This is a genomic window from Mesorhizobium sp. M0184, from assembly GCF_040322215.1.
GTDB lineage: Bacteria > Pseudomonadota > Alphaproteobacteria > Rhizobiales > Rhizobiaceae > Mesorhizobium.
The window spans coordinates 1-48,324 of sequence record NZ_JAMYSZ010000039.1 but is presented as its reverse complement, the minus strand read 5'-3'; the positions used below and the strand labels follow the sequence as shown (position 1 = coordinate 48,324).

The following is a 48,324-nucleotide window of genomic DNA, read 5'->3' as shown; positions in this document are numbered from 1 at the left end:
CCTGATCAGACCAGATACCGTTCCCGATTCGAAGGCCATCCGTCGAAAGCGCTCGCGTCAACGTGCAGCGAAAATAGCGCTTACCAGTGAACAAAGGGTGCGCGGTCACCCGTGATCTCCTCGACCGTCTTAAGCAGGGTCTGGTTCAGCGCTACGAATGCCCTGTAGTGGTCGCAGCTAGGCGATATCAACGGCCTTGTGAGCGTCCTGTGCAGCCTTGCAGCATCTTCAAGGAAACGTTCGATCTCGGGTTCTGAGAGGCGGGTGGATTTTTTGTGTCTTGTCATGGCGACCTCCATTAACGGGGAATCGCCGCACCGAGGACATTATTCCTAGTCTGCGCTGAGAAGCAAGTTTGTGTGCGCCAGCTACGATTGAGGCAGGCGCTTCTGCTTTGCATGAACTTGGGGAGCCGGCTTCCAAAGAGCCTCGGGCAAGACCAGTCTCTTTGGCGCTGTCACAGGTCCAGAAATTGAGTTGTCCTCAATGATGCAGCAAAGAACCCAAAGATTGGTCTCGACTAGCCCTATCTCATGGGCAACCCGTCTGAGGCTGGCCAAATCACTCTTAAAAGCTGATGGATCGATGGCGTCAATTTTCTTGCTCTTACGCGCTAGTACATATTCTCCGTCGAACTGGCCGGCCGTCCAGGCATGAGCAACGGTGTTTCTGTTTTGCCGGTTAATGTCGTATGCGTCTAACGCGTTGAGGATCAATGCAACACCGTCCGCGTGAAACACACGGTTCGCCAAAAGCGCCTTGATGCGGCTGCAAATAGCGATATCGCCGAGGTCGTAGACGAGTGCCCACGCGTCTTTCTGGTCAATACCGGAGACCTTGCAAAACAGTAGAAAAAGCCAGAACTCACACTGGTTCCATCGAAATGTTATAAGTCCGATGGCGTGTAATCGCTCGGGTGAGAGCGGAGAGTTCTCGGCAATCCAAGGATCTGATTTCATGTCAGCTAGACCGGTGGTGGCTAATTTTACTTGTCGAGGCGGCCTTAACGAGGCGGTGACAACAGACCAGACGTTAGGCACTGTACACCGAAAGGCTTCATCTGCTGCTTGATACTCTCGATTTCAACGGGCGTTGCGTGAGGTGTAATCATAACTTGGTCGATAAACGTGTTTGTCTCGATACTGATATAGACGGCCTCTTCAGAAGCCTGCTTCTCCATCCAAAGGAGTCGCACCTCCTCTTCGAACTTGAAAGCAAGGCGCTTGTGCAACAGCATCGTCGCAGCCATCCGAGTAACTTCTTTCTTTGATCCTTCCGAGACAGATCGCGCCAGATCAACAAGCGTTTGTGCGTCGCGATAGAGCACGCGCCCTAGAAAGGCAGACCCAGCGTTATTCTTGATGAGGCCTTTAGCCGCGTTCACCATCGCGTCCACACGAACGCGGATTCGAACAATCGGCGTTACTTTCTCGGGGCCAAAGCCTGCCATTCGCCAGCGCGGTTCGTCGTGCGCCCCCGTGGTCCAACATGAACCGTACGGTTGAAACTCCGACAAAGGGCCTGGACGATTGAACAGACAATCGCACCACCACTGCTCATAAGGGTCCTGCCACGCTCGGACTGGCGAGAGACGCAGCCTGTTCGTTTCGAAGATCATCCGCGCATAACGCCATTCGAGCATGTGATAAAGGAATGGCTTAGTCAGCGCAGGGTCCCGCATCACTTTGCGGCCGTCTGGCCAGCGTTCGACGCGCGTCCAAGAGATGGGGTGACTCTGGTCGATGATCATAACAGTTCCCCAAGCGCCGGGCGGGCATTCTAGTTAGCTATGGGCCTTCTGTCATTTGGATTGCTCTGCACTCAACAGACTTGGTGATCGGCTACGAGGGTTGGGTTCTGCACTCAACCGGGATTTGGCGCTGCCGGCGTTGGACTGCATTCGCACCGTGTGGTCGGCCGTGCCGTGGCGTGTGCCAATGCACGCGAATGCGCACGGTGGGTCCAGCCTTAGGCTTTCAGGGTTGAGTTCAGATTTCAGATTTAGACAGGGAAGGCGGGAGGTCGGGCGGGAGGTCAGAATCCAGCATTTGTGCGGGTTCGGGAGGTCGGGAGGTCAGTTTCCAGCCTGAGTCCGCCAGTCGGGAAAAATGAGAGGGACGGTTAAACTGCGGGAGTCTATTCTATTTTTTTTTTGGTCAGGGGAATCGGGTTGAAAAGTGACCTCCCGACCTCCCGAACCCTTGGAAATGCTGGATTCTGACCTCCCGCCCGACCTCCCGTTGACCTGACTCAAAAGGATCCCCGATAAGATCACTCGACCGGGATGAATTTCCACCTTGCGCGCTTGGTCGTCGGCTCTGATTTTGCCTTGACGAACCGCATCATCTTTTCTGCCCCTTCCACTTTGAGGCAATACGTCTTCAACGTTGTTCCATTGCTAAGCCATTTTTTGAGCGCCCTTTCCTTATCGGTCGTGAGGGCGGAAATCTTGAAACAGCCAAACTGAGGCTGATCACCTGGACAACCGATGCCGTAGGCGACATCGCCAGTGAAACCGGTTTCCAGAAGCTTTCGCTTCGACGCCTCGTCAAACAACTTCTGCATGAACTCGGGAGCATCATCGGTGCTGTCGCTATCAGTCTGAGAGTCACGGAAGCGTTTCAGATTCGACAGGAACCCCGTACTGCCCGCAGCTTCGAGGATACCGCCCATGACGCGGCAATAGTCTTCAAACGTCGCCATGGAAACGGAACCGGGAGGTTGTCCTTTGGCGAACCAGTTCTGCACGATCGTCAGGCAAGACCATACAAGATCGCCCCGATTTTCGAGCATGTACCTATGAAGCTCGGGCTGCTTGAATTGCTTCGCATCACGGTCTTCGGGATAGGCAACTCCGGCATCCATAAAAATCGGAACGAAACGACGCCGCTCATCCTTGCCGAGTTCCAGCCCGTTGCCGGTGACAATCACCATACATCTAATTTTGAGTTCCAGAATTTCTGATCGACCCAAACGTCTGCCGGAAAAGGCATCACCCGCTGTAATGAACGAAGACAATGATGGCGATGAAATCTTGCCCTTCACATTGTCCAGAAGAAAGATGGGGCGTCCCTCAATCAACACGGAAACGATCCGCTTCTCCATTTCGTCTTCCTGATCTGGAATGACAAAAGGGGACGCACGGCGTCCTGTGCTGATTACGGAAACTGTATCGACAGCATATCCCGACCCTGTACCCTGCGCAGGCTTATCAACCAGATATGCCGGTGTCGCGCCGTTATAGAGACCACGTATGAACGGCTGCAAGATCGCCGCGAGTGCGTTTGCTCGCGAACCTTTGCCGTCATCCTCAATTGGATTTTCCTTGTCATCGACCATCTCTCGACCGAACGCGTCGGAAAACGGAAAATCGTACAACACGTTTCCAAGGAGCAGGTCGAGTGCCTTCGTCATGTCTTCGTCAGTGGGCACATCCCGCACATCCGGCACGACAAGATCGCCTAAATGAATGTAGAGACCTGTTTCATGGTCGTACCCATTTTCCTGCCGAAGGCTTCCGTTTCGAGAGTGCATAGGCGTCCGAACGATCCGGTCCAAAGGAAGCAAGTATGGAAATTCGGCAGCGCCAAAAATGTGACTGCAAACGTCGTCCGGGAGGGATGCTTTTCTAGGCTTTTTCTTATCGTCGTCGCCACCTTCGTCGATGCAGATCGTCGATTCATTCATGGCATTTTTGAATTTTGTGAACGACAGTTCTTCCAGTGTCAGATTTCCGTCCGAACCTTTCTTGAGACGCTTTGGAACACCATCGGTGTCGAAAAGATTTGGTTCCCCTTCGTTGGCGAGCTTCAATCCGGCTTCGACAGCCTGACATTGAACGTCGAAGTCATCGCTCCGGTATATGATCGGCTTTTTTCCGCTTGACTGCTTGCGTTTTTCTTTGGCTTTCTCCCGACGTTTTGTTTTGGCTCCAGCTTCGACCGGCTTCATCACATTATCGAAAGCGGCGGCGGATATCTTGCCAACTCCCTTTTCGGTCAGCTTCCCCCGGACATGCATGGTCAACGAAGCCCTACCGATATCGGCAAGCTCTTCGCAGATCGCTTCGAGCTTCTTCGGCTCTGCCACCTTGCGATAGTCGGCGACAAGAGCATCCATTTGCTCCTTGTCGTCCTTCTCCTCCGCCTCCTTCGCCGCGACCCGATCTCGAATGAACTTGCGGGCGTTCTCAACCTCGGCTGACAGGTACTCGTCGGACACGTAGCGGTCGATTTCCGACTGCGCTCGACCTTGGCCTTTCACCGCCTTCTCAATTGCAGACCGAAGCCATTGCACGATCGGACCAGCTTCCGCGTCCGGTCCCTCGTTCGACGGCGAGAAATAAGAACAGGGGACGCGGTAGATCGGGTCGTGGAATCCAAGCTGGTCCGGACCATCACCGATCAAAGAGAGGAAGAATTCGACGCCGTTACCCTCGGCAACATACGCCTCGCCGTTGCTGTCATAGGCAAGCGTGACGCCTCCCTTCTTGGCGAGCTTGGCAATCGGCCGATCCTCGGGCAGCGCGACTTCAATCTTGTAGAGCGGTCCCAGGTGAAGCCGGGAGAAGTACGTCCCACCTTCCGGGTGCCTTGGGCTGTTCATGAAGCGGGTCACGTCCCGTGCGTTGCGGTCGAGTTCCAAACCGTGCTTTTCGCAGAAAGCGTCCAGAGAGGAGCGCCAGACAGCAGCGGCGCGATTCTCGCGATCTCCGTATTGATCGGGAACGAAAGGCTTCTCGAAAGGCAGTATGACCCGGAGCTTGTGAACTCCCTCGGTCTTCAAATGGTTGTAGGACGAATACGCTCCGAAGGTGGCATTCAATGCCTCAAACCTGCCGAGAATTTCGTCGGTGGTCTGCCCGCCGTCGAAGTCGAACATGAAAGCCCCGTTCTTCTCGACATTGCGCTTCTTGCGACGTGGCTTCCCAGTTTCCTTGTCCTTCGCGAGGTGGCAAGCGGTGATGCCCGGTCCCTTCTTATCGTCACTCACCTTATGTTCGGCGACGTGGCGATAGAGACTGCGAACGTCTGCAAAAACGTTCTCCGCCTTCCAATCCGTCTGACTGTGCAGCTTCGAACCAACAAAGTGGTGTTCCAAAACGCCGGGCACAAACTCGCCCGTGATCTTTGCATCGAAGAACGGCTTCCCGGCAGCAATGGCGTCTTCGATTGAGGTGGTCACTGTGTCGGTATGTGTATCGTCTGCTCTCGACTCAAGCTCATCCTCTCCAGCCGGGAATAGTTTTTCCTCGATTTTATCGACCGTCACAGGCTCGAAGTCCCCACCGGCTACCAGATGCGCGGCATCCTCCTCGTCAAGGCGAAATTCCTCGTCGTCCGGCTCGATCACGTCGAACTCGACAAAGGCGTCGGCCGTTTCGAGCTTCTGCCACTTGCCGACAAGTGTATCCAGCCGAGGGCCCTCCTCACCAGCAACCAGATAGACGAGGTGAAGGTCATCCTTCGGCCCGTGCAGGACATAGGACGGCGACATACGGTCGGCGGCGTCATTGGCGCGCTGCTTGTCGCGAAAGGCCAGCCGGACGCCATAGCGGCCATGGACCGTTTTCTTGAAGAGGGTTTGAAGATCGGTGGCCGAAGCATCGGCCGGGAGGGACTCAGACACAGGACGACTAACTTTCCGAAAGGCGCGCACGGTGGATCACCGCGCTTACGCACGTTGCCAAGGGGTGCCACGTTTTCGGAGAGGTCTTGGAAAGGACTACCGGTTCGAAAACAGGGCGGTTCAAGTCTCGCACGACGCGCTCCGCGTCCGGGAAAAGGTGGCGCGACGGCTCAGGTGGGACCATCCACGTCGCGCCGCTTTCGAAACGGCTTCCTTTTCCGCCCCTCTTCTGCACACAATTCCCGCAAGCCGTCAAGCAAAACGCGGCGGTGGCTCTGTTACAAATATGTAATAATTCTTACTCGCGAAGTATACCTCGCATTCTGCGACGTCGCATGAGATCTAAAACCTTAATCTCAGCCTCACATATACCTTTCACTCTGCCACATGGTACTATGTCGCGCATCGCTGCGATTTATACGACTCGCCAATACGGTTGCCGTCGCGATGCCTATGCCGCCTCTCCCGACCTAAGTATAAAATGACGCGGTCCCCACAATGCACAACCCCCTGTGGGGAATGGGGAATTCCCGTTTGTTTCGTATCTGTTCCGCAGTCCACGATGTAGAATATGCGCAATTGCGATTCGAGGACTTGGCTCCGATGAAGAAACGACATGAAGAGTGGTATAAACTAACCGGCGAAACCAAACCGGTAGCGGCGAACACTTTGGCTCCGCCGATCCGAATGCTGGACCTGCCCGGATTTCAGGAAATGGAAGACAAGCTATGGCTCTACACGCCAACTCGCGGCGTCTTCACACCGGAGTTGGATTCCCGCATCAACGATCTGTCAATGAGAACCTTCGGCATCGTCGAGAACGACACGTTGTTCAATCTGCCGGACGGCTACAGCCAACTTCCTGCGTGGTCGGACGAACGGATTGAAATCGAGGACCTCTTCTACGATCACGAGGACCAGTACGACACGGCCGACGCCACCGACGATGAAGCGGTGGACAGCCTGCTTGTCCTCGGTCTCGACTTCCGAGATGGCAAGGGCCAACCGCTACGATGCACAAAGCTTTTCTGCCGACAGGCGGAAGCGGCTGCTAAGGGTATTTTGGGCAAGATGCCTGACCGCACTGTCGCAGGTTTGGAGTCGTGGACCAAGAAGCTGGAGCGGGAGGCGAGAGAACATATGAACAAGAAGCGGACAGGGTGACGACACGACGCCATGGTTGACGAATCCGAACTGCCCGACTCGGTGATAGAGCGCGTCTCGATGATGGAAAGCATCCTAATCGAGAGCGCCACCGGCGGCTCCAGCCAGACAGATGTCTACGAGCACCTACGTCGGGAGTTGGTTGCCGACGACACGCTAAAGGCCTTATTGCCGACCTTTGTCAGGACGCATCGTAACCTGTCATCGTTCTGGGGCTGGATCAAATACGAGGCTGGTACCTATGCGGAGCGCCGGGTCATCATCGGCGCGGGTTTCACGCCGATCATGGATCATCTGGAAGGCAAGGGGAAAGCACCCGGCGACAAACTGGTCTCGGATGCGCTGGAGACCTTTGATGCCGAGGGTGTCCACGTAGTCTGGAACAAAGCCCTGTCGCGGCGGTCCAGTGACCCGGAAGGTGCTATCACGGTCGCGCGCACGTTGCTGGAGACCGTATGCAAGCGCATCCTCGACGAATGTGCGATCTCGTACACGGACAAGGAAGACTTGCCGAAGCTCTATTCGATGGCAGCGAAGGCGCTAAACCTCGCACCGGACCAGCACACCGAAGAGCCAATCAAGGCGATTCTTGGCGGAGCCATGAACCTCGTCAATGGCATCGGTACGCTCCGCAACCGGCTGTCCGACTCCCATGGTCGCGGCGGGCGTCTACCGGTGAAGCCGTCGCCGCGCCACGCTAGTCTGGCGGTTAACACGGCCGGTGCCGTGGCAACGTTCCTCGTCGAGACCTACGTCGAGAAACATGCAACTCCAAATGCAGCGTGAGACCAATGCCCTTTACGATCTCCAGCAGATTCATCGGCGACTTCAAGCTCGGCGACAACATCGTGTTCAATCTGAAAGTCTTGAAAGCCTTGTATGACTACCGGGCAGTAGGTAATCCACAGCAACGCGTCTACCTTCTTAAGCCGATGATCATCACGAACGTGTCAATCATCGACGCCGTTCTGCATGACTTCTATTTCAGGGTGAGAAACCACACGCGCGAGGGGGTCGCAAATCTGGCCGAGGCCATCATCGCAAAATTGCAGGGGATGGTAAGGATCGACAAGCTCGAACTGTACATCGCGCAGGCGCAAACCAATGATCTCTTCGGAGAGCCCGGCGAATTCTATGAACAGCTTCACGACCTCCGAAAGCTCAGAAATCGGGTCCACATCCAGAACGAAAAGCGGCACTTCGATCCTGACGATCGCCACGCGTTCAGCGAGGCTCGACTACTCCAATCCGAGCAGGCTTTGGAAAAAGTCCTATCGACGATGGCAGCAAAGCACTCTCGGAAACATGACCATGTTGAAGACTTTGAACTGCCGTGGGACAGGCATTTCGCCTGACACCATCTCGTTTACCGTGCGAGGTTATCGGCTCTCAAAATGCGACATCGGCCCTTGCAACCCGGGTACAAGGTCGGGTACAGTTTCCACGAGTTGAGAAGAAATTCTGCAATAGAATCAATGCATGTGGTGCCCAGTACGTCCAGTCCTCTTCTGGGCACCAAATTCCCGTTTCGAGCCGATTGATGCGGTTTCAGAGACCCAAGAAAAAGCCCGGTTTGCCGGGCTTTTTCTTGATCCAATGCTCTAGGCTGCCCTACCGTCAGCCATGGCATCCACAAGATATCTAACAATTATCCGTCGGGGTTAGGCAGCGATCCGTCGTTGCGACAGCGCAGCAGCGGAAGGATTTGGCCCGAGATCACCCTGGTGATCTTCTGTTGCTTGGCGTTGGTTACGACATTCATGCACGCACATCCGTAGCCGTGACCCGAACCAGGCACATTGGTCTCGACGAATTGTCGCTCGTCAAAGGCCGGCACGTTGTCGATGCCTTTGGGATCCGGGCGGCCCTGCATCTGGATCCACCAATCCCCGTCACTGTCGGTCAGGACGAGGTTGCCGGGTGTCGGGCTGGAGTACCAGCCACAACGGCGCTCGGCATAGGCGGCGGCAGACAAGGACATGATGGCCAGGCAGAAACAGATTGCGAACACTGGGCGCATGAGAATCTTCACCTCCCTTGAGCAAAGCAGGTAATGCCGCCGATAATCTGCGTTGACGCCGGTCACGAGGCGGCATGATTTTGTAAGCCTTATGGCCTCAACTTCGTGTCCACATTTTCTTCGATCAATCCGCAATGAAGCGTCACAGGCTTCCTTTGGGCATCGCTTAGTGGACCGTCGATGAAATCGCAGTTGAGCAGATTGTCCGGACTGCTCTTGCGCGCCGACGCAACGTTGACGTTGACCTTGGCCGGCCCGGCAAGCCAGTCGAGACGCTTCGCGTCGACCTTTGCGCCGCTGACGTGGGCGTGGCCCGCTGTACCCGGTATCTCCACCTCTTCGTCCTGCGGCGTGAGATCGATCTGGCCGATTTCGTTTACGCGCTTCGCGGCGCTCCGCTTCGGGTCGCCGTAATAGGAGGCGAAGACAACGATCCCCTCCTTTTCAGCCGCGAGCTTGGCAGCTGCCTTTTTGGAAAGCGTGACGTTGACGTCGAAGCTCATGTCAGCCTGGGCTGTTGCCGGCACGACACATGCCAACAGTACAGATGCCGCAATCGTCATTGCGAGTGACGATTTATAGGGTTTCACGATCCGCCTCCTTCAAGTCTCTCACGCAATGATGATGCCCCTCGCATCCTTTCATGTCTGGCGGCGGCGTCACGCTCGCCGCCGGCTTCATCGTGATCCGATCAGCTGTGGCATGTGTCAGTTCGCGGCCGGAACAGGGCAGCTCATGTCGCCTTCCTGGCATTTCAGATAGCCTTCGAAACCTTTGACACGGGATTGTGTCAGGCCGTCCATGCACTGCGCGATGAGCATTGGCATCATGCTTCCTCCGGCCGCGCCTGCGGTCTGGAAACTGCACTCCGCGTCGCGAAACTTGCCCCAATCCCGCTGTGCCTGAACAAAAAGCTTCTTGGTATCCGTATCGTCCTTCAGGCGGGTTTCGATCTGCTTGTAAAGCTCATTGAGCTTCTTGTCGGATTTCTGGAACTCGGCACCGAAGCACTGGTTCATGGTGGCCTGATCCTTGGCCTCGGCGCACTTGTCCTTGGCAAGGGCGAATGTCGGCGCAGCCAGAACCACGGCAGCAGTCAGTATCGCTATTTTCATCGATTTCCCTTTCCCGTTGCAGTCAAGCTCTTAAGTTGCTCAGCCCCGCCCTATGTTCTCTTCAGCTATCCGTCATTGCCACGGTCGGCCGTGCCCATGGCCTGATTATCTGGTTTTCATTGGATCAGCTTTGCCACCTTCGGCGACCGTGACGCTGCCGACCTTTCCTGAGCCGGTCAGTCTGCCGCCCTCTTTGACCGTGACTTTGCCGGAGACCTCCCCGTCAAGGACAAGCAGTCCCGAGACGGAAACGTCACCGGTCAAAGAGCCGGTCACGTGCAACTCCGCTCCCGCCGCCACTTCGGTCATGCCCGAATATTTGTTCTTTCCGCTCAGCGTCAGCTTGCCACCGGCGACAACGAGGCCGCCGCTGTCGCCGGCGTCATCATAGTTCGCGATGGTTCCATCAAATTGCCCGTCGGCTTCTGTCAGGATCAGTCTGCCCGCACCCAGATAGACCTCGCCTTTACCGGTAAGGGTGCGAATGGCCGTATCGTTCATGGAGTGCGCCACTCCCCAGGGCTTCAGGTGGTTTCCTTTCTGGTCGAGGTTGAGCACACCGTCGACCATGACGCGCGATGAATGCTCGATGCTGGCCGGACCGGCCAGGGTAAGATACCCATCGGCCGCGATATGGGTTGTGCCGGTATAAGTATTGGCCCCGGTCATGCGCACGTCCGCGTCCTTCTCGATCGTGAAGTCGCCGGCGCCGGAGACGATGCCGGCCAGTCCGAGCCATCCGTTGCTTCCAGCATCGCTGGTCGCGCGACTCAACTGCACTTGATCCTTGGCAGCCGCGTCTGTCGTAAAGTTAGCAGCGCTGACAAAATAGGGTGAATATGCGGTCGTCCTGTTTTCCAGATCATTCATTATGGAATTGGACTCGAAGAATGGCAGACCGAGAATGAGACCGCCGACTTTCATCTCATCGCTTTGGCGGAGAATGTCGACATCATCATATTCGCGGTTATTTATACCATCATCGAATCCAAAAAACTTGAAGTCGACTATCTCATCACCGAATTCAGCAATATTAAATCCTCTCAACTGAAGCTTACTCAAACTAGATTCTGTTGTAATATAAATAAAGCTTGTCGTTCCTGTATCCAATAAAACAGGTCCACTGAAATCAACCGATTGCTTCTTTCCCTTATGATCAAAGGAAATTTTATAACGGTAAGACCCTTCGTACTGACTGGATGCATTCGCGCCTGATCGCGGGAATCGTCTCTGGAGGAATTCGTAATCCAGTTCGCCCCACGGTATCAGGGCCGTAAACTGGGATCTCAGACTGGGGGACAAATTCAGCGTCAGGCAGGGAGCGCAGCCCGGTGTCGTCCTCTTTCCAAGATTTGCATTGGCGGAGACCACATAGCCGCTTTGCGTCTGACTGCCAGGAGCGGCGGTCTGGTCCCCCTTATCGATAAAATCGCCGGCTCCAAAGACGCCGTAAAACGGCGCCTCGTTACCGGGTTCGCCATTCTTCATGCTCTTGCGCGCATCAAGATCCGCATAAACCGGCGTATCGCCATGGTGGCCCACGGGCTTTTGCGTCACATTCGCATCCTCGAAGTCGCCGAAATCCTTGGTGAAGACGTAATCCACCACCCGACCTACGCTAAAGCCGCCGTCAAAGGTTGCGGCAGGCTCCGAGGGATCATCTGGATCGTAATAGGACAGGCTGTCGACCCGGGCCTGTTGTACCCAACCTCCATAGGTGCCGTTTCCATAGGGGTACATTTCGGGCTTGCTGCCGCGCACCGGCTCTACGCCAGGGACACTCGAATCGATCTCAGCGTTGAACTCATCCGACCCGGTGTCGAATTCGAACAGACGAGGCTTGGCACCATTGATGCCCAACGCAATCCCGAGTTTGTGGTAGATGACTTCATCGCTGCCGGTTCCGAGGTGCCCAACAACATGTTGCAATGGAATGGGTATCGGGTCGGCAGCCTGGGCAAGGCCGGTCTGGCCGTTCTCCTCGGCCACGGCAGATACGGCATGTGATGTGTTCGCTGCCGGAACGGGGCAGCTCGCATCGCCTTCCCTGCATTCCAGGTAACCCTCGAAATCTTTGACACGGGATTGCGTCAGGCCGTCCATGCACTCCGCGATGAGCGTTGGAATTGCGCTTTCTCCGGCCGCTCCTGCGGTCTGGAAACTGCACTCTGCGTCGCGAAATTTAACCCAATCCCGCTGTGCTTGAACGAGAAGCGTCCTGATATCCGCGTCGTCGTTCAGGCGGGCTTCGATCTGCTTGTAAAGCTCGTTGAGCTTCTTGTCGGATTTCCTGGACGCGGCATCGGCGCACTCGTTCGGGGCGGACTGATCCTTGGCGGCGTCGTTGCACTTGTCCTGGGCAAATGCGAAAGCCGGCATGGCCAGAACGATGGCAGCGGTCAGCATCGCGGTTTTCATCGATGTCCTCGGTCTAGAACTGCCGGCACGGTCGCCGCTAGTTGGCATCGTCATCGTCCGATCCGTCAGCGTCGTTACTGTCATCCGACGCATCGTCATTACTGTCGGTGCTGTTTTCGTCTTCACCATCTGTCGACAGGTCGTCATCGTCATTCTGATCGCTGGAATCGTCCAGATCATCGGAATCATTGTTGTCAGTGCTGTCATCCGACGCATCGTCATCCGTGCTATCGTCGTCGGTGTCGGTGCTGTTCTTGTCATCATCACCGTCTGTTGAGTTTTCATCGTCGTTCTGATCGCTCGAATCGTCCTGATCGGAACTGTTGTCGTCGGTACCGTCGGCCGGGTTATTGTCGTCAGTGTCGGTGCTGGTATCGTCGTCGTCAGCATCGGGAGAAGACACATTTGCGTCCGGATTGGCGTCGCCAGGCTGCGAGTCGTCCTCGCGATAGCTCGTGTCATTGAGGCCCGTCTCCATCTCGTCGTCATACTCATCGACGATCTGCGTCCACTCCTCTCGATTGTCGACGCTCGTCCATTGCGAGATATTGTTGACCGAGATGTTGGTGTTGAAGTTGTTGACGGTGATGTTGGTGTTGACCTCGACGACATCTGCGACTTCTGTCCCGCGATTCACGCCAAACAGGAAACTGGTGGCACTCGCGGCAAGGGCGGCCCAAACGAGTCTGTCGACATCAAGCGGCGTCGAAATCGGTTGATGCCGCACTGTGGCAAGCACGTCACCCGGTCGGATGCCTTGCCGCGCGGCAACGCCATGGGGTGCAACAGCCAGGACATATACCCCGCGAAGCTTGGGCGGGATCTGGTAGCGGTGCCGAGAGGCGTGGTTGATGGGTATCAAAACCGCGTTAAGAGCCCGGGAGACGTAGGGTTTCGGCAGATCATATTTGCTGGCATGCGCAATATTGATCGTTTGCGGGACGGTTACGCTTACGACGGCCGTCATTTTCACTGACGTTGCCAATGCACGGGCGAACTGCACGATCAGTCTGGATTTTCGAAGACTTTGCATTTTGCACATCCTGCAGCTGATGATTGGAGTCGATCTCAGAGCCCCGGCGCCCCGGAGCGCTCACCAATCATTCTCCCCCTGCACCAACGGTCAGCGGCAATTTCCAGCGATCATCACCGTCGTTCCGTAACTTCCTCGGCAAAACACTTTGCCAGGTCTTGCGGCGCTCCGAGCTTCTTCGCCCAGGATACCAGTTCAGGTTTTTCCGACGGCTCGGCATAGCCGCCCCACACGTCGCGAAACTGCTTCTTTCCGTCGACTGTCTGGAAGAACATCACGCCGTCGTCGCTCACCGGCGTGGAGACGTAGGCGGCGCTCCAGCTGCCGCTCTCCATGATCGAGAAGAACTTTGCCTGAGCGGGCTTGAACTTATTGGTCATCGCCGAGACGACGAGAGGGGCATATTCCTGCTTGCGCGCCTTCGTCACTTCGACCTTTATACCGTCACAGGCGTTATTCGCAGCGAAAGCGGACGTCAGCGCCATTCCCAACCCCGCAAGGCCGACCATGACGATTTTGACACGTCGACGGATGAGACCGTTCAATTCAGACATGAGTGGCTATCCTCTTCGTTGTTCGCTGCAGGGGCCATTAATCGGAATCGTCGTCGTCTGATGAACTGTCATCGTCCGGTGTATCGACCTCGCAGCCGATGCCGCGGCAGCCTTGGTAGTCGCCTTGCGTGTCGAAGTTCGGATTGCCTTCTCTGTCGTACTGCGGCCTGTCGTCGATGCTTTGATCCCTGTCATCAGGATCGTCGACTTTACATCCGAGCCCATGGCAGCCGATGTAACGGCCCCTGGTATCGAAATTGGGATTGCCGTTCCTGTCGAACTGCGGCCGGTCGTCTATCTTCCGGCTCCCGTTATAGGACCGATCAACCAGGCAGCCCTTTCCGCGACAACCATCGTAGTCGTCGGTGGTACAACCGACGATCGCCATCAAAGCAGTGGCCAACGCCGCACAGATTACGAGTTTCATGATTCATTCCTCCGACTGGCTGGCGGCGGACATCGTCCATATCGGAAGGCCATTGCAGGCGGCGATCCCCGCTTTTGCCGCGAAGGCTGGCGCCAATCGGAGGAGGGCAAAGCTTCGCCGGCCATCAAACGAGAGCCAGGCTGTGGGCGATGCATTCGACGACTTAGCCGACGGTTGCCGCAATCTCTTACGTGGGAGGGAACGCTCCCAGCGGGGGCCGCCGCATTAGCGAGTGTCAATATTCCTCTCCATGCTTAGTGCCCCGTCCGCCCAAGCATGTTTCAACGATCCGCTGACGCGGCTGTGCTTCCAAGAAATGCATCCGAGTCAGCCTATGACAAGGACAAATCCCAATATCGCAGGATTGAATTTTGCAAATGCTTAATAATTCGGAATCAGCACGGGCTATCTTAGCAGATACTGAAATGTGATCAGCAGCAATATTCTGGAATGCTTCCTTAGTTTTGGTCTCATTAAGCCGAGTTAGTACAAGTAATATTCTATGTTGTTGTGAATTTTGCGCCAGCTCTACAAAAAAGGTGCGACGATACCACATCTTATACGATCGCCCTAATTGCGATCTATTGTGGTATTTTTTCGAACCCAGCCAACCGTCGCGAGGGCAGAAAGAAACGCGCCCCTTTGCCCGACTTTTCAACGCTGCGGCGTGCCAAATAGGGGCACAGTGGGGCGCCGCGGCCGCGTTGTGAGCATCTTCCCAGTCGGATTGTCATCGGGTAGCGTGCAGGGGCGGCACGTGAAGGCGCTCTCTTTGGCGAACGCACTGCCGCAGCTTCAGCAGTTGCCCGTCAGAAGATGGGTCCGGTGCTTGCCGCGACAGATTGTTCCCGTCCCGGTTCATTTCAGCACCGAAGCGAGGGGGAAGAGATGCACAACCGATTTCGGCAGTGCCTGCGGAAAGTGTCGCTGGCGGCATTGACGATGCTGGCGCTAAACATCCCGGTCCACGCGGCTGATCTCGTCATTGCAATGCCGAACTGGCCGTCGGGCCAGGCGACGGCAAATATCCTCAAGGTCAGCCTGAAGGAAAATTTCGGGCTCGATGCCGACGTGCGCGAGATTGGGACGCTTATTGCCTTTGCCGGTCTCAATTCTGGTGAGGTGGATATTCATCCCGAAATCTGGCTGCCCAATCTGGACAATCTGGTGAAGAAGTATGTGGACGGGGCCGGCACGGTGGCCATCAGCCCCATTGGAGTGCCGGCCTGGCAAGGCATTTGCGCGACGCGTGAAGCAGCCGACAAATTTGGAATTCACGATGTTTCGGATCTCAGCGATACGAAGAAAACGGCCGCGTTGGATACCGATGGCGACGGACGCGGCGAACTGTGGATCGGCGCTGAGGGTTGGTCCTCGACCGCTATCGAGCGCGTCCGCGCCAACAGCTATGGCTATGCCAAGACAATGACCTTGCTGGAGACGCCGGAGGATGCCGGAATGGCGGCTGTCGATGCCGCCGTCGCCACGGATCATCCGATGGTGTTTGCCTGCTACGCGCCGCACTACGTCTTTGAGCTGCACGACATTGTCCGCCTTACCGAGCCGCCCTTCGACCCGGCAAAGTGGAAGATCGTGCTGCCGTCAGAAGATCCGCTCTGGGTCTCGAAGTCCAGCGCGCCGGTATCATGGGATACCGCACATTTCCATATCGCCTACGCCACCTCGCTGCGCAATAAATATCCGAAGGTGGTGGCGTTCCTGGAACGGGTCGACCTGAGGCCCGAGGAAATCACCAAGATGAGTTATGCGCTCCAGGTAGAGCGTCAGGATCCTTACGAATACGCCAAACAATGGGTTGCCGCACAAGGCGCACGGGTGCACGGGTGGGCAAATCCATGAGCGGAAATCCTATGTTCGCGGAACGCGGCACCGTCCGGCGGCGCTCCCTCACGGCAGTCGTCGCCGCGGCGTTCGGTCTTGTCGCGGTGGCGGCGCTGGCTGCGGGAACACAGGTTTTCGACCCGAAAAGCCACAAATGGGTGGACTACGATCGCACCAAGGCGCGCAAATACCTATGCCGCGCATAATGAGGTGCCCGAGGCATTTCGTCCGCAGATGGTCAAATTCCGCACCGCGGAAGTGCCAGGCACGATCATCATCGATGGCAACCAGCACTTCCTCTATCTTGTGCAGCCGGATCAGCGGGCCATGCGCTACGGCATCGGCGTGGGCCGGGAAGGGTTTGGATGGGCCGGCATCGTGCGCGTCGGCCGCATGGCGGAGTGGCCGACCTGGACACCTCCGGCCGAAATGGTCGCTCGCGATCCGAAGGCGGTGAAATACGCCGGAGGCATGGAGGGAGGGCCCGACAACCCGCTCGGCGCAAGGGCGCTCTATCTCTATGAGCGCGACCAGGACACGATTTACCGGATACACGGCACCCCGGAGCCTTGGACTATCGGGCTCGACGTGTCATCGGGGTGCATCCGTATGAGGAACGACGACATCGTCGATCTCGCGTCCCGCGTCAAGGTTGGAGCCAAGGTTATCGTTCTCATGCAGGGGGCGGCACTTTACAAGGGTGTGTGAAGCGGCATTCGGAGAGGGACAAGCAATGTCGGCAAAAGATGCAGTGAGAACTTCGATCCTGGTGACGGCAATCGGATTCCTGGCTGGAGCCGTTAGCGCTTGCGTCAGCGCGCCGCCGCCGCCTCCTCAGGACCAGATGTCCAGGACCAAGGTCGAGACTGCCCCGGCGGACCTTCAACTGCTTTGCGCCAATGCGGTCGCCAAGGCAAGCGATGTCGACAGCACGAAGATACTTCCGGTTTCATCGAGCAAGCTCGATTCCAAGACCTATCAGGTCGAACTCGATGCCAGTGGCAAGAAGACAAGCTGCCTCGTGGATACCGACGGCAACGTCAAATCGGTTGAGCCCGTCTGATCCGCTCTGGTCGACGAATTCGCAACCAACCTGACGATGCGCCCTGGCTGCAGACATGACGATGTTTGGGGCGGCCAGCCGCGATGAGCGGTTTGGAGAGCCTGGCAAACCGCGCGCCTGCCTCACCGCAGCCCGATCCGCTTAGCGCCTTGCCGGAACAGGGCCTCGGCGGCCGGCTCGAAGCGGAAGGTGCCGATGAAATCATCGGCGCAGTAATTCGGCAGCGTCTTGCGCAGCGCGGCGGCGAAACTTCGTGCCTCGTCCAGCCGCCCCGCCAGAGCAAGGCAATGCGCAGCAATCGCCAGGATGATGGCGTGGGCGTTGGGACGCGCGGCTGCCTTCAGCGCCCATTCGGCGGCTTCGTCGAACTGGCCGAGCCGGACATGCGACATCGCCCTGGCGCCCAACATACCGAACAGCAGCGGATCGAAGGGGCTCAGATGCCTGGAATGGTCGGATGAGCCGATCGCAGCCTGCGGGTCGCCGGACTGCGAATGGACGAAAGATAACGCATAGTGGCCGAGCGCGAAATTCGGGCTGAGGTCTACGGCGCGTTCCAGCTCGATGAGGGAGCCGTCCTGCTCGCCGCGCAGCCACAGCGCCCGCCCCATGGCCCAGTGAGCGGCCGGATTGTGATCGTCGACGAGCAGGCTCTGGCCGGCTGCCTCGAAGGCCAGGGCGCTTTCGTGATCGCGGTCGCCCCAGCGCTGGAAGGCATTTTGCCAATGGGTGAAGGAGAGGCCGGCATAGGCGCGGGCGAACGTCGGATCGAGCTTCAAGGCTATGTCGAAGAAATGCCGGGCCTGCTCGTTTTCCGCGCGGGTGAAGCGATACATGTGCCAGAGACCGCGGTGGTAGGCTTCCCAGGCGTTGAGCGAATTGGGCGCCTTCAACATGGCGCGGTTGCGCTCGACCGTCTCGATCTCGGCCGAGATCGACGAGACGATGCTGTTGCCGATGTCGTCGAGCACGGCAAAGATGTCGTTCGGCTTGCGCTCGAACGTCTCGGCCCAGACGATCCTGGCCGTGCGCACTTCGACCAGCTCGACCGCGACGGTGACGCGGCCGGCCTGGCTGCGTACCGTGCCGGTGGCGACATAATCGACATTGAGCCGACGGCCGGCATCCTCCGGCCCAATGTTTTTTTCGGCGAGCGCAAACACCGAACCGCGCGCGATGACGAAGAAATCCCTGAGCTTGGCCAGGCGGGTGATGATATCGTGGGTCAGGCCATCGGCGATGCCTCCGCGTGGGCCGCCGTCAGCCGTCTCTTCGGCAAACGGCATCACCGCAAGCGAAGCCTTCTGCGATGCAGCAGTGTCGGAATTGGGAAGCACAATTGACGCGTGAGGGGCCGCGGGTACGAGTGACGGTCGCGCCCAGAGCGTAGCGGCAGGTCGTTCGTTGCGGATCGTGCGCCATGCCTCACGAACGGGTCCGAAATCCAGATCCTCCGAAGCAAACAGCTGCGCTGCGGAAGCGAGATGTTCCTCGCAGGCGTCAAACTGGCCGCGCTGCGCCAGCCCTTTCAGAAGAGCCACATGCGCGCGCCCGTCGAACGGAGCGAGTTCCAGCCATTTGTCCAGATGCGAAGACAATCTGTCGGCATCCACCGGAAGCTTGTTGACGAGATGTTCCAGGATTGCGGCGTGCCAAGAGCCGAAGCGGCGGCGCTGGGCGATCAGCCAGCTGTTGAAATGCGGGCTGCGGTCGATCTCCAGCCCATCGAGAAAGTCGCCGGCGAACATTCCGGAAAGAGCCTGCAGCCGCTCTAGACCGAGCGTCTCAACGCCCTTGGCGGCGGCCGAGGCTATGTCGACAGCGTCGACGGAAGCACCTCTCAGATCAAGCGCGATCGTGTCGCCTGGTGTCTCGACCCTGCGATGATGCGGTTCATCGAGGATGCCTCTAAGCTTGCTCAGGCACCAGCGAAGCTCGCCGCGCGGGTCGTTCGGCACATCCCACAAAAGCTCGCAGAGGCGGCTGCGGCCGACCGGATGCGGCGCCAGCGCCAGATAGGCGAGCAGCGCACACAGCTTGCGCGATTTTGGGAGCTGGATGATGATGCCGTTGCGTGCGATCGTCAGCGGTCCGAGCAGACGCACGGAAAAGCCGGCCACCTCGCCGTGGAGGCTCGATCGGGCGGATTCCACGAGCGTTTCCACGCCTGCTCCCACGCTGGCCAGTCGGCCTTTGTTTTATCACCAAACGCGACACGGTGCATCCGGCAACGAATTCCCGCTCCGGATGCTGGCATTGCCGGAGGCAAATGTAGCGCGGCAAGGTCTCGAAACCTCGCCGCCCAAGCCACCGGTCTGTAACCGGCCCGTGACGACAAGAGACAACGACAAGGCGAGGAGATCGACATGTTGCATCAACAGAAAATCAGAACCACCGCCGGGCGCGGCCGTCTGTTCGACAGCATTCTCGACACGGTCGGCGATACGCCGGTGATCCGCATCAATAATCTCGGACCGGACCATGCCACGATCTATGTGAAGGCCGAGTTCTTCAATCCCGCCGCCTCGGTGAAGGACCGGCTGGCGCTCAACATCATCGAGGAAGGCGAGCTCAGCGGCGCTCTAAAGCCTGGCCAGACCGTGGTCGAGGCGACCAGCGGCAACACCGGCATCGGCCTTGCCATGGTCTGCGCCCAGAAGGGCTATCCGCTGGTGGTGACGATGGCCGACAGTTTTTCCATCGAACGCCGCAAGCTGATGCGCATGCTGGGCGCCAAGGTGGTGCTGACGCCGCGCGCCCAGAAGGGTTTCGGCATGTACAAGAAGGCGGTGGAGCTCGCCGAAGCCAATGGCTGGTTCCTGGCCCGCCAGTTCGAAACCAAGGCCAACGCCGCCATTCACGAAGCGACGACGGCGCGCGAGATCATCAACGATTTCGCCGGCTCGCGGCTCGACTGCTTCGTCACCGGCTACGGCACGGGCGGCACCGTCGCCGGCGTCGGACGCGTGCTGCGCCGCGAGCGGCCGGAGACCCGGATCGTGCTCGCCGAACCGGCCAATGCGCAGCTTATCGGCAGCGGCAAGCCGCAGCAGCGCGGCACCGGCGGCGCGCCTGCCGCCAGCCATCCGGCGTTCGAGCCGCATCCGATCCAGGGCTGGACGCCCGACTTCATTCCGGACGTGCTGCAGGAGGCGATAGACGCAAGCCTCTATGACGAGGTGGTGCCGATTGCCGGGCCCGAGGGCATGAAATGGGCCAAGGCGCTGGCGCAGAAGGAAGGGATTTTCACCGGCATCTCCGGCGGAGCGACCTTCGCGGTGGCGCGGCAGATCGCGGAAAAGGCGGCGCCCGGCTCGGTGATCCTGTGCATGCTGCCCGATACTGGCGAACGCTACATGACGACACCGCTGTTCGACGGCATCGAGGCGGAGATGGACGCCGAGGAGACTGCGCTTTCGCAGTCGACGCCCGGCTGCCAGTTTCCGGCGTGACGGCGGCATATCGGGAGCGACCTGCATGGACACGCCGTCTGGATTGCCCGCCACGACCGCCGAGGAAACGCTTGACCCCTCGGACTGGGGAGATGTGCAGGTCCTGTCGCATCGGGTCGTCGACGATGCCGTCGCCTACCTGCGCGATGTCAGAGAGCGGCCGGTGTGGCAGGAGATGCCTGGAGATGTGAGGGAGTTCTTCACCGCGTCCCTGCCGCAATCGCCAACGCCGCTGGCCGATGTCTATGGCGACGTTGTCAAGAAGCTGATGGCCTATCCAATGGGCAATATCCATCCGCGCTTCTGGGCCTGGTACATGGGGTCGAGCAATTTCACCGGGGCGCTCGGTGATTTCCTGGCGGCGATCCAGGGCTCCAACCTCGGCGGCGGCAACCACGCCGCCGCCTTGATGGACGGCCAGGTCGTCGATTGGCTGAAGCAGATGCTGGGCTTTCCGCAATCGGCCAGCGGCACGCTGGTCAGCGGCGGCTCGATGGCCAACATCATCGGGCTGACCGTGGCGCGCAACGCCAAGGCCGGCATCGACATACGCGAGCACGGCGTTGCCGGCATCGACAAGCCGCTGCGTTTCTACGGCTCCGACCAGCTTCACTCCTGTCACCGCAAGGCGATGGAAGTGCTCGGCCTCGGCAACCGGGCGCTGCGTCGCATCCCGAGCGATGCCGGGCTGCGGATCGACATCGTTGCGTTGCGGGCGGCGATCGCCGAGGACCGCAACGCCGGCTTCAAGCCGGCCTGCGTAATCGGTACGGCCGGCACGGTGAACACCGGCGCAATCGACGATCTGCAAGCGCTGGCTGACCTGGCGGCAAAAGAGGATCTGTGGTTTCACGTCGATGGCTGCATCGGTGCCTTGCTTGCGATTGCGCCGGACAATTCGCATCGCGTTGCCGGCATCGAGCACGCCCACTCGATCGCGCTCGATCCGCATAAATGGCTGCACGCGCCATTCGAGGTCGGCTGCGCGCTGATCCGGGATGCCTCCGTGCATCGCGGCACGTTCGCGGTGACGCCGGAATATCTGGAATCGACGCCGCGCGGCCTGGCCTCCGGCCAATGGCTGCACGATTACGGCCTGCAGACGACGCGCGGCTTTCGCGCTCTGAAGGTGTGGATGGCGTTGCGAGAGCACGGCATCGAAAAGTTCGGCCGGCTGATCGACCAGAACATCGCGCAAGGGCATTATCTCGGCGCGCTGATCGCGGCCGAACCGGCACTCGAACTGGTAGCGCCGGTGAGCATCAACATCGTCTGCTTTCGCTACCGCGCGGACGGACTGGGCGGGGAGCGCCTGAAAGCGCTCAATACCGAGATCATGCTGAGGCTGCAGGAAGAAGGCATCGCCGCCATTTCCGACACGACGGTGCATGGCCAGCATTGCCTCAGGGTGGCGATCAACAACCACCGCACCCGGCGCGACGATCTGGACCTGCTGGTGCGGGAGACGGTGCGGCTTGGACTGGAGATTTCAAGGCCTGGCGTGGCTCTTCCTTCTCCCCTTGTGGGAGAAGGTGGACGCGAAGCGGCCGGATGAGGGGTGTTCCAGCTTGATACTGACGGCACTCCGTCCGCACCCCTCAACCGTCTTGGCGCTGCGCGCCAATCCACCTTCTCCCACAAGGGGCTAGCGTGCGCACACATCTGCTTCGGAGAGGTGTCAAGGGAGTTTTGGTCGGGTAGCAGGTTTGGCTTGCGGGATTGGAATCATGTGTGATTCTGTAGCTGCCATTGTTGATTCGGGAGGTTTCGACGGTGGCACCGCTACTTGGATACTTCGGCGACCTGCGCCTGCAAAAAAGGGGAGCATGGTGCTGGATCGCATGTGCACGCGCGTCAGCGTGGGCCTGCGCAGGCTGGCCGATACGCGCGCGGAACAAGTTGCGTTCACGCGGCTGTTTCGCAATCCCCAGGTGACGGTGCAGGAGATCGTGCGCACGGCAGCGGCGCGAACGGGCGAGGCGGCGGCCGGCCGCCATGTGCTGATCATCGAGGACAGCAGCGAGATCAACTATGAGGCCAAGGCCTCGCGCAAGCGCGGCCTCGGGCGTGTCGGCAACGGCAAGGATGTCGGGCTGTTCGTCCACCCGGCGCTGGCCGTGGATGCCGCCGACGGTTCCGTGCTGGGGCTTGCGGCTGCCACGATCTGGCGGCGCCGGGGGCAGAAGGCGCACGACTACCAAGCCCTGCCGATCGAAGCCAAGGAAAGCTACAAATGGATCGCCACCGCCAAGGCGGCCCGCCAGGCGCTGACCGACACGCCGCTGGCTACCGTGATCGGCGACCGCGAGGCCGACATCTACGAAGTACTGGCAAGGCTGCCTGACGAGCGCACGCATGTGCTCATCCGCGCCGTGCGCGACCGGGCTCTGGGTGAGCAGGGCGGCCGTCTGTTCGGCGAGATCGCCAAAACGCCGGAAGCCGGCCGGATCGCCTTCGAGCTGCAGGCGCGTCCCGGCCGACTGACGCGCAAGGTGCAACTGGCCGTCCGCTTCGCCGAGGTCGCCTTGCGCCAGCCGCACCTTGGTGCCGACCGCCGCGATCCGCGCGAGATCACGCTCAACATCGTCGAAGTGCGCGAGATCGATCCGCCTTCGCCCAAGGAGGCGGTGATCTGGCGACTGTTGACCACTCACACGGTCAAAACGCTCGCCGACGCTTGCCGCATGGTCGATCTCTACCGGTTGCGCTGGACCGTCGAACAGCTGTTCCGAACCGTGAAGTCGCAGGCCATCGATCTGGAGGAAAGCCTGCTTGCCGATGGTGAGGCACTCGAACGGCTGGCCGCGACCGCGCTGATCGTCGCCGTCAGGGTCATGCAACTCGTGCACGGGCGCGATGCCGCCGGCCGCACCTTCAAGGCCGCTCGCCTCTTCAGCCCCGCCGAGATCACCGTGCTGGAGGCGCTGATTGCCAGACTCGAAGGCAAAACCCAAAAGCAGAACAACCCGCATCCGCAACACACGCTCGCCTGGACCGCCTGGTGCATCGCCCGGCTCGGCGGATGGAACGGCTACGCAAAGGAGCGGCCGCCAGGCCCCGTCACCTTCTCCAATGGGCTAAAACGCTTCCACGCCATCGCCGAGGGCTTCGCTCTTGCAAATCCAAACTAATCCCCGCCAAATCAGATGTGTGCGCACGCTAGCCCACAAGGGGAGAAGGAAGAAGGAGCGGCGCTGGCCCCGACAATTGGTCCTCTGCAAGGCTACGCCTCGAGCCAAACCTTCTCGAAATGCTGCTCGAGCGACTGGTGCTGCTCGCAGCCATGCACGCCCTTGCGGTAGGTGCGGTAGACCGAGCGCCAGTAGGGCTGGATGATGATGCCGGAATCGCGGAGATTCTGTTCGATCTTGGCCATGAGCTCCTTGCGGGCGCCGGGATCGGGCATCGCCAGCGCCTTGTCGAGCAGACTGTCGAATTCCGGATCGGCGTAGGCGCTCTCGTTCCATGCGGCGCCAGACTTATAAGCGAGCGCCAGCACCTGGACGCCGAGCGGCCGGCCGAGCCACTCCGTGCAGGAGAAAGGATATTTGCTCCAGTCGTTCCAGAAGGTCGCGGCCGGCAGCACGGTGCGCTTGATCTTCAGCCCGGCCTCGCGCATCTGCGCGGCGATGGCGTCGCCGGTGCTCTTCTGCCAGTCGACGTCGACCGAGATGAGTTCGTATTCGTGGTCGGCCTTGCCGGCCTCGGCGAGCAGGGCCTTGGCTTGATCAATGTTGCGGACGGCCGGGCCGATATCGGCATATTCGGGATGCATCGGCCCGACATGATGGTTCTCGGCAGGCTTGCCGCGGTTGTCCATGCCGATCTTCAGCACGGCGGCGTTGTCGACGGCGAGCTGGGCGGCGCGGCGCACCTTGATGTCGTCATAGGGCGGATTGCCGATATTGAACCGCGCGACGATGGTCGAGCCGGTGGCGATTTCCGAATTGCTCAGGCCCATGGAGTCGGTCTGCGCAACCGTGTCGGAGGCGGTTTCGTGGTCGGTGTCGATCTCGCCCGATTCGAAGGCCGACAGCATCGCATTGGGGTCGGAGCCGTAGTCCACCCATTTGATGCCGTCGAGGTAGAACTCGCCCTTCCACCATGGCTTGTCTTTGCGGCGGACTTCGGCGCCGACCTCGGCGTCCCATGCCACGAGTTCGCAAGGCCCGGTGGTGATCGCCAATGCCTTCAGCGGATCGCCGTCGCCTTCATAGCTGCGGTGCATGATCAGCGCCGGGTAGTCGGCCATGCCGGCGATCAGCGAAATGTCGGGCTTTGGCAAATTGAGCCGCACGGTGACGTCGTCGACGCGCTCGATGCCGCCGTCGACGGGCTTCTTGGTATCGGCGTTGACCAGTGCGCCCATGCGCGCGGCGACCGAATTGCCGGCGACGGACGCATCGCACCAGCGCGTCAGATTGTGGATCACGTCGTCGGCGTTGAAGGTGTCGCCGTTCGACCAGGTGATGCCCTTGCGGACATGCAGCGTCAGCACGCGGGCGTCGTCGCTGGTTTCCCAGCTCTCGAGCAGCCATGGCTCGAAGGTGAAGTCGCGCTTCCAGCGCACCAAATATTCGTTGCACTGGCGGGCGACGTTGGACATCTCGACGCCGTCGAAGGTGCGCGGATCCTTCCAGCCCTTGACGTTCATGGCAACGCGCAAGACGCCGCCGCGCTTCGCCTCCTCGGCCCTGGCCGGTGACGGCGCAAGCCCGCCAAGCGCCAGCGCGCCGGCAGCGCTGACGCCGAGCGCAGCCATGGTAGCGAGATATTCGCGCCGGTTCATCTGGCCGTTCTTGAAGCCATCGGCGACGGGCCCGGCCTGCGGATGCAGTTTTCGATCGGTCAGCATGAACTTCATTGTCGTCATTCCCCTGTTGTTGGGCACCTCTGCCGATCGCCAAACGCGGGGGACGGATGCGATCGCCGGAGCGCCATTGCCTCGGGGATGATAGGGCGAGCTCCCGTGGGGGAGTGTTCGGACTTCCGCAGTTCTTGTGCGCTGTTCCGCAAGCGGAAGGTCCCCTCACCCGGATTGCCAACCGAATTGCGAAGGGCAATTCGGGCAATCCGACCTCTCCCCCGGGGGAGAGGAGGTCGCCTGCGTTGATGCCAGGCTCTTCTCCCCAGCGGGGAGAAGGTGGACGCGAAGCGGCCGGATGAGGGGGCCTTCGCAACCTCAGTAAGGCCAGTCGCCTTTGCCGAGCGCGGCGATGGCCGCAATGATGCGCCCGAAGGCTTCGCCGGCTCGCGGCACGGTCTTGCGGGCGCGTAGAAAGCTATGCACGAGGCGCGGCTCCTCATGCCACCAGGCGCGACCGCCGGCGGCCAGGATGCGGTCGCGATAGGCCTCGCCTTCCGAGGACAGCGGGTCGCATTGCGCGGTGACGATGACCGTCGGCGGCAGCCCGGAGAAGTCGGTGTCGCTGAGCGGCGAAAAGGTCGGGTCGTCCTGCGACTGTCCCTTCGCCGACCGGATCTCGCGATAGAACTCGATGTCGCGCAACGTCAGCAGCGGCGCTTCGGCGTGCTTGACATAGGAGCCGGCGCTCTCTTTGCCAACTGGTTCCGGGCCGCCCAACTCGGGATAGATCAGCACCTGGCCGATCGCATGGCGAGGATGGCGGCGTGTCGCCTGCGCCACTGCTGCGGCCAGGTTGCCGCCGGCGCTTTCGCCGCAGAGCACGATCGGCAGGCCGGCCGTTGCCGCGGCCCATTCGAATACGGCCAGCGCATCGTCGAAGGCGGCCGGATGCAGATGCTCGGGCGCCAGCCGGTAATCGGCGGACAGCACGGCAAAGCCGGTGCCGGCGCATATCTCGGCGCAGATGTCGTCATGGCTGTCGAGCCCGCCAAGGACGAAGCCGCCGCCGTGATAATAGACAACCATCGCCTGCGGCGCCGTGCCCGCCATCTGGTAACGCCGGACCGGGATCGCACGGTCGCCGGAAGGAACCGCGCTGTCGCTGGCCTTGACGCCGGGTGGGTAGGGCTCGCGAAACATCCGGCACATGGCATCATAGACCGCCCGCTGCCTGTCGATCGGCATGTAGACGATTTCGGGCGGATACCACTCGTTGACCCGATCGATATAGGCCCACAGCTCCGGATCGAGCAGCGTTTGGTATTTTCCGCGCCCTCTCGTTCCGGGTCGCTCGGCCTCGGTGATCATCGCTGCGCGATCCCGCTCAGAGCTCGGCGTAGAGCCGGGCAGCATTTTCATAGCTGAAGCGCAGCGGCACCGAGCCCTCGACCTGCCAGGCTTCAACCGTCTCGCCTGCCAGCAGCCGGCAGGCGCCGTCGGTGGTGGTGACGGCACCGCCATAGAGCCGGTTGGCAAGGTTGAGGATGGCCGTCTGGTGCATCGCCGTGCTGCCGCTGCCGCAGGCATCCTTGACCAGCAGCACTCGAAACCCGAGCGCCACCGCATCCTTGACGGTGGCATCGATGCAGGCCTCGGTCCAGACGCCGGCAACGACCAGCCACTCGATGCCGTCGGCCTTCAGCCGCTCGGCGGCAGGCCCCGCGCGGAAGGCGCTGGCATCGGTCTTGACCAGCATCATCTCGCCTGTCGCCGGGCCCACTTCCGCGCAGATCGCAGTCAGCGGATCGTCCTTGTCGGAAAACGCCGACTTGCCGCTGGCCTCGACCGGGTGGAGCGGCCGCGCCGTGGCGAGATCGACGATATAGGCCCAGTGGTAAAGGGGCACATTGTTGGCCCGCGCCGCCTCCTGCAGCCGCTGGACGTTGGCGAGGATGTCGCCATAGCCTTCGACCAGATAGCGCTTGTCCCGCCGATGCTCCTCCTGGAGATCGATGAACACCGCCGCCACCTTGCCGCGCTTGATCGAGATCGGGCTTTTCATGCAACACTGCCTGTCAACACTCAAACATGCCTGTCAAGGAAAACATCCTCATAGGGGAAGCGCGACAGGAGCTCGGTGCCGGTCTCGGTGATCAGGATCTCGTCTTCCAGCTTGACGCCCTCGCGGCCGCCCTTCTCGCCGATATAGCTTTCGACGCTGACCACCATGCCGGGCACGATGACCCCGTCTCGGCCATAGGTCTCGTAGTCCATGGCGTGCGCTATGAACGGCGTTTCGCCATGCATGCCGACGCCGTGCATGACCGAGGTATAACGCTGGTCGACGAAGCGGTCCGGTATCTTCCAGGCCTTTTCGGCAATCTCGCGAAACGCCATGCCCGGTTTGACGACCCCGATATTGTGCTGAACCTGGTCGTGCGCCATCTTGTAGAGCGACTTCTGGTAATCGGTCGGCCTGCCCGGGCCGCAGCGGAAGGTGCGCGAGAAATCCGAATAATAGCCGTAGCAGCCGATCGTGTCGGTATCGAGCGCCAAGAGTTCGCCCGGCCTGATCTTGCGGCCGCTCGCCTCGTTGAACCACGGATTGGTGCGCTGGCCCGAGGTCAGCAGCCGGGTCTCGACGAACTCGCCGCCTTGCCGGATCACCTCACCATACATGATGGCGAACAGCTCGTTTTCGGAAACGCCAGGCTTGATCGCCTCGCGCACCGCATAGACCGCAGCCTCGGCACCAGCCATCGACACCTGCAGGCATTTTACTTCCTCGGGCGTCTTGACCGCGCGCACCGCCAAAATCTCGCCCTGGCAATCCCGCACCTCGCAGCCGCGCTTTTCCAGCGCCAGTGCCTGCAGATGGCTGCAGCGGTCAAGGCCGAGCTTCATCGAGCCGCCGCCATGCGCCTTGAGCAATTCGGCGATCTCATCGGCGAACGGGCCGGCGGTCTCGTCGTCGCGGCCTGACACCGATGACCAGACCAGCTTGGACGGACGCGCCTCGTCGATCGTGTCGAGCACCATCGAGACATGGTAGCTCTGCGGATATTCGAACAACACGATCGGCCCTTCGGTGGGGACGAAGAAGTAGCGCGTCGAGTTGCGCAGGAAATAGCCGAACATGTTGCGCGAGCCGGTGGCGTAGCGCTGGTTGTAGGGGTCGAACAAAACGACGCCGCCATAGCCGGCCTCGCGCATCCAGGCGCGCAGCCTGGCCAGCCGGCCCTTGCGCAGCGCGTCGGCGTCGATGAAGGACGGCTCGGTGTCCGACAGCCACATGCCGCCGGCCGGATCCGCCGCCGCCGGATGGCGCATGCGATCCTTGAAGTCGACATCCTCGGTGCTGTCGGGGTCAAAAACGACGATGCTCATGGGTGCCTCCTGGAAGCGGGGAAGATGAGCCATACGTCGTTCAGAGGCTGTGCGAGATGCCGCATATGTTGTGCCGGATGCCGCAGCCCCGACGCGCCGGCGATCCTTCGCGCCCCTCTCTGTCCTGCCGGACATCTCCCCCACGAGGGGGGAGATCGGCAGCTTCGCCGATGGAGCTACTCTCGCGATGTTGGCAATTGGCGAAAGCGGAGGCGACGGCCAATCTCCCCCCTTTGTGGCCCTTTGTGGGGGAGATGCCCGGCAGGGCAGAGAGGGGCGCTGTCCCGCCAACATCCGAAATACCTAATGCCTCCGCATCACCTTCGGCGCATGGCCATGCTCCTCCCGGAACGCCCGCGCAAAGCTCGACATCGAGGCGAAACCGCAGGCCAGCGCGACGTCGCGCACCATCAGCGTCGAATGCGCCAAGAGGTCGGCGGCACGCTTCAGCCGCAGGCGGCGGTAATAGCCGTTGGGCGAGATACTGAGTTCGGAGCGGAAATTGCGTTCGAGCTTATCGGAGGAGACACCAAGTCGCCCCGCCAGTTCCGCCATGCCGAGCCGCTCCTCCACCGCATCCTCCATGATGGCGATGGCCGACAGCACCAGTTCGTTCTGCACGCCGGTCCGCAGCCTGAGCGGCATCAGCTTGCGGTCGACGCTGGAGCGCAGCGGGCTGTGCACGAACCATTCGGCGACGCCGGCGGCCAGTTCGGCGCCATAATCGCTGGTGATGATCTCCAGCATCATGTCGAGGCTGCCGACGCCACCGGCCGAAGTGAAGCGCTTGCGGTCGATGACATAGAGATCGCGCCTCAGCTCGATATCCGGAAACGCTTCGGTGAAGGCAGCCTGGCTGGTCCAGTGCAAGGTGCAGGCATGACCGTCGAGCAGGCCGGCCCGAGCCAGGAAGAAGGCGGCATCCGCCACCGCACCGATATGGGCGCCGTCGCGCAGGCTCCTGCGGATCCAGCTCACCGCATCGTGCGCGACGAGATGATCGGCATCGCCGCCCGAGCAGACGACGACGCGATCGACCTTCGGCGCGTCATGGGCGGCAAAGCCGGGCTGGATGACGACGCCGTTCGAGGCCTCCACCGGGCCTTCGGCGGCGCCGACGATGATCCAGCGATAGCAGTCCCGCTTGGCCAGCACGTTGGCGGCGCGGAGCGGCTCGATCACCGAGCTGAACGCCATCATCGGAAAGCCTGGGAAGACCAGGATGGCAAAGGTTAGGGGGGTGTCGCTTGCCGTCGGTTGGTTGCGTTGTCGGTTGTTCATAGCTTATGGAGCCAAAAGGATCGGGACGCTACAATTCAGGCAGATGCGCCCTGGGTCAACGGAATAGCGTGCAAGCTTGGGGGTGCGACGCAGAACAATTGCCGCTTGTCGGCGATCCCTCACACCCCCCTCTGTCCTGCCGGACGTCTCCCCTTCGCCGTCCCGTCCGTTTCAGCGTTGGAGATTGGCGAAAGCGCAAGATAATGGCCAATCTCCCCCCTCGTGGGGAGATTCCCGGTAGGGGCAGAGGGGGCGCCGTCCCGCCGACGTCTCGCTATCCGGCTCAACTGGCCAGCGCCCGATCCAGATCCGCAATCAGATCATCGCCGTCCTCGATCCCGGCCGACAGCCTTACCAGCGAATCCGAAATCCCGATCTCGGCGCGTTTTTTCGCCGGGATCGAGCCGTGCGTCATCAGCGCCGGGTGCTCGATCAGGCTTTCGACGCCGCCGAGGCTTTCGGCCAGCGTGAACAGTTGCGTATGTTCGAGGAAGCGTTTGGTGCCGGCGAGGTCGCGGTCGAGCTCGACCGTGATCATGCCGCCGAAGGCGTGCATCTGCCGCCTGGCGATGGCGTGCTGCGGGTGGCTGGGCAGGCCGGGATAGATGACACGGCGGATGTCGGGACGGCTTTCCAGCCAGTGCGCGATCTTCTGGCCGTTCGACGAATGACGCTCCATCCTCAGCGCCAGCGTCTTCAAGCCGCGCAGCGCCAGGAAACTGTCGAACGGCCCTGAAATGGCGCCGATGGCGTTCTGCAGGAATTTCAGCCGGTCGGCGAGATCCTTGTTGTCGCCGACCACGGCGACGCCGCCGACCATGTCGGAATGGCCGTTGAGGTATTTCGTCGTCGAATGGACCACGATGTCGATGCCGAGCTCCAGCGGCCGCTGCAGATAGGGGCTGCAGAAAGTGTTGTCGGCGACTGAGAGCACGCCTTTGCGCCTGGCAAGTGCTGCGACGCCTTCGAGGTCGACGACACGCAGCAGCGGGTTGGTCGGCGTCTCGACCCAGAGCATTTTGGTTTCCGGGCGGATCGCCGCCTCGACCGCGGCAAGGTCGGTGAAGTCGACGAAGTCGACCTGCAAATTGGCCGAGCGCTTGCGCACCCGTTCCAGCAGCCGGAACGTGCCGCCATAGATGTCGTCGGTCGCGACGATATGCGCGCCTGAATCGAGCAATTCGAAAATGGTTGCGATCGCCGCCAGCCCCGAAGCGAAGGCGAAGGCGGCTGTGCCGCTTTCGAGGTCGGCCACCGCGCGCTCGAAGGCGAAGCGGGTCGGGTTCTGGCTGCGGGCATATTCAAAGCCCTTGTGCACGCCCGGGCTCTGCTGACCGTAGGTCGACGTGGCATAGATCGGTACCATCACCGCGCCCGTCGTCGGGTCGTGGCTCTGGCCGCCATGGATGGTGCGCGTCGAAAAGGCGAGGCGGTTTTTGCCCGATACGGTGGCTTTGACGGTCATCGGGCGCGCCTCAGATGGTTGATCAGGTCGATGCGTGTTATCAGGCCGATGAATTCGTCGCCGTCGAAGACGATGGCGACCTCGTTGCGATCGAAGACCGGCAGCAACGCGTCCAGCGTCTGGCTGGCTTGCAGCGTGTGCAGGGTAGAGGTCATAGCCGTACTGACCGGGGCCTTGAAGCGGTCCCAGCGGCTGTCATAGGGGCCTTCGACCTTGGCGAGGATATCGCTTTCGTCGATGATGCCGACGAGCTTGCCCTCGTCCAGCACCGGCAGCTGCGAGACATCCGATCGGCGCATGAGGCCATAGGCGTTGAGCAGGCTTTCGTCCGGGCCGACGGACACGACATCGCCGGTGCGGAGCGTGCGCATGACCAGGTCGCGCAGATCGCCATGCTGCTCCTGCTCGGCCAGGCCCTGCTCGACCAGCCAGAAATCGTCGAAGACTTTCGACAGGTACTTGTTGCCGCTGTCGCAGACGAAGGTGACGACGCGCTTCGGCACCGTCTGCTCGCGGCAATAGCGAAGCGCTGCCGAAAGCAGCGTACCGGACGACGAGCCGGCGAGAATGCCTTCCTTCGAAAGCAGGTCGCGCACCGCAAGCATGCTCTGCTTGTCGGGGATGGAATAGGCCTTCCTGACCAGCGACAGATCGGCATTGGGCGGCACGAAATCCTCGCCGATGCCTTCGACGGTCCAGCTTCCGGCCTCTACCATCTTGCCGGTCTTGATCAACGGTGCCAGCACCGAGCCGACCGGATCGGCCAAAATCATCTCGGTCTTCGGCGAGACTTTCGCAAAATAACGGCCGAGCCCGGTCAGCGTGCCGCCGGAGCCGACGCCGACGACCACCGCATCGACATCGCCTCCGAGCTGTTGAAAGATTTCCGGCCCGGTCGTGGTTTCGTGGGCCAGCGGATTGGCCGGGTTGGCAAACTGGTTGGCGTAGAAGGCGCCGGGCAACTCGGCGGCGATCTTTTCGGCCATGTCCTGATAATATTCGGCATGGCCCTTGCCGACATCGGAACGCGTCATGCGCACTTCCGCGCCGAGCGCCCGCAGATGCTGGATTTTTTCGCGCGACATCTTGTCGGGCACGACGAGGATGATGCGGTAGCCCTTGGGGATGCCTACCTGGGCGAGGCCAAGACCGGTATTGCCGGCAGTCGCCTCCACGATGGTGCCGCCGCGCTTCAGTCTGCCCTGTTTTTCGGCGGCGGCAATCATCGACAGCGCTATGCGGTCCTTGATCGAGCCGCCGGGATTCTGGCTTTCGAGCTTGATGAACAGCCGGCACTTGCCGATGTCGAATTTGGTCAGCTCGACGACCGGTGTCTGCCCGATCAGGTCGAGAACCGAGGCATAGGGCGGGCGCAGGCGGGACGATGCATCGTCCGGTGCCACGATCTTGTGCTTGCTCATGTCAGATGCTCCGTTGCCAGAATGAGCAACCGCCCTGGAAGACGGCAACCTACCGTCTTTTCCAGCCGTTTGCAGTTGGAAAGAAGATAGATCGTGCCAATCCGGCCGCCAGCAGGGGAATGGAATTTCGAGAAAGCTTCGCCGGCCTGCAGGCAGGGCAAAAGATTTGCAGAACCTGCCTGGGACTAAACGCACCATCTCGTTCGTTGCCGCCGCCGATTCCGCCATGCTACCCGGCGTTGGGCGAACAGCAATGCAAGGAATGGCCGATGAAGATTCTTGCCTATGACAATTTCAAGCCCGGCGTCACGCTCGACGATTTGCGGCCTTATCTGCGCGACGAAGTGTCGAATGTCTGGCGGCTCTGGAAGGCGGGGATCGTGCGCGAGAATTATGCGCGCGGCGATATTGGCGGCGTCATCATCGTCTTCGAGCTCGACAGCGTCGCGGAAGCGCGGCGCTACACTGAGGACTTCCCGCTGTCCAAGGCCGGGCTGCTGGAATGGCACTTCATCGCCTTCGACGCGCCATTGCCGCTTGAATTCCTGTTCGATCCGACGGTCGATATCGCCAAGCCATGGGACCGGACGGCGGCATGATCCGGGCGAGCGACGGGATCGAAATCCCGGCCAGCCTGGCTGAGTGGTGCGATCCGCGCCGCACGGCGCTGGTGGTCTACGACATGCAGGTCGGCATCTGTCGCCAGGTGGCCGGCGCCGCGACCATCGTCGAGTGTACCGGCACGGTGCTGGAAGCGGCGCGCAGGGCCGGAATGCGGGTGGCGTTCACGCGCCATCTGTCGCTGCCGCGCAAATGGATGGGCGCGACGCAGCTGCGCACCGCCATGGCCTGGCAGCGGCGCGACAGCCCCGACACGGTCGAGCCGTGGTTCCCGCGCGACGCCGAAGCGACGCGGATCGTGCCCGAGCTGGAACCCCGCGATGACGAGGCGGTGTTCGACAAGCTCACGATGTCGGCCTTCGATTCCACCGCGCTCGGCTTTGCCTTGCGCGATTGCGGCGTGCGCACGATAGCGCTCGCTGGCATCGCCATAGAGATCGGCATCGAGCCGACCGTTCGCCAGGCGACCGACAATGGCTTTGTCGCCATGGTAATCGAGGACGCCTGTGGCTTCGGCAACCGCGAAGCGCGCGACCGCTCGATGGCGACGCTACGCTTCCTCGGCGAAGCCGTCGTCACCGACGTCGCAAGCTTCTGCAGCGCGCTTGCCGGCGCGGGTTGAGGGCAATCGGCTTGCCGCGCGACCCACCGTTTCACGGCAACGCCGAACCGCTCCATCGCTTTGTCTTCACACATTGCGGACGGAAAACCGCTCCGCGCTTTTCCCGGAACCGCTCTAGGTGGTGGCTGCGCTGTCGGTGCGAAAGCGCACACCCTCGGCGCGGCCATGCACGCTGCCCCAGTCGTAGAGCGCCTGGAGCGCGGCGGCGAGATCACCGCCGCGACCGGTCAAGGCGTAGCGCCCCTTGCCGTCGGGCGACGTCTCGAGCGTGACGAAGCCGATCTCGACAAGCTCGGCCAGGCGCTGCGTCAGCATCTTGTCCGAGAGCGAGGGGATCAGCCGGCGCAGGTCGGAATAGCGCATCGGCTGTTCCTTGATGCGCGCCAGGATCACCGTCTTCCATTTGCCGCCGAGCGCGTCGAGCGCGAACTCGACCGGACAGCCGTAGAGTCTTCCGCGTTGGGTCATGCGCCATGGTAGGCAAGGCACGGTGACCACGAAAGCAGAATTTGCCCGGCCATCTGGCCAGAGTCGCGGCTCACGGCCTCGCCGACTACAAAATCCATGGAGGAGAACGAAGACGAGCGTGCGCGACACCAATCCGGTCAATGCGAGACAGCCGAAACGTGTGGCGTCATCGCCTGGCTGTCTCGACCACCACGGGCTGGCCGGTCGGCTCTGGTGGAGCGAGCTCCCGCACCCCTGGTTCGTCTTCAGCGAACGCGGTTATGCCGTCGAGGTCTTTTCACCCAACGGCGGCGGTCTTGCATCCGAATTGCGTCAAGACGAAGGGAGCCTCATCCGAGCAAGCGCTTGCTCAGCCGCGCGCACTGCACGCGAATATCGGGAATGGCGTCGATTTCGAAGAAGGTGCCGCGCGTCAGTGGCCCGACGGCGAGGATCTTGGCGGATACCGTGCCGTCGCCGGCGATGACCTCGCAGTTCGCGGTCACGTCGAGGCCGAGGCGCAGCGGATCCGGCCGTGCCAGCCCACGCTCGACCAGCGACCGCACCACGCTGTTCGAGGTGGTCGAGATGTCCCTGGCGATGCCTGTGCAATCATAGATGCGAGCAAAGTCGAACCTTTCGAGGTGCTGCGTGTGGCGCGACTGGACCTGTACGCTGAAACCGTCGCCGGCGGCGATCTCGACGACGCGCCCGGCGACAAGGCGGATGCGGCCCGCTTGCACCGCCTCGGCAACGCGGGCGTAGACTTCCGGCGCCATGCGATGGCGGTGGATGTCCCACCAGGCCTTGGTGTGCTCGACGAAGCGGCGCTTGGCCGAGGACGGCCAGTTCTGCCAGATCTTCTGGTTGAAGGGTCTCAGACCGTCGACGACGTCGCGCCAGTCGATGCCGGCCTTCTGGTTTTCCCGGATCAGGTCGCGGAACCAGCCGACGAAATAGGAAAGCTGGGTGCCGAGCGGAATGTCGGCAACGTCGAGCTTGATCGGATTGCCCTTGCGATGCGGCGAAGGCAGCAGGCCGCGCCGAGACACCGCGACGATCGCGCCGCGGTGGCCGCGCTGCTCGAGCGACAGGAAGGCATCGACCATGCTCAAGCCCGTGCCCAGCACCAGGACTCGGGCTTCGGGGTCGAGCGCAGTGTCCGCCTCGGATCCCATCCTGATCGCATGCCCCTGCCCCGCCCCCGGCTCTTCGTCGTGGCCGGTGGCGAGCACGGCAAGATGCGCAACCACGCTGGTGCCGTTGGCCAGCGCCACTTCGACACCTGACGCGGTCGGCGAGATCGACAGGCTCTCCTCGCGGATCAGGCGCAGCCGGCCCGTCTGCTGCTCACGCGCCTCGAGCTCGTCGAGCAACTCCTTGAGATAGCGGGCGTAGACGCTGCGCGGCGCATAGACCGGCGCCTGTTCCGGCGTTGCCAGGCCGCGTTCAAGCAGCCAGCGCGAGAAATTGCCGGGATCGTCGGCATAGGCGCTCATGCCCGACGCGCTGACATTCAGCACATGCGCCGACAGCAGCGTTGAATAGGCCATGCCTTGCCCAAAATGAGGTCGTTTTTCGATCAAGCTGACACGTAGATCGGGATTGGGCGACTTCAGCAGATGCGCGGCAAGCACGACGCCGCTGGCACCGCCACCGACAATGATGATCGAACTTGGCGTAGCGCGCACGGTCATGCGCACACCAGCTGTCCTGGCGATCGTCGCCGGCTCAGGAGAGATTGGTTCAGGCTTGGATTTTCAACGCCGCCGAAAAATCCTCGTCGCCGGCGATGTCGCGCATTTCGGCGAGGCTGCGCTGGTCCAGCACCTCGGCGATGGCCTGCCGGACCTCCAGCATCAGGTGTCGGACTTGGCATGTCGCCTCGTTGCAGTCTTCGCAGCGCTGATACTGGGTGCGGCTGGCGCAAGGAATGGGGGCAAGCGGTCCGTCGAGCACCCGCACGACGTGGCCGACCTTGATCTCGTCCGCCGGGCGTGCCAGCCGGTAGCCGCCCTCCTTGCCCTTGCGGCTCTGAACGAAACCGGCATTGCGCAATTCGCCAAGGATGGCATCGAGGAACTTCTTCGGAATATTGTTTCCTGTGGCGATGTCGTTGACGAAGGCGAGCTGTCCAACCGGCAGGCGCGCCAGATGGACGAGCGCCTTGAGGCCGTATTTACCTTTTTTCGTGAGCATAACCCGAACGTTTCTCTGTCATGCGATGGCGCAAGGCCACCGGTTGCGAAACGCCTGGCGTGCCTCCCCGCCGCGTCCAAGCTGTCACTACAGATAAATTCTAGTGACATGATATACAAGCCGAGAAACGTTGATTTTGCTTCGTTTTCACGCCGCAATGGCCATTTTGGCCGGGGCTTGTGCTCTTGGAAGCACAGAAGCCGCCGCCAATGGCGTACCGCCAAACTGGCGGGCGGCAGGAATGTCCCCATCGGCGAGAATACCGACAGCAGTTTCTGCCCCTGAATTTGAAGGCCAAAGCATGCCGCGCGCGGCAACAAGGAGGGTGGCGTCGCTCATCGTCCTCTCCAATCCTTCAATGTCGATAAGGATACTAGACTTAACCGCGAACACAGGGAACTTGTTTCCAATTTCTTGGCTACTCGCAGCATGGTTTGCCGATGCAGGGGCGAAAACGGGAAAATCCTTGGTGCGCGCATGGACGACGTGGAAGAGGTTCCCCGGGCAAGGACGATGGTTCTCACCCGGGCCGTCCCGTCACCCAGAAGCGTGCGAATGTGCAACTGCCATAGCCAGATGACTTTTTCTAACAAGACCGAACCGATTGGAAGGATTTAACTCTACAAGAACGATAGAGTTAGGTGACTATGAAACGCAATCCGGGTTTTTCTCGTTTTCCAAGGAGCCTTTCATGTCCACCATTTCGCGACGTATCGTTCTCTTGTCCTCGGCGGCCTTGGCTGGTGCGGCCTTTCTCGGCCCAGCCGATGCGCAGGACCTCAAGATCACTATCGGCTACCAGACGGTCGTCGAACCCTCGAAGGTGCCGCAGGCCGACGGCGCCTATGAGAGCGCGACCAAGGCGACAATCGACTGGCGGAAATTCGATTCCGGCGCCGACGTGATCGCGGCGATCGCTTCCGGTTCGGTCGACATCGGTTATGTCGGCTCGAGCCCGCTGGCGGCGGCGGCGAGCCACGAGCTTCCCATCCAGACAATCTTCATTGTCGGGCTGATCGGCGAATCCGAAGCCCTTGTCGCCCGCAACGGCGCCGGCATCGAGAAGGCCGCCGACCTTGCCGGCAAGAAGGTGGCGGTGCCCTTCGTTTCGACGACGCATTACAGCCTGCTTGCCGCGCTGAAGCATGAGGGTGTCGACCCGAAGTCGGTCGATATTCTCAATCTGCGGCCGCCGGAGATCGCGGCGGCATGGGCGCGCGGCGACATCGACGCCGCCTATGTCTGGGATCCGGCACTCGGCCAGATCAAGACTTCGGGCAAGGTCGTGCTGGATTCCTCGCAGGTCGCCGCCTGGGGCGCGCCGACCTTCGACGCCTGGATCGTGCGCACCGACTTCGCCGAAAGGAACCCGGAAGCGGTGCGCGACTTCGTCAAAGTGACGGGCGCGGCCTATGCCGAGTTCCTGGCCAAGCCGGACGTCTGGTCGGTGACGTCGCCGCAAGCGGCGAAGATCGCCACGATCACCGGGGCCAAGCTGGAGGACGTGCCGCAACTATTGAGGGGCTATGTCTTCCCGACGCTCGAGGAGCAAGCCTCGGACAAGTTCCTCGGTGGCGGCACGGTCAAGGCGGTCGAGGCGACATCGGCCTTCCTCAAGGAGCAGGGCAAGATTGACGCCGTGCTGCCGGATTATTCGAAATACGTGTCGTCGAAATATGTCAGCGAAGCGCTTGCCTCGAACTGACGCCAACGCGCGCGGTTCTCCTTCCCTGACGCCGCGTGCTCCCTGCCCCGAACCGCTTGCGAGGAGCGGCTTCGGGGCAGACAGATTCGGAATATCGGCGAGGTTCCCATGACGCATCTCGTGCTCGACAAGGTCTCGGTCCACTATGACGGTCAGCCGGCGCCGGCGGTCGAAAATGTGTTGATTGAAATCGCCAAGGACGACTTCGTTGTCCTGGTCGGCCGCTCCGGCTGCGGCAAGACCTCGTTGCTCAACGTCGCTGCGGGCTTGGTCGAGCCTGTGCGCGGACGCGCCACGATTGGCGGCAGGCTGATCACGGCGCCAAGCTCTGAGCGCGCCGTCGTGTTCCAGAACGACGCGCTGTTTCCGTGGCTGACCGCGCGGGAAAATGTCGCCTTTGCGCTCAGGCTGCGCGGTGTCAGGGCGGCTGAACGGGCGCGGCGCGCCGACAAGCTTCTGGCGCTGGTGAAGCTCGACGGCGCCGGCGATAAGCGCATCTGGGAGCTTTCCGGCGGCATGCGCCAGCGGGTCGGCCTGGCCCGGGCGCTGGCGGCCGAGCCGCAATTCCTGCTGCTCGACGAGCCGCTGGGCGCGCTCGATGCGCTGACACGCGAACGCATGCAGACAACGCTGCTCGATCTGTGGACGGCAAGCCAGGTCGGCGTGCTGATGGTCACGCACGGCATCGAGGAAGCCCTGGTGCTGGCAACCCGTATCATTGTGCTCGCTCCCGGCCCTGGCCGGGTGGTGTGGAGCTTCGAGACCGGCTTCAGCCGGCGCTATGCAGCCGGCGAGGCCATTCGCAGCATCAAGGCCGATCCCGCCTTCGCCGCGGCGCGCGGCGAGTTGACCGACGCGATCTTCGAAGGGGAGGCAGCATGACCGTTACCTCCTATACCGAGCGGCCGCAGCGCTCCAAGGTCGACGACGGAGCCGACGCGCTGTCGGTGCCATGGTCGCGGCCGCGGCCGAGACGCAGCCGCGTTTCGGCCCGCGTGGTTAGCGCGATCACCATTCTGATGATGCTGGCGGCGTGGACGGTATCGGCCCGCCTGCAATTGGTGTCGCCGGTTTTCCTGCCGTCGCCCGTGGCAGTCTGGAACAAATTTGCCGTCGTCGCCCGTGACGGCTTTGTCGACGCGACGCTGCTCCAGCATATCGCCGCCAGCGTGTGGCGGGTGTTTGCGGCGTTGATCATCGCCCTTGTCATCGGCGTTCCCATCGGGCTGGCTATCGGCATCAGCACGATCGGGCGCGGCATCTTCGATCCGCTGCTCGAGTTCCTGCGGCCGATCCCGCCGCTCGCCTATCTGCCGCTGATCATTATCTGGTTCGGCATTGGCGAGCCGTCCAAGATCCTGGTGATTGCCATTGCCATGCTGGCGCCGGTCGCGCTGTCGACGGCATCGGGTGTTCGCGGCGTCTCGAAGGAGCGCATCAATGCAGCGCGCTCACTTGGCGCCACGCAGCGCCAAGTGATCAGGCACGTGATCCTGCCCAGCGCGCTGCCCTCGATCCTGACCGGTCTGCGCATCGCGCTTGGCGCCGGCTGGTCGACGCTGGTTGCCGCCGAGCTGGTGGCAGCGACACGCGGGCTCGGATTCATGATCCAGTCCGCGGCCCAGTTCCTCGTCACCGACGTGGTGGTGATGGGCATACTGGTGATCGCGGCCATTGCCTTCGTCCTCGAATTCATCATCCGCAGGATCGAGCGGGTGCTCGTCCCGTGGGCGGGGCGGGAGTAACCGGACCGGAGACGTGACGATGCCCCATTCCACCGCTGTACTGTTTGCGCATTTCGGCCATTGGCTCCGCCGGATCAAGGCCGGAGACAAACAGCCGCCTGACGGCGAACGCAAAACGCCGACGCCGGTGCATCTGGACGCGGAGCGCAACCGCCTGCCGCCGCGCGACGAAAGTTTCTACTGGGGCTGGCAGTACTGGTCGCGGTGACCGACTGCCAGGGTCCGCTGTGCGCTGCTCTGAAGGGAGCTTGAGCATGGACGCGTGCTCAACCACGCGAGCGGTTTGCCCAGGCCAGGCCGACCAGGCCGACCAGCACCGTCACGATGCCGACATAGAGCCATTGCGACTGGCCGGTCATGAAGCTGCCACCGATAAGGCCGATGCCTTGCAATGACCACAGCACGCCGGTGGCGAGCACAATCAAGGCCAGCAGATTTTTGATCAATCTCATTGCTGAAACTCCTTTCCAAGTCGATCGTCAGCCGCGTTCCGGCCGGAATGGAACAGCTAAAAGAAGCGGTTCGGTCACGCCAACTTCTACTTAGATGCTAACCTCTGATCCTGCGCAAGACATGCGGAGATCGGTGCAAAGATCATCAAAGAAGCTGTGTCGTGCTGCGGAAACTCTCTGACAAATTGTTTCGCACCGACTCCAAACGTGTAACATTGTCATGGAACCGACAGATCATTGCCGCATTTGCTGCCTCATTCGCCCCTAACCGCTGCGGGTCTGTCAACGGAGCCAGTCCCCAACACATGAACAAAAGCAACCGGACCGCGCTTGTCGCGGCCACTATCGCGGCTGGCCTGATGGTCGGCGCATCCAGTGCCAGCGCCGCCGCGCAGTGCGGCCGTGCCTCCTGGTACTCACTGCATTCCAGAACCGCTTCCGGCGAACGCATGAACCCGTCGGCGCTGACCGCAGCGCATCGCAGCCTGCCGTTCGGCACCAAGCTGAAGGTGACCAACCGCAACAATGGCCGCAGCGTCGTCGTGCGTATCAACGACCGCGGCCCGTTTATCAGGGGCCGGATGCTCGATCTGTCGAAGGGCGCCGCCAGCCAGCTTGGCTTCATCAGCTCGGGTCACACCGCTGTCTGCATGGCACGGGTCTAACGGCCGCCACGGCCGGACACCGCCTCCGACGCTCGTCCCCAATAGCCGTGCTGCTTGCCAGGCCTTCGCAGGTGCACATTGAGCCGGCTGTTGCCGTTCTAGGCGGATTCTCAACGCCTTGGACGAAAGAACGAGCATAAATCACGCAAGTTGACGTATTGCATCGCAGCAGATTGTTGCTAACTTCCCTGCAAGGCATTCAAGGCTCGGCGCTGCTCGTCGGCCCTTCGATCGCAGTCGGCAGCGGGGTTCTCGATGTTCTACCAGCTCTACGAACTGAACCACGCCGCCTTGCAGCCGGCGCGCCTCTATGCCGATGCGATGCGCCTGTTCTACTCCAATCCGCTCAATCCGGTTTCACACACGTCCTGGGGCCGCTCGGTTGCGGCAACGGCCGAACTGTTCGAGCGCACGACGCGCCGCTACAGCAAGCCGCAATTCGGCCTGACCAAAACCGTGGTCGACTGGAAAACCGTCGAGGTCAGCGAACGCACGGTCTGGTCGCGGCCGTTCTGCAACCTGGTTCGTTTCGAACGGGCGGTTCCGGCCGGGCGCCGGCCGGATCCGAAGCTGTTGATCGTCGCGCCGATGTCGGGCCACTACGCGACGCTGCTGCGCGGCACGGTAGAGGCGATGCTGCCCTATGCCGACGTGCATATCACCGACTGGGTCGACGCCCGCATGGTGCCGCTGGCCGACGGCAGCTTCGATCTTGACGACTATATCGACTACATCGTCGACATGCTGCATGCGCTGGGCCCCGACACCCATGTGATGGCGGTGTGCCAGCCTTCGGTGCCGGTGCTGGCGGCGGCGGCACTGATGGAAGCCAAGGGTGATCCGTTCGTGCCCTCGACGATGACGCTGATGGGCGGGCCGATCGACACGCGCCGCAATCCGACGGCGGTCAATCTGCTGGCGCAGGAAAAGGGCATCGACTGGTTCCGCGACAACGTCATCATGCGCGCGCCCTGGCCGGTGCCGGGCTTCGGCCGCGAGGTCTATCCCGGCTTCCTGCAGCTTTCGGGATTCATGAGCATGAACCTCGACCGCCACATCATCGCCCACAAGGACTTCTTCATGCACCTGGTGAAGCATGACGGCGACAATGCCGAGAAGCACCGCGAGTTCTACGACGAATATCTGGCGGTGATGGATCTGACGGCGGAATTCTACCTGCAGACCGTCGACACCGTGTTTGTCCGCCAGGCCTTGCCCAAGGGCAAAATGACGCATCGCGGCGTGGCGGTCGACCCTTCGGCGATCCGCAATGTCGCCCTGTTCACGGTCGAGGGCGAGAACGACGACATTTCCGGCCTTGGCCAGACCAAGGCTGCGCACGACCTGTGCATCAACATCCCGGCCGACAGGCACGCCCATTACATGCAGCCGGCGGTCGGCCACTATGGTGTGTTCAACGGCTCGCGCTTCCGCTCCGAAATCGTGCCGCGCATCGTCGATTTCATTACCAGCTACGGCCGTCAGAATCGGGTTGCGGTGAAGCCCAAGCTGGTCAGGACCGGCAAGAAATAGGCAACCAGTGATGATGCCCGTCAATCCGCATCAGGTCGGTCAATGCCAAAATCATCGGTTGGCGGGGCCGTGCGGCCGTCGACCTGTTGCACAATAGTCGCGTTGGCGCCACGCGGGTAACCATGCCGCAAAAATCAATCCATCCTCATAATTGACACGGACTGTAAATACCCCTTAACGTTTCGTTAACAACAAGGGACAAGCGGGGACAATGATTTCCTCACCAATGGCGAGAACGCTGCGCCTGTGCGCGCTGGCTGGACTTACTGTGGCGGCAGGTTGGGCCGGTTCGGCCTCGGCAGCCAGCCCGATGATAACAGGTGGCCCGACCTCGCAGCCGATCGGCCATTATGATTTCTGCAAGAGCTACGCGTCCGAATGCTCGATCCGCCCGAAGGATCTGTCGCCCGCCAGCCTGACAGGCTCGCTGTGGCGCAAGCTGCTCAGCGTCACGGCAAAGGTCAACGCGGCCGTCAAGCCGGAGAGCGACTTCGACATCTACGGCAAGGATGAGGTCTGGGCCTATCCCGACAAGGGCGTTGGCGATTGCGAGGACTATGTCCTGGAAAAGCGCCGTGAGCTGAACCGGCTGGGCGTCTCGTTTGCCGATCTGCTGATGACCGTCGTGCGCAAGCCGGATGGCGAAGGCCACGCTGTGCTGACGGTGCGCACCGACAAGGGCGACTACATCCTCGACAATCTGACCGACCAGGTCCGTTCCTGGGACCAGACCGGCTATCGTTTCCTCAAGCGACAGGCGATCGACAATACCGGCCGCTGGGTCTCGATCCGCGGCGGCCAGCAGGTGCTGGTCGGCTCGGTCCAGTAACAAGGCAACTCATTTCGGCTGTGCCAGCGCGGCGCGGATCGACGCAATGATGCGGCGAAGCTCGGCTTCGTCGAGCTTTTCGATGTTGTCGGCCAGGAGATTGGCAAGCTCGGTCGCCGCAGGGCTAAGACCCGACGTGTCGAGCTTGACGCGCGGATGCGAGGTTTCGGCCAACCGCGCCAGTTCCTCGGCCTCGTCCCAAATGATGTTGAAATAGCCGATGATCTTCTGGATCAGCGTCCAGCTCGGCGCACCGCGGCGGCCGTGTTCGAGCGCCGAGAGATAGGCCGCGCTGACGCCGATCGCCTTGGCCATGTCCTTCTGGCTGACGCCGCGCTCGTTTCTCAGCACGCGAAGCTTTTCGCCGAATGGGGTCACAAGCGCACCTTCATGGGTGCATCCTCATAGGTGCGTCCCTCATGGGCGTGTCCTCATGAGCGAGCCCGCCGCAAGCGGATGTAGAGCGCACCCGAGCCGCCATGTTTGCGGGCGGCATGGTCGTGGCTGGAGACGAGGGGCCGGAAGGCGGGTGTCGACAGCCATGACGGCACGGCGCGCCGCAAGACGCCATCGCCGCCCGACGAGGAACCCTTGCCGGTGATCACAAGGACGTAGCGGATGCCGCCGGCATGCGCCCGGCACAGGAAGGAAAACAGCAGCGAATAGGCTTCGTCCTGGGTCAGGCCATGCAGGTCGACGCGGCCTTCGATCGGCAGCCGGCCCTTCGACAGCTTGTCCAGCGTCGGTTCGTCGAGTGCGTGGGAGACATGCTGCGCCTTCGGCTTTGCGGCCGTGGCAGCATTGCCCGCGACCTGTGCCGGCGGCGGCGCGTGCCTGGCCTCGTCGATCTCCGGCCCGATGTCTGGAATTTCGACGGCGGCTTTGCCCTTCAGCGGTTTTGCCGTGCGCGCCACCAGGTTCCATAGAACCCGGTCGTCCTCACTCAGCCTGTCGATGCGCCGGGTCATCGGCCTGCTCCTGAAACCAGCGGCCGGGGGATCAACGCATAAAAATCGGCGGCGTTGCGGATAACGCCGGCGATCTCGCCGGCCGCATCGCCCGACCCGGCAAACAGATCACCGCGAGCCGGCCCGGTGATCGCCGAGCCGGTGTCCTGCGCGATCATCAGCCGCCGGAACGGTTTTCCGTCGAAGACGGTCAGCGACGGTGCATCGATATGGAAGGGCGTGCCGAACGTGTGCAGCAGCCGGTCGACGGCGATCGAGCGGCCGGGTGTCAGCGCCACCTTGGCGGCAGCGATCGGGCCGAGCTCTGGGTCGTCGACGCCCATCTCGCGGAAGAAGATGTAGGAGCGGTTGCGCCAAAGGATCTCGTCGACGCGTTCCGGATGTGCCTTGAACCAGGCACGGATCGACTGCATCGTCACTTTCTCCAGCGGGATCTCGCCTTCCTCGCTCAAGATCTTGCCCGGTCCGGTAAAGCGCTGGCCGGATTTGGCGGCATAGGTGATGCGGCGAAGCCTGCCGTCGGTCATCTTGAGCCGCGCCGCGCCCTGCACGTGGATGAAGAAGGCGTCGACCTTATCGGCGAGCCAGGCGATTTCCAGCCCTTTTCCGGCAAGCGCGCCGCATTCGATCTCGCCGCGGTCGAAATATTCGACCGGGCCGTTCGGCGCCGCACGAGCAAAGGCGAGATAAGGATCCAAGCCTGAAGGACGATTGCCGTCGTCGATGTCGACAAGATCGGCCGGGCGGGCCAGCAATGGCACCGGAAACTGCTCCGTGCGTACCGGCGAGGCGTCGACCTCCGGCTCATAAAAGCCGGTGACCAGGCCGGGACCACCATCTTCGGCATCGATACGGGCCGGAACGAAATGGCGCTCGAAAAAGCTTCGGGCCTGCAACCGACTCGCCGGCGAAACGGTGCGCGCTTCGGCATAGGCGTCGGCAAAGCCATTGTAATCGACGCCGAGCGCGCCGGAGCGGTAGGGTTTGGTCAGGACATGAAAGGCCGACCGGCGAAAGGCCTCAAAGGCAGGGAGATGGTCGTCCTCGCCCCAGCCCGGCAATTCGCCAAAGGATTTTTCGCTGAAGGCTCGAGAAAGCGACACGACAGCCTCCGCCGCCGTCCAGTTCAGTCTTCTTCTTCGGTGGCGACGAGCTTCCAGTTCGGATCGCGCGAGCGCGCGTCACGAGCGAAGGTCCAGACATCTTTGACCTCGGCGACGGTTTCGGGATCGCCGTCGATGACGGCGCCGGCCTTGTCGCGGGTCGCCGAAATCAGTTCGCTGACGATGCGCAGCGTGATGTGCGCCTCGCTGCCCTTCATCTCGGCCGAAACGATGTCGGCCTTTTCGATGCCGACGAAGGAGGACTGGATCTTTTCGGCTTTCGCCTCACGGTCGCCGATGGCCGCGACGAAGCCGTCATAGACCTCGCGCGACAAAAGGTTCTTCAAGGTTTTGCGGTCGCCATCGGCGTAGGCCATGACGATCATCTCATAAGCCATCTTGGCGCCGTCGACGAAGGTCTTCGGGTCGAAGGTCGGATCATTGTCCTTGATCGCCCGCAGGCCCCGGTTGAGATCGGTGTCCGGCTTGACAAAGGCATCGATCGCCACATAGGCATCGGCCGCCGGCTCTCCCGCCAGCCGCTTGCGCGGCAGCGAAACCACGTTCTCGGGTTTCTGGGTGGCATCCTTGTCGTTTTTGCGCGCTGCCGTATATGGATCGAAGGGTGGGCGCTCGTTGCCCGTGCGTCGGCCAAGCACGTTGCGCAGTTGGAAGAAGATCACCACCGCCGCAATCAGAAAGAAAATCGTGCCGAAGTCGAAGAAGCCCATATCTTGCGCCAATCAATCCCTGCTTTGGCCGGACCAGCGGCCAAGCAAGGGCCGCGATCACATAGCGTTCAGTATCCAGAGCATATAGAACGCATGGCGCAATCATTCAAATCAAAGGCAGCCATACCTATCTAACAGCTCTGGTGCCAGCGGCGATTGCTCGCCGGCCGGCAAAACATCGAAAACGATCGGTCAAGATTTGCGTATCTCGCTGCTTCCCCTGTTCATTCTCGCGCTTCCGCTGCTGGAGATAGCCGGTTTCGTTATTGTCGGCCGCCAGGTCGGCGCGCTGGCGACAGTCGGCTTGGTGCTGGCCTCGAGTGTCGCCGGCGCCTTGCTCCTTCGACACCAGGGTTTTGGCGTCATGGCCAGGGTACGTGCCGAAATGGATGCCGGGCGTGATCCGAGCGGCCAGCTTGCGCATGGCGCCATGATCGTGCTGGCAGCGATCCTTTTGATCATCCCCGGCTTCATCTCGGATATTTTCGGCCTTCTGCTGTTCCTGCCGCCGGTGCGCGATCTTGCCTGGCGGATGCTGAAAGGCCGCATCGTGCTGGCAACCGATTTCAGCAGTGGTTTGCGGGCAAGGCAACGCGGCAAGACCATCGATCTCGACGACGGCGACTATTCGCGGGCCGACGACCATACGCGCGGACCGGGTTCTCCCTGGCGCCGCCTCAAGGACGAGTAGCTGCAAGGCAACCGGCGTCTTTTGCAAACTTGTCTTGTCGGGCCGGCCATGATAGCGAACGCCCGAATTTCAATCCGGTCAGCAACGCTGCCCAGGCAAAAGGACCACAGCTTATGGCCAGCAACGACGACGCGCCGACCGGCGCAGCCAACGGTAATGGAAATGCGGCGCAGCCTTCGCTCAACGTGCTTGCACAATATGTAAAGGACCTGTCCTTCGAAAGCCCCGGCGCACCGAACTCGTTGCGCGGCCGCGACAAGGCTCCGGGCATCGCCATCAATGTCAACGTCAACGCCAACCCGCTTTCGGACAAGCAGTTCGACGTCAATTTGACGCTGAACGCAAAAGCGTCGTTCGACCAGGAAGTGCTGTTCAACGTCGAGCTGGTCTATGGCGGCGTCTTCTCCATCAGCGGCTTCCCGCAGGAGCACATGCTGCCGATCCTGTTCATCGAATGCCCGCGGCTGCTGTTCCCGTTCGCCCGGCAGATCATCGCCGAGGCAACACGCAATGGCGGCTTCCCGCCACTGATGCTAGACCCGATCGATTTCGCGCAGATGTTCCAGCAGAAGTTGGCCGAGGACCAGGCTGCCGCCAAGGTCAAGGTGAGCTGAAGCGGTTGTCTCGCTAGCGTTTGGAAAAACCCGGCCTTGCGCCGGGTTTTTTGTTTGAGACGCCGGCGGGGCAGCACCCCCCCCTCTGGCCTGCCGGCCATCTCCCCCTCAAGGGGGGAGATCGGACTTCACGTCAGCCTTCGCCAATCCTTCATCGCCGCAGGAATGAGCGAGACGCTGGGTCTGCCAAGATAGTGTGCTGAAGGTTCTGCAAAAAGTTTTGGAGAGAGAACGGGACTTGCTCTGAGGGGCGAGCGGCCATGGCACGGTGGTGACGTTGCGATCACCGATTCCCGTGGAAGGGGAAGTGCCATGACCAATC

At 61.3% G+C, this 48,324-nt stretch carries 47 protein-coding genes and 1 pseudogene; 20 read left to right on the top strand and 28 right to left on the bottom strand.

Going from position 1 to position 48,324, the window contains the following annotated elements:
* Window positions 1-368: 368 nt before the first annotated feature.
* From NKJ23_RS30260 to NKJ23_RS30250, 3 genes are all read right to left on the bottom strand, one after another.
* Window positions 369-959: a hypothetical protein gene (locus NKJ23_RS30260; RefSeq protein ID WP_352684308.1), complete on the bottom strand. Its 591-nt coding sequence runs from the start codon at window positions 957-959 to the stop codon at window positions 369-371.
* Window positions 960-1,003: 44 nt separating this feature from the next.
* Window positions 1,004-1,750, bottom strand: a complete 747-nt coding sequence (locus tag NKJ23_RS30255) for a hypothetical protein (protein ID WP_352684306.1) — start codon at window positions 1,748-1,750, stop codon at window positions 1,004-1,006.
* 521 nt (window positions 1,751-2,271) lie between these two features.
* Entirely contained in the window at window positions 2,272-5,628 is a 3,357-nt protein-coding gene (locus NKJ23_RS30250; protein WP_352684304.1) for a hypothetical protein, read from the bottom strand.
* A 603-nt stretch (window positions 5,629-6,231) separates the two neighbouring features.
* On the opposite strand from NKJ23_RS30250, the gene NKJ23_RS30245 reads away from it, so the two are divergent.
* Genes NKJ23_RS30245 through NKJ23_RS30235 form a run of 3 tightly spaced genes read left to right on the top strand, consistent with a single transcriptional unit; the run spans window position 6,232 to window position 8,147 of the window.
* Window positions 6,232-6,792 carry a hypothetical protein gene (locus NKJ23_RS30245; protein ID WP_352684302.1) on the top strand — a complete coding sequence of 187 codons (561 nt, stop codon included), beginning with the start codon at window positions 6,232-6,234 and terminating at the stop codon, window positions 6,790-6,792.
* 12 nt (window positions 6,793-6,804) lie between these two features.
* Window positions 6,805-7,578 carry an abortive infection family protein gene (locus tag NKJ23_RS30240; protein WP_352684299.1) on the top strand — a complete coding sequence of 258 codons (774 nt, stop codon included), beginning with the start codon at window positions 6,805-6,807 and terminating at the stop codon, window positions 7,576-7,578.
* A 5-nt stretch (window positions 7,579-7,583) separates the two neighbouring features.
* Window positions 7,584-8,147, top strand: coding sequence for a hypothetical protein (locus tag NKJ23_RS30235; RefSeq protein WP_352684297.1), 564 nt, complete (start codon window positions 7,584-7,586; stop codon window positions 8,145-8,147).
* A gap of 293 nt (window positions 8,148-8,440) precedes the next feature.
* On the opposite strand, the gene NKJ23_RS30230 is transcribed toward NKJ23_RS30235, so the two are convergent.
* The 7 genes from NKJ23_RS30230 to NKJ23_RS30200 all read right to left on the bottom strand — a co-directional run bounded on the left by NKJ23_RS30230 (window position 8,441) and on the right by NKJ23_RS30200 (window position 14,359).
* The gene (locus NKJ23_RS30230; protein WP_352684295.1) at window positions 8,441-8,878 is read right to left on the bottom strand and encodes a DUF4087 domain-containing protein; all 438 of its coding nucleotides are present in this window, start codon (window positions 8,876-8,878) and stop codon (window positions 8,441-8,443) included.
* A gap of 23 nt (window positions 8,879-8,901) precedes the next feature.
* Window positions 8,902-9,315 carry a hypothetical protein gene (locus NKJ23_RS30225; RefSeq protein ID WP_352684293.1) on the bottom strand — a complete coding sequence of 138 codons (414 nt, stop codon included), beginning with the start codon at window positions 9,313-9,315 and terminating at the stop codon, window positions 8,902-8,904.
* A gap of 204 nt (window positions 9,316-9,519) precedes the next feature.
* The gene (locus NKJ23_RS30220; RefSeq protein ID WP_352684292.1) at window positions 9,520-9,927 is read right to left on the bottom strand and encodes a lysozyme inhibitor LprI family protein; all 408 of its coding nucleotides are present in this window, start codon (window positions 9,925-9,927) and stop codon (window positions 9,520-9,522) included.
* A 105-nt stretch (window positions 9,928-10,032) separates the two neighbouring features.
* Complete coding sequence (locus tag NKJ23_RS30215) at window positions 10,033-12,345, bottom strand: lysozyme inhibitor LprI family protein (RefSeq protein WP_352684290.1); 2,313 nt, start codon at window positions 12,343-12,345, stop codon at window positions 10,033-10,035.
* 37 nt (window positions 12,346-12,382) lie between these two features.
* A complete protein-coding gene (locus NKJ23_RS30210) occupies window positions 12,383-13,378 on the bottom strand; it encodes a PDZ domain-containing protein (protein WP_352684288.1) in 996 nt (331 codons plus the stop codon).
* Window positions 13,379-13,491: 113 nt separating this feature from the next.
* Window positions 13,492-13,932 (bottom strand): hypothetical protein, encoded by a 441-nt coding sequence (locus NKJ23_RS30205; RefSeq protein WP_031212356.1) that lies wholly within the window; start codon window positions 13,930-13,932, stop codon window positions 13,492-13,494.
* A gap of 37 nt (window positions 13,933-13,969) precedes the next feature.
* The gene (locus NKJ23_RS30200; RefSeq protein WP_352683974.1) at window positions 13,970-14,359 is read right to left on the bottom strand and encodes a hypothetical protein; all 390 of its coding nucleotides are present in this window, start codon (window positions 14,357-14,359) and stop codon (window positions 13,970-13,972) included.
* Between the two features lie 888 nt (window positions 14,360-15,247).
* Here NKJ23_RS30200 and NKJ23_RS30195 point away from each other — a divergent pair.
* The 3 genes and pseudogenes from NKJ23_RS30195 to NKJ23_RS30185 all read left to right on the top strand — a co-directional run bounded on the left by NKJ23_RS30195 (window position 15,248) and on the right by NKJ23_RS30185 (window position 17,264).
* Window positions 15,248-16,219: an ABC transporter substrate-binding protein gene (locus tag NKJ23_RS30195; protein WP_352636101.1), complete on the top strand. Its 972-nt coding sequence runs from the start codon at window positions 15,248-15,250 to the stop codon at window positions 16,217-16,219.
* An 11-nt stretch (window positions 16,220-16,230) separates the two neighbouring features.
* Window positions 16,231-16,909 (top strand): annotated as a pseudogene (locus tag NKJ23_RS30190) (L,D-transpeptidase).
* Between the two features lie 25 nt (window positions 16,910-16,934).
* On the top strand, window positions 16,935-17,264 hold the full coding sequence (locus tag NKJ23_RS30185) for a hypothetical protein (protein WP_352636097.1): 330 nt from the start codon (window positions 16,935-16,937) through the stop codon (window positions 17,262-17,264).
* Window positions 17,265-17,386: 122 nt separating this feature from the next.
* Here NKJ23_RS30185 and NKJ23_RS30180 read toward each other — a convergent pair whose 3' ends face one another.
* Window positions 17,387-19,429 (bottom strand): transcriptional regulator, encoded by a 2,043-nt coding sequence (locus NKJ23_RS30180; protein WP_352684287.1) that lies wholly within the window; start codon window positions 19,427-19,429, stop codon window positions 17,387-17,389.
* Window positions 19,430-19,630: 201 nt separating this feature from the next.
* On the opposite strand from NKJ23_RS30180, the gene NKJ23_RS30175 reads away from it, so the two are divergent.
* The 3 genes from NKJ23_RS30175 (at window position 19,631) to NKJ23_RS30165 (ending at window position 23,847) form a co-directional block, all read left to right on the top strand.
* Window positions 19,631-20,716 carry a PLP-dependent cysteine synthase family protein gene (locus NKJ23_RS30175; protein WP_023678947.1) on the top strand — a complete coding sequence of 362 codons (1,086 nt, stop codon included), beginning with the start codon at window positions 19,631-19,633 and terminating at the stop codon, window positions 20,714-20,716.
* 25 nt (window positions 20,717-20,741) lie between these two features.
* Window positions 20,742-22,271 carry a pyridoxal phosphate-dependent decarboxylase family protein gene (locus tag NKJ23_RS30170; protein ID WP_352684285.1) on the top strand — a complete coding sequence of 510 codons (1,530 nt, stop codon included), beginning with the start codon at window positions 20,742-20,744 and terminating at the stop codon, window positions 22,269-22,271.
* A gap of 271 nt (window positions 22,272-22,542) precedes the next feature.
* The gene (locus tag NKJ23_RS30165) at window positions 22,543-23,847 is read left to right on the top strand and encodes an IS4 family transposase (RefSeq protein WP_352684283.1); all 1,305 of its coding nucleotides are present in this window, start codon (window positions 22,543-22,545) and stop codon (window positions 23,845-23,847) included.
* Between the two features lie 92 nt (window positions 23,848-23,939).
* Here the strand turns inward: NKJ23_RS30165 and NKJ23_RS30160 are convergent, their stop codons facing one another.
* The 7 genes from NKJ23_RS30160 to NKJ23_RS30130 form a co-directional block, all read right to left on the bottom strand.
* A complete protein-coding gene (locus NKJ23_RS30160) occupies window positions 23,940-25,580 on the bottom strand; it encodes an ABC transporter substrate-binding protein (RefSeq protein ID WP_352684281.1) in 1,641 nt (546 codons plus the stop codon).
* A 318-nt stretch (window positions 25,581-25,898) separates the two neighbouring features.
* Window positions 25,899-26,891, bottom strand: a complete 993-nt coding sequence (locus NKJ23_RS30155) for an alpha/beta hydrolase (RefSeq protein ID WP_352684279.1) — start codon at window positions 26,889-26,891, stop codon at window positions 25,899-25,901.
* A 16-nt stretch (window positions 26,892-26,907) separates the two neighbouring features.
* Entirely contained in the window at window positions 26,908-27,585 is a 678-nt protein-coding gene (locus NKJ23_RS30150; RefSeq protein WP_352684277.1) for an isochorismatase family protein, read from the bottom strand.
* 20 nt (window positions 27,586-27,605) lie between these two features.
* The gene (locus NKJ23_RS30145) at window positions 27,606-28,910 is read right to left on the bottom strand and encodes a M24 family metallopeptidase (RefSeq protein ID WP_352684276.1); all 1,305 of its coding nucleotides are present in this window, start codon (window positions 28,908-28,910) and stop codon (window positions 27,606-27,608) included.
* Window positions 28,911-29,213: 303 nt separating this feature from the next.
* Window positions 29,214-30,191: a GlxA family transcriptional regulator gene (locus NKJ23_RS30140; protein ID WP_352684274.1), complete on the bottom strand. Its 978-nt coding sequence runs from the start codon at window positions 30,189-30,191 to the stop codon at window positions 29,214-29,216.
* Between the two features lie 283 nt (window positions 30,192-30,474).
* Window positions 30,475-31,656 (bottom strand): cystathionine gamma-synthase, encoded by a 1,182-nt coding sequence (locus tag NKJ23_RS30135; RefSeq protein WP_352684272.1) that lies wholly within the window; start codon window positions 31,654-31,656, stop codon window positions 30,475-30,477.
* Window positions 31,653-33,077 carry a pyridoxal-phosphate dependent enzyme gene (locus NKJ23_RS30130; protein WP_352684270.1) on the bottom strand — a complete coding sequence of 475 codons (1,425 nt, stop codon included), beginning with the start codon at window positions 33,075-33,077 and terminating at the stop codon, window positions 31,653-31,655. The genes NKJ23_RS30135 and NKJ23_RS30130 overlap by 4 nt, the downstream gene beginning before the upstream one ends.
* 269 nt (window positions 33,078-33,346) lie before the next feature.
* Between NKJ23_RS30130 and NKJ23_RS30125 the strand changes: the two genes are divergently transcribed.
* Together NKJ23_RS30125 and NKJ23_RS30120 are read left to right on the top strand one after the other, a co-directional pair.
* A complete protein-coding gene (locus tag NKJ23_RS30125; protein WP_023718782.1) occupies window positions 33,347-33,676 on the top strand; it encodes a hypothetical protein in 330 nt (109 codons plus the stop codon).
* Complete coding sequence (locus NKJ23_RS30120; RefSeq protein ID WP_352684268.1) at window positions 33,673-34,320, top strand: cysteine hydrolase family protein; 648 nt, start codon at window positions 33,673-33,675, stop codon at window positions 34,318-34,320. The genes NKJ23_RS30125 and NKJ23_RS30120 overlap by 4 nt, the downstream gene beginning before the upstream one ends.
* A gap of 114 nt (window positions 34,321-34,434) precedes the next feature.
* Here the strand turns inward: NKJ23_RS30120 and NKJ23_RS30115 are convergent, their stop codons facing one another.
* The 4 genes from NKJ23_RS30115 to NKJ23_RS30100 all read right to left on the bottom strand — a co-directional run bounded on the left by NKJ23_RS30115 (window position 34,435) and on the right by NKJ23_RS30100 (window position 37,305).
* Window positions 34,435-34,788 carry a winged helix-turn-helix transcriptional regulator gene (locus NKJ23_RS30115; protein WP_352570132.1) on the bottom strand — a complete coding sequence of 118 codons (354 nt, stop codon included), beginning with the start codon at window positions 34,786-34,788 and terminating at the stop codon, window positions 34,435-34,437.
* 329 nt (window positions 34,789-35,117) lie between these two features.
* Complete coding sequence (locus NKJ23_RS30110; protein WP_352684266.1) at window positions 35,118-36,464, bottom strand: FAD/NAD(P)-binding protein; 1,347 nt, start codon at window positions 36,462-36,464, stop codon at window positions 35,118-35,120.
* Window positions 36,465-36,513: 49 nt separating this feature from the next.
* A complete protein-coding gene (locus NKJ23_RS30105) occupies window positions 36,514-36,966 on the bottom strand; it encodes an RrF2 family transcriptional regulator (RefSeq protein ID WP_023675902.1) in 453 nt (150 codons plus the stop codon).
* A 147-nt stretch (window positions 36,967-37,113) separates the two neighbouring features.
* A complete protein-coding gene (locus NKJ23_RS30100) occupies window positions 37,114-37,305 on the bottom strand; it encodes a hypothetical protein (RefSeq protein WP_352684264.1) in 192 nt (63 codons plus the stop codon).
* 352 nt (window positions 37,306-37,657) lie between these two features.
* Here NKJ23_RS30100 and tauA point away from each other — a divergent pair, with 352 nt between their 5' ends.
* The 4 genes from tauA to NKJ23_RS30080 all read left to right on the top strand — a co-directional run bounded on the left by tauA (window position 37,658) and on the right by NKJ23_RS30080 (window position 40,624).
* Window positions 37,658-38,671 carry a taurine ABC transporter substrate-binding protein gene (gene tauA, locus NKJ23_RS30095; RefSeq protein WP_023675904.1) on the top strand — a complete coding sequence of 338 codons (1,014 nt, stop codon included), beginning with the start codon at window positions 37,658-37,660 and terminating at the stop codon, window positions 38,669-38,671.
* 108 nt (window positions 38,672-38,779) lie between these two features.
* Window positions 38,780-39,553: a taurine ABC transporter ATP-binding protein gene (locus NKJ23_RS30090; RefSeq protein WP_352684262.1), complete on the top strand. Its 774-nt coding sequence runs from the start codon at window positions 38,780-38,782 to the stop codon at window positions 39,551-39,553.
* Entirely contained in the window at window positions 39,550-40,416 is an 867-nt protein-coding gene (locus NKJ23_RS30085) for an ABC transporter permease subunit (protein WP_352684260.1), read from the top strand. Before NKJ23_RS30090 ends, NKJ23_RS30085 begins: the two co-directional genes overlap by 4 nt.
* Before the next feature lie 19 nt (window positions 40,417-40,435).
* Window positions 40,436-40,624: a hypothetical protein gene (locus NKJ23_RS30080; RefSeq protein ID WP_352684258.1), complete on the top strand. Its 189-nt coding sequence runs from the start codon at window positions 40,436-40,438 to the stop codon at window positions 40,622-40,624.
* Window positions 40,625-40,682: 58 nt separating this feature from the next.
* On the opposite strand, the gene NKJ23_RS30075 is transcribed toward NKJ23_RS30080, so the two are convergent.
* The gene (locus tag NKJ23_RS30075; RefSeq protein ID WP_352684256.1) at window positions 40,683-40,868 is read right to left on the bottom strand and encodes a hypothetical protein; all 186 of its coding nucleotides are present in this window, start codon (window positions 40,866-40,868) and stop codon (window positions 40,683-40,685) included.
* Window positions 40,869-41,173: 305 nt separating this feature from the next.
* Here NKJ23_RS30075 and NKJ23_RS30070 point away from each other — a divergent pair, with 305 nt between their 5' ends.
* From NKJ23_RS30070 to NKJ23_RS30060, 3 genes are all read left to right on the top strand, one after another.
* Entirely contained in the window at window positions 41,174-41,533 is a 360-nt protein-coding gene (locus NKJ23_RS30070) for a septal ring lytic transglycosylase RlpA family protein (protein ID WP_352453649.1), read from the top strand.
* A gap of 255 nt (window positions 41,534-41,788) precedes the next feature.
* Entirely contained in the window at window positions 41,789-43,066 is a 1,278-nt protein-coding gene (locus NKJ23_RS30065; RefSeq protein WP_352684254.1) for a polyhydroxyalkanoate depolymerase, read from the top strand.
* Between the two features lie 211 nt (window positions 43,067-43,277).
* Window positions 43,278-43,895 carry a transglutaminase-like cysteine peptidase gene (locus NKJ23_RS30060; RefSeq protein WP_352453647.1) on the top strand — a complete coding sequence of 206 codons (618 nt, stop codon included), beginning with the start codon at window positions 43,278-43,280 and terminating at the stop codon, window positions 43,893-43,895.
* A gap of 9 nt (window positions 43,896-43,904) precedes the next feature.
* Here NKJ23_RS30060 and NKJ23_RS30055 read toward each other — a convergent pair whose 3' ends face one another.
* From NKJ23_RS30055 to NKJ23_RS30040, 4 genes are read right to left on the bottom strand one after another with little or no spacing between them, the layout of a single operon-like run.
* Window positions 43,905-44,273, bottom strand: coding sequence for a helix-turn-helix domain-containing protein (locus NKJ23_RS30055; RefSeq protein WP_352570112.1), 369 nt, complete (start codon window positions 44,271-44,273; stop codon window positions 43,905-43,907).
* A 53-nt stretch (window positions 44,274-44,326) separates the two neighbouring features.
* Window positions 44,327-44,863, bottom strand: coding sequence for a Smr/MutS family protein (locus tag NKJ23_RS30050; protein WP_352684252.1), 537 nt, complete (start codon window positions 44,861-44,863; stop codon window positions 44,327-44,329).
* Complete coding sequence (gene mltA / locus NKJ23_RS30045) at window positions 44,860-45,966, bottom strand: murein transglycosylase A (protein WP_352684250.1); 1,107 nt, start codon at window positions 45,964-45,966, stop codon at window positions 44,860-44,862. The genes NKJ23_RS30050 and mltA overlap by 4 nt, the downstream gene beginning before the upstream one ends.
* A 23-nt stretch (window positions 45,967-45,989) precedes the next feature.
* Window positions 45,990-46,697, bottom strand: a complete 708-nt coding sequence (locus tag NKJ23_RS30040; RefSeq protein ID WP_352684249.1) for a Tim44/TimA family putative adaptor protein — start codon at window positions 46,695-46,697, stop codon at window positions 45,990-45,992.
* 199 nt (window positions 46,698-46,896) lie between these two features.
* Between NKJ23_RS30040 and NKJ23_RS30035 the strand changes: the two genes are divergently transcribed.
* Both NKJ23_RS30035 and secB read left to right on the top strand, forming a co-directional pair.
* Complete coding sequence (locus tag NKJ23_RS30035; RefSeq protein WP_023675916.1) at window positions 46,897-47,388, top strand: FxsA family protein; 492 nt, start codon at window positions 46,897-46,899, stop codon at window positions 47,386-47,388.
* Window positions 47,389-47,501: 113 nt separating this feature from the next.
* Window positions 47,502-48,002, top strand: coding sequence for a protein-export chaperone SecB (secB, locus tag NKJ23_RS30030; protein WP_023675917.1), 501 nt, complete (start codon window positions 47,502-47,504; stop codon window positions 48,000-48,002).
* A gap of 108 nt (window positions 48,003-48,110) precedes the next feature.
* Here the strand turns inward: secB and NKJ23_RS30025 are convergent.
* The coding region (locus tag NKJ23_RS30025; protein WP_352684247.1) for a hypothetical protein at window positions 48,111-48,324 on the bottom strand (214 nt) is incomplete at its 5' end.

Coding starts and splice junctions, on each gene's coding strand:
- NKJ23_RS30200 (WP_352683974.1), bottom strand. CDS start 14,359: ATGAAACTCGTAATCTGTGCGGCGTTGGCCACTGCTTTGATGGCGATC.
- NKJ23_RS30085 (WP_352684260.1), top strand. CDS start 39,550: ATGACCGTTACCTCCTATACCGAGCGGCCGCAGCGCTCCAAGGTCGAC.
- NKJ23_RS30240 (WP_352684299.1), top strand. CDS start 6,805: ATGGTTGACGAATCCGAACTGCCCGACTCGGTGATAGAGCGCGTCTCG.
- NKJ23_RS30255 (WP_352684306.1), bottom strand. CDS start 1,750: ATGATCATCGACCAGAGTCACCCCATCTCTTGGACGCGCGTCGAACGC.
- NKJ23_RS30115 (WP_352570132.1), bottom strand. CDS start 34,788: ATGACCCAACGCGGAAGACTCTACGGCTGTCCGGTCGAGTTCGCGCTC.
- NKJ23_RS30225 (WP_352684293.1), bottom strand. CDS start 9,315: ATGAGCTTCGACGTCAACGTCACGCTTTCCAAAAAGGCAGCTGCCAAG.
- NKJ23_RS30205 (WP_031212356.1), bottom strand. CDS start 13,932: ATGTCTGAATTGAACGGTCTCATCCGTCGACGTGTCAAAATCGTCATG.
- NKJ23_RS30210 (WP_352684288.1), bottom strand. CDS start 13,378: ATGCAAAGTCTTCGAAAATCCAGACTGATCGTGCAGTTCGCCCGTGCA.
- NKJ23_RS30070 (WP_352453649.1), top strand. CDS start 41,174: ATGAACAAAAGCAACCGGACCGCGCTTGTCGCGGCCACTATCGCGGCT.
- NKJ23_RS30100 (WP_352684264.1), bottom strand. CDS start 37,305: ATGAGCGACGCCACCCTCCTTGTTGCCGCGCGCGGCATGCTTTGGCCT.
- NKJ23_RS30175 (WP_023678947.1), top strand. CDS start 19,631: ATGTTGCATCAACAGAAAATCAGAACCACCGCCGGGCGCGGCCGTCTG.
- NKJ23_RS30215 (WP_352684290.1), bottom strand. CDS start 12,345: ATGAAAACCGCGATGCTGACCGCTGCCATCGTTCTGGCCATGCCGGCT.
- NKJ23_RS30195 (WP_352636101.1), top strand. CDS start 15,248: ATGCACAACCGATTTCGGCAGTGCCTGCGGAAAGTGTCGCTGGCGGCA.
- NKJ23_RS30110 (WP_352684266.1), bottom strand. CDS start 36,464: ATGACCGTGCGCGCTACGCCAAGTTCGATCATCATTGTCGGTGGCGGT.
- tauA (WP_023675904.1), top strand. CDS start 37,658: ATGTCCACCATTTCGCGACGTATCGTTCTCTTGTCCTCGGCGGCCTTG.
- NKJ23_RS30130 (WP_352684270.1), bottom strand. CDS start 33,077: ATGAGCAAGCACAAGATCGTGGCACCGGACGATGCATCGTCCCGCCTG.
- NKJ23_RS30120 (WP_352684268.1), top strand. CDS start 33,673: ATGATCCGGGCGAGCGACGGGATCGAAATCCCGGCCAGCCTGGCTGAG.
- NKJ23_RS30220 (WP_352684292.1), bottom strand. CDS start 9,927: ATGAAAATAGCGATACTGACTGCTGCCGTGGTTCTGGCTGCGCCGACA.
- secB (WP_023675917.1), top strand. CDS start 47,502: ATGGCCAGCAACGACGACGCGCCGACCGGCGCAGCCAACGGTAATGGA.
- NKJ23_RS30140 (WP_352684274.1), bottom strand. CDS start 30,191: ATGAACAACCGACAACGCAACCAACCGACGGCAAGCGACACCCCCCTA.
- NKJ23_RS30090 (WP_352684262.1), top strand. CDS start 38,780: ATGACGCATCTCGTGCTCGACAAGGTCTCGGTCCACTATGACGGTCAG.
- NKJ23_RS30060 (WP_352453647.1), top strand. CDS start 43,278: ATGATTTCCTCACCAATGGCGAGAACGCTGCGCCTGTGCGCGCTGGCT.
- NKJ23_RS30075 (WP_352684256.1), bottom strand. CDS start 40,868: ATGAGATTGATCAAAAATCTGCTGGCCTTGATTGTGCTCGCCACCGGC.
- NKJ23_RS30155 (WP_352684279.1), bottom strand. CDS start 26,891: ATGATCACCGAGGCCGAGCGACCCGGAACGAGAGGGCGCGGAAAATAC.
- NKJ23_RS30170 (WP_352684285.1), top strand. CDS start 20,742: ATGGACACGCCGTCTGGATTGCCCGCCACGACCGCCGAGGAAACGCTT.
- NKJ23_RS30135 (WP_352684272.1), bottom strand. CDS start 31,656: ATGACCGTCAAAGCCACCGTATCGGGCAAAAACCGCCTCGCCTTTTCG.
- NKJ23_RS30245 (WP_352684302.1), top strand. CDS start 6,232: ATGAAGAAACGACATGAAGAGTGGTATAAACTAACCGGCGAAACCAAA.
- NKJ23_RS30185 (WP_352636097.1), top strand. CDS start 16,935: ATGTCGGCAAAAGATGCAGTGAGAACTTCGATCCTGGTGACGGCAATC.
- NKJ23_RS30145 (WP_352684276.1), bottom strand. CDS start 28,910: ATGAGCATCGTCGTTTTTGACCCCGACAGCACCGAGGATGTCGACTTC.
- NKJ23_RS30125 (WP_023718782.1), top strand. CDS start 33,347: ATGAAGATTCTTGCCTATGACAATTTCAAGCCCGGCGTCACGCTCGAC.
- NKJ23_RS30065 (WP_352684254.1), top strand. CDS start 41,789: ATGTTCTACCAGCTCTACGAACTGAACCACGCCGCCTTGCAGCCGGCG.
- NKJ23_RS30040 (WP_352684249.1), bottom strand. CDS start 46,697: ATGGGCTTCTTCGACTTCGGCACGATTTTCTTTCTGATTGCGGCGGTG.
- NKJ23_RS30235 (WP_352684297.1), top strand. CDS start 7,584: ATGCCCTTTACGATCTCCAGCAGATTCATCGGCGACTTCAAGCTCGGC.
- NKJ23_RS30150 (WP_352684277.1), bottom strand. CDS start 27,585: ATGAAAAGCCCGATCTCGATCAAGCGCGGCAAGGTGGCGGCGGTGTTC.
- NKJ23_RS30105 (WP_023675902.1), bottom strand. CDS start 36,966: ATGCTCACGAAAAAAGGTAAATACGGCCTCAAGGCGCTCGTCCATCTG.
- NKJ23_RS30165 (WP_352684283.1), top strand. CDS start 22,543: ATGGTGCTGGATCGCATGTGCACGCGCGTCAGCGTGGGCCTGCGCAGG.
- NKJ23_RS30160 (WP_352684281.1), bottom strand. CDS start 25,580: ATGAAGTTCATGCTGACCGATCGAAAACTGCATCCGCAGGCCGGGCCC.
- NKJ23_RS30050 (WP_352684252.1), bottom strand. CDS start 44,863: ATGACCCGGCGCATCGACAGGCTGAGTGAGGACGACCGGGTTCTATGG.
- NKJ23_RS30080 (WP_352684258.1), top strand. CDS start 40,436: ATGCCCCATTCCACCGCTGTACTGTTTGCGCATTTCGGCCATTGGCTC.
- NKJ23_RS30260 (WP_352684308.1), bottom strand. CDS start 959: ATGAAATCAGATCCTTGGATTGCCGAGAACTCTCCGCTCTCACCCGAG.